This is a genomic window from Kitasatospora sp. NPDC004614 (assembly GCF_042873675.1).
Classification (GTDB): Bacteria; Actinomycetota; Actinomycetes; order Streptomycetales; family Streptomycetaceae; genus Kitasatospora.
Genome location: NZ_JBIALR010000001.1, coordinates 785,219 through 841,244 on the forward strand (window position 1 = coordinate 785,219; position 56,026 = coordinate 841,244).

Annotated in this window: 52 protein-coding genes and 3 pseudogenes (2 of these 55 cut by a window edge); 26 read left to right on the plus strand and 29 right to left on the minus strand. The window is 71.7% G+C overall.

The features are described 5' to 3' along the window. A protein-coding gene (paaE, locus tag ACFYST_RS03350) for a 1,2-phenylacetyl-CoA epoxidase subunit PaaE (protein WP_387634998.1) crosses the window boundary here: on the plus strand, positions 1-523 show its 3' end. Its footprint begins 545 nt before the window's first position; 523 of the gene's 1,068 nt are visible here — the last part of the coding sequence; the start codon falls outside the window, past its left edge; its stop codon occupies positions 521-523. A gap of 57 nt (positions 524-580) precedes the next feature. Here the strand turns inward: paaE and ACFYST_RS03355 are convergent, their stop codons facing one another. From ACFYST_RS03355 to ACFYST_RS03365, 3 genes are all read right to left on the minus strand, one after another. Then, complete coding sequence (locus tag ACFYST_RS03355; protein WP_387859527.1) at positions 581-1,696, minus strand: NAD(P)-binding domain-containing protein; 1,116 nt, start codon at positions 1,694-1,696, stop codon at positions 581-583. A gap of 38 nt (positions 1,697-1,734) precedes the next feature. Further along, positions 1,735-2,607, minus strand: a complete 873-nt coding sequence (locus ACFYST_RS03360) for a RimK family alpha-L-glutamate ligase (protein ID WP_387859528.1) — start codon at positions 2,605-2,607, stop codon at positions 1,735-1,737. 202 nt (positions 2,608-2,809) lie between these two features. Next, the gene (locus ACFYST_RS03365; protein ID WP_387634990.1) at positions 2,810-3,184 is read right to left on the minus strand and encodes a YbjQ family protein; all 375 of its coding nucleotides are present in this window, start codon (positions 3,182-3,184) and stop codon (positions 2,810-2,812) included. A 143-nt stretch (positions 3,185-3,327) separates the two neighbouring features. Between ACFYST_RS03365 and ACFYST_RS03370 the strand changes: the two genes are divergently transcribed. Then, positions 3,328-4,245: a hypothetical protein gene (locus ACFYST_RS03370; protein WP_387634988.1), complete on the plus strand. Its 918-nt coding sequence runs from the start codon at positions 3,328-3,330 to the stop codon at positions 4,243-4,245. 17 nt (positions 4,246-4,262) lie between these two features. Next, positions 4,263-5,033 carry a peptidyl-tRNA hydrolase gene (locus ACFYST_RS03375; protein ID WP_387859530.1) on the plus strand — a complete coding sequence of 257 codons (771 nt, stop codon included), beginning with the start codon at positions 4,263-4,265 and terminating at the stop codon, positions 5,031-5,033. 51 nt (positions 5,034-5,084) lie between these two features. Here the strand turns inward: ACFYST_RS03375 and ACFYST_RS03380 are convergent, their stop codons facing one another. The 6 genes from ACFYST_RS03380 to ACFYST_RS03405 all read right to left on the minus strand — a co-directional run bounded on the left by ACFYST_RS03380 (position 5,085) and on the right by ACFYST_RS03405 (position 13,192). Continuing rightward, positions 5,085-8,918: an ATP-binding protein gene (locus ACFYST_RS03380; protein WP_387634982.1), complete on the minus strand. Its 3,834-nt coding sequence runs from the start codon at positions 8,916-8,918 to the stop codon at positions 5,085-5,087. A 352-nt stretch (positions 8,919-9,270) separates the two neighbouring features. Further along, on the minus strand, positions 9,271-10,584 hold the full coding sequence (locus ACFYST_RS03385) for an aldehyde dehydrogenase family protein (RefSeq protein ID WP_387634980.1): 1,314 nt from the start codon (positions 10,582-10,584) through the stop codon (positions 9,271-9,273). 23 nt (positions 10,585-10,607) lie between these two features. Beyond that, on the minus strand, positions 10,608-10,745 hold the full coding sequence (locus ACFYST_RS03390; protein WP_387634978.1) for a hypothetical protein: 138 nt from the start codon (positions 10,743-10,745) through the stop codon (positions 10,608-10,610). Positions 10,746-10,860: 115 nt separating this feature from the next. Beyond that, a complete protein-coding gene (locus ACFYST_RS03395; RefSeq protein WP_387634975.1) occupies positions 10,861-11,874 on the minus strand; it encodes an NADP-dependent oxidoreductase in 1,014 nt (337 codons plus the stop codon). Between the two features lie 42 nt (positions 11,875-11,916). Continuing rightward, entirely contained in the window at positions 11,917-12,492 is a 576-nt protein-coding gene (locus tag ACFYST_RS03400; protein WP_387634972.1) for a TetR/AcrR family transcriptional regulator, read from the minus strand. Positions 12,493-12,496: 4 nt separating this feature from the next. After that, complete coding sequence (locus ACFYST_RS03405) at positions 12,497-13,192, minus strand: type 1 glutamine amidotransferase domain-containing protein (protein ID WP_387634970.1); 696 nt, start codon at positions 13,190-13,192, stop codon at positions 12,497-12,499. A gap of 170 nt (positions 13,193-13,362) precedes the next feature. On the opposite strand from ACFYST_RS03405, the gene ACFYST_RS03410 reads away from it, so the two are divergent. Continuing rightward, complete coding sequence (locus ACFYST_RS03410) at positions 13,363-14,313, plus strand: LysR family transcriptional regulator (protein ID WP_387634968.1); 951 nt, start codon at positions 13,363-13,365, stop codon at positions 14,311-14,313. A 160-nt stretch (positions 14,314-14,473) separates the two neighbouring features. Here ACFYST_RS03410 and ACFYST_RS03415 read toward each other — a convergent pair whose 3' ends face one another. The 6 genes from ACFYST_RS03415 to ACFYST_RS03440 form a co-directional block, all read right to left on the minus strand. Next, on the minus strand, positions 14,474-15,325 hold the full coding sequence (locus tag ACFYST_RS03415) for an NmrA family NAD(P)-binding protein (RefSeq protein ID WP_387859532.1): 852 nt from the start codon (positions 15,323-15,325) through the stop codon (positions 14,474-14,476). A gap of 136 nt (positions 15,326-15,461) precedes the next feature. Further along, positions 15,462-15,926 (minus strand): hypothetical protein, encoded by a 465-nt coding sequence (locus ACFYST_RS03420; RefSeq protein ID WP_387859533.1) that lies wholly within the window; start codon positions 15,924-15,926, stop codon positions 15,462-15,464. A gap of 157 nt (positions 15,927-16,083) precedes the next feature. Next, a complete protein-coding gene (locus tag ACFYST_RS03425; RefSeq protein WP_387859535.1) occupies positions 16,084-16,602 on the minus strand; it encodes a MarR family winged helix-turn-helix transcriptional regulator in 519 nt (172 codons plus the stop codon). Between the two features lie 596 nt (positions 16,603-17,198). Beyond that, entirely contained in the window at positions 17,199-18,368 is a 1,170-nt protein-coding gene (locus ACFYST_RS03430; protein ID WP_387860081.1) for a TIGR02679 family protein, read from the minus strand. Next, complete coding sequence (locus ACFYST_RS03435) at positions 18,365-19,390, minus strand: ferritin-like protein (RefSeq protein WP_387859537.1); 1,026 nt, start codon at positions 19,388-19,390, stop codon at positions 18,365-18,367. Before ACFYST_RS03435 ends, ACFYST_RS03430 begins: the two co-directional genes overlap by 4 nt. A gap of 366 nt (positions 19,391-19,756) precedes the next feature. Beyond that, the gene (locus tag ACFYST_RS03440; protein ID WP_387859538.1) at positions 19,757-20,107 is read right to left on the minus strand and encodes a calmodulin; all 351 of its coding nucleotides are present in this window, start codon (positions 20,105-20,107) and stop codon (positions 19,757-19,759) included. 727 nt (positions 20,108-20,834) lie between these two features. Between ACFYST_RS03440 and ACFYST_RS03445 the strand changes: the two genes are divergently transcribed. Further along, a complete protein-coding gene (locus ACFYST_RS03445; protein WP_387859539.1) occupies positions 20,835-21,551 on the plus strand; it encodes a class I SAM-dependent methyltransferase in 717 nt (238 codons plus the stop codon). A 283-nt stretch (positions 21,552-21,834) separates the two neighbouring features. On the opposite strand, the gene ACFYST_RS03450 is transcribed toward ACFYST_RS03445, so the two are convergent. Further along, positions 21,835-22,002, minus strand: coding sequence for an LPXTG cell wall anchor domain-containing protein (locus ACFYST_RS03450; RefSeq protein ID WP_387859540.1), 168 nt, complete (start codon positions 22,000-22,002; stop codon positions 21,835-21,837). Positions 22,003-22,276: 274 nt separating this feature from the next. Here ACFYST_RS03450 and ACFYST_RS03455 point away from each other — a divergent pair, with 274 nt between their 5' ends. Both ACFYST_RS03455 and ACFYST_RS03460 read left to right on the plus strand, forming a co-directional pair. Further along, on the plus strand, positions 22,277-23,581 hold the full coding sequence (locus tag ACFYST_RS03455; protein WP_387859541.1) for a TIM44-like domain-containing protein: 1,305 nt from the start codon (positions 22,277-22,279) through the stop codon (positions 23,579-23,581). Positions 23,582-23,748: 167 nt separating this feature from the next. After that, positions 23,749-24,819 (plus strand): RNA ligase (ATP), encoded by a 1,071-nt coding sequence (locus ACFYST_RS03460; RefSeq protein ID WP_387859542.1) that lies wholly within the window; start codon positions 23,749-23,751, stop codon positions 24,817-24,819. 156 nt (positions 24,820-24,975) lie between these two features. On the opposite strand, the pseudogene ACFYST_RS03465 reads toward ACFYST_RS03460, so the two are convergent. The 3 genes and pseudogenes from ACFYST_RS03465 to ACFYST_RS03475 form a co-directional block, all read right to left on the minus strand. Further along, positions 24,976-25,626, minus strand: a pseudogene (locus ACFYST_RS03465) (transposase family protein); the annotation flags it as partial. Positions 25,627-25,826: 200 nt separating this feature from the next. Beyond that, positions 25,827-26,066 carry a hypothetical protein gene (locus ACFYST_RS03470; protein ID WP_387859543.1) on the minus strand — a complete coding sequence of 80 codons (240 nt, stop codon included), beginning with the start codon at positions 26,064-26,066 and terminating at the stop codon, positions 25,827-25,829. Next, positions 26,063-26,239 (minus strand): annotated as a pseudogene (locus ACFYST_RS03475) (colicin E3/pyocin S6 family cytotoxin); the annotation flags it as partial. The pseudogene ACFYST_RS03475 and the gene ACFYST_RS03470, both read right to left, overlap by 4 nt. Before the next feature lie 296 nt (positions 26,240-26,535). Here ACFYST_RS03475 and ACFYST_RS03480 point away from each other — a divergent pair. The 3 genes from ACFYST_RS03480 to ACFYST_RS03490 are packed head-to-tail and all read left to right on the plus strand — an operon-like array spanning position 26,536 to position 28,634. Further along, complete coding sequence (locus tag ACFYST_RS03480) at positions 26,536-27,300, plus strand: hypothetical protein (RefSeq protein WP_387859545.1); 765 nt, start codon at positions 26,536-26,538, stop codon at positions 27,298-27,300. Positions 27,301-27,310: 10 nt separating this feature from the next. Next, entirely contained in the window at positions 27,311-27,832 is a 522-nt protein-coding gene (locus tag ACFYST_RS03485) for a hypothetical protein (RefSeq protein ID WP_387859547.1), read from the plus strand. Positions 27,833-27,839: 7 nt separating this feature from the next. Further along, entirely contained in the window at positions 27,840-28,634 is a 795-nt protein-coding gene (locus tag ACFYST_RS03490) for a hypothetical protein (RefSeq protein ID WP_387859549.1), read from the plus strand. Here ACFYST_RS03490 and ACFYST_RS03495 read toward each other — a convergent pair. After that, positions 28,595-28,876: a hypothetical protein gene (locus ACFYST_RS03495; protein WP_387859550.1), complete on the minus strand. Its 282-nt coding sequence runs from the start codon at positions 28,874-28,876 to the stop codon at positions 28,595-28,597. The two genes, ACFYST_RS03490 and ACFYST_RS03495, sit on opposite strands and share 40 nt — an antisense overlap. A 608-nt stretch (positions 28,877-29,484) precedes the next feature. Between ACFYST_RS03495 and ACFYST_RS03500 the strand changes: the two genes are divergently transcribed. Continuing rightward, positions 29,485-29,691, plus strand: a complete 207-nt coding sequence (locus ACFYST_RS03500) for a GAP family protein (protein WP_387859551.1) — start codon at positions 29,485-29,487, stop codon at positions 29,689-29,691. Positions 29,692-29,757: 66 nt separating this feature from the next. Here the strand turns inward: ACFYST_RS03500 and ACFYST_RS03505 are convergent, their stop codons facing one another. Then, positions 29,758-30,666, minus strand: coding sequence for a DMT family transporter (locus ACFYST_RS03505; protein ID WP_387859553.1), 909 nt, complete (start codon positions 30,664-30,666; stop codon positions 29,758-29,760). Positions 30,667-30,952: 286 nt separating this feature from the next. Between ACFYST_RS03505 and ACFYST_RS03510 the strand changes: the two genes are divergently transcribed. Then, a complete protein-coding gene (locus ACFYST_RS03510; protein ID WP_387859555.1) occupies positions 30,953-31,396 on the plus strand; it encodes a hypothetical protein in 444 nt (147 codons plus the stop codon). A 7-nt stretch (positions 31,397-31,403) separates the two neighbouring features. On the opposite strand, the gene ACFYST_RS03515 is transcribed toward ACFYST_RS03510, so the two are convergent. From ACFYST_RS03515 to modA, 5 genes are read right to left on the minus strand one after another with little or no spacing between them, the layout of a single operon-like run. Then, entirely contained in the window at positions 31,404-32,282 is an 879-nt protein-coding gene (locus ACFYST_RS03515) for a glycosyltransferase family 2 protein (RefSeq protein ID WP_387859556.1), read from the minus strand. Between the two features lie 59 nt (positions 32,283-32,341). After that, positions 32,342-32,821, minus strand: coding sequence for an SMI1/KNR4 family protein (locus tag ACFYST_RS03520; protein ID WP_387859558.1), 480 nt, complete (start codon positions 32,819-32,821; stop codon positions 32,342-32,344). 12 nt (positions 32,822-32,833) lie between these two features. Continuing rightward, positions 32,834-33,892: an ABC transporter ATP-binding protein gene (locus ACFYST_RS03525; RefSeq protein ID WP_387859559.1), complete on the minus strand. Its 1,059-nt coding sequence runs from the start codon at positions 33,890-33,892 to the stop codon at positions 32,834-32,836. Next, the gene (locus ACFYST_RS03530) at positions 33,889-34,728 is read right to left on the minus strand and encodes an ABC transporter permease (protein WP_387859560.1); all 840 of its coding nucleotides are present in this window, start codon (positions 34,726-34,728) and stop codon (positions 33,889-33,891) included. The genes ACFYST_RS03525 and ACFYST_RS03530 overlap by 4 nt, the downstream gene beginning before the upstream one ends. Then, positions 34,725-35,510, minus strand: a complete 786-nt coding sequence (gene modA, locus ACFYST_RS03535; protein ID WP_387634905.1) for a molybdate ABC transporter substrate-binding protein — start codon at positions 35,508-35,510, stop codon at positions 34,725-34,727. Before modA ends, ACFYST_RS03530 begins: the two co-directional genes overlap by 4 nt. Positions 35,511-35,780: 270 nt before the next feature. Here modA and ACFYST_RS03540 point away from each other — a divergent pair, with 270 nt between their 5' ends. Next, positions 35,781-37,151 carry a cytochrome P450 gene (locus tag ACFYST_RS03540; RefSeq protein ID WP_387859562.1) on the plus strand — a complete coding sequence of 457 codons (1,371 nt, stop codon included), beginning with the start codon at positions 35,781-35,783 and terminating at the stop codon, positions 37,149-37,151. A 49-nt stretch (positions 37,152-37,200) separates the two neighbouring features. On the opposite strand, the gene ACFYST_RS03545 is transcribed toward ACFYST_RS03540, so the two are convergent. Further along, positions 37,201-37,866 carry a hypothetical protein gene (locus ACFYST_RS03545; RefSeq protein ID WP_387634900.1) on the minus strand — a complete coding sequence of 222 codons (666 nt, stop codon included), beginning with the start codon at positions 37,864-37,866 and terminating at the stop codon, positions 37,201-37,203. 434 nt (positions 37,867-38,300) lie between these two features. On the opposite strand from ACFYST_RS03545, the gene ACFYST_RS03550 reads away from it, so the two are divergent. The 6 genes from ACFYST_RS03550 to ACFYST_RS03575 all read left to right on the plus strand — a co-directional run bounded on the left by ACFYST_RS03550 (position 38,301) and on the right by ACFYST_RS03575 (position 43,650). Continuing rightward, entirely contained in the window at positions 38,301-39,098 is a 798-nt protein-coding gene (locus ACFYST_RS03550) for an MHYT domain-containing protein (protein ID WP_387634898.1), read from the plus strand. An 80-nt stretch (positions 39,099-39,178) separates the two neighbouring features. Continuing rightward, the gene (locus ACFYST_RS03555) at positions 39,179-41,671 is read left to right on the plus strand and encodes a nitrate- and nitrite sensing domain-containing protein (protein WP_387859563.1); all 2,493 of its coding nucleotides are present in this window, start codon (positions 39,179-39,181) and stop codon (positions 41,669-41,671) included. Next, positions 41,668-42,078 (plus strand): roadblock/LC7 domain-containing protein, encoded by a 411-nt coding sequence (locus ACFYST_RS03560; protein ID WP_387634894.1) that lies wholly within the window; start codon positions 41,668-41,670, stop codon positions 42,076-42,078. The genes ACFYST_RS03555 and ACFYST_RS03560 overlap by 4 nt, the downstream gene beginning before the upstream one ends. 105 nt (positions 42,079-42,183) lie before the next feature. Then, complete coding sequence (locus ACFYST_RS03565) at positions 42,184-42,510, plus strand: DUF742 domain-containing protein (RefSeq protein WP_387636817.1); 327 nt, start codon at positions 42,184-42,186, stop codon at positions 42,508-42,510. Next, positions 42,491-43,078: an ATP/GTP-binding protein gene (locus ACFYST_RS03570; RefSeq protein WP_387859565.1), complete on the plus strand. Its 588-nt coding sequence runs from the start codon at positions 42,491-42,493 to the stop codon at positions 43,076-43,078. Before ACFYST_RS03565 ends, ACFYST_RS03570 begins: the two co-directional genes overlap by 20 nt. 140 nt (positions 43,079-43,218) lie before the next feature. Then, positions 43,219-43,650 (plus strand): CBS domain-containing protein, encoded by a 432-nt coding sequence (locus ACFYST_RS03575; protein ID WP_387859566.1) that lies wholly within the window; start codon positions 43,219-43,221, stop codon positions 43,648-43,650. A gap of 11 nt (positions 43,651-43,661) precedes the next feature. Here the strand turns inward: ACFYST_RS03575 and ACFYST_RS03580 are convergent, their stop codons facing one another. Beyond that, the gene (locus tag ACFYST_RS03580; RefSeq protein WP_387859568.1) at positions 43,662-46,946 is read right to left on the minus strand and encodes an NACHT domain-containing protein; all 3,285 of its coding nucleotides are present in this window, start codon (positions 46,944-46,946) and stop codon (positions 43,662-43,664) included. Positions 46,947-47,026: 80 nt separating this feature from the next. Between ACFYST_RS03580 and ACFYST_RS03585 the strand changes: the two genes are divergently transcribed. The 6 genes from ACFYST_RS03585 (at position 47,027) to ACFYST_RS03610 (ending at position 54,757) form a co-directional block, all read left to right on the plus strand. After that, entirely contained in the window at positions 47,027-47,164 is a 138-nt protein-coding gene (locus ACFYST_RS03585; protein ID WP_387859570.1) for a hypothetical protein, read from the plus strand. Positions 47,165-47,366: 202 nt separating this feature from the next. Then, the gene (locus ACFYST_RS03590; RefSeq protein WP_387859572.1) at positions 47,367-48,581 is read left to right on the plus strand and encodes an MFS transporter; all 1,215 of its coding nucleotides are present in this window, start codon (positions 47,367-47,369) and stop codon (positions 48,579-48,581) included. Positions 48,582-49,069: 488 nt separating this feature from the next. Beyond that, complete coding sequence (locus ACFYST_RS03595; RefSeq protein WP_387859574.1) at positions 49,070-49,579, plus strand: hypothetical protein; 510 nt, start codon at positions 49,070-49,072, stop codon at positions 49,577-49,579. Positions 49,580-49,838: 259 nt separating this feature from the next. Beyond that, positions 49,839-50,279, plus strand: a complete 441-nt coding sequence (locus ACFYST_RS03600) for an Lrp/AsnC family transcriptional regulator (protein WP_387634875.1) — start codon at positions 49,839-49,841, stop codon at positions 50,277-50,279. Between the two features lie 98 nt (positions 50,280-50,377). Continuing rightward, positions 50,378-53,332 carry an aminotransferase gene (locus tag ACFYST_RS03605; protein WP_387859576.1) on the plus strand — a complete coding sequence of 985 codons (2,955 nt, stop codon included), beginning with the start codon at positions 50,378-50,380 and terminating at the stop codon, positions 53,330-53,332. A 90-nt stretch (positions 53,333-53,422) separates the two neighbouring features. Further along, positions 53,423-54,757 (plus strand): flavin monoamine oxidase family protein, encoded by a 1,335-nt coding sequence (locus ACFYST_RS03610; RefSeq protein ID WP_387859577.1) that lies wholly within the window; start codon positions 53,423-53,425, stop codon positions 54,755-54,757. Positions 54,758-54,828: 71 nt separating this feature from the next. Here ACFYST_RS03610 and ACFYST_RS03615 read toward each other — a convergent pair whose 3' ends face one another. Beyond that, positions 54,829-55,350, minus strand: a complete 522-nt coding sequence (locus ACFYST_RS03615) for an RICIN domain-containing protein (protein WP_387859579.1) — start codon at positions 55,348-55,350, stop codon at positions 54,829-54,831. A 600-nt stretch (positions 55,351-55,950) separates the two neighbouring features. Between ACFYST_RS03615 and ACFYST_RS03620 the strand changes: the two are divergent. Further along, positions 55,951-56,026, plus strand: a pseudogene (locus ACFYST_RS03620) (BTAD domain-containing putative transcriptional regulator); its annotated part runs 194 nt beyond the window's last position; the annotation flags it as partial.

Genomic DNA, 56,026 nt, shown 5'->3' on the forward strand with positions numbered 1-56,026 from the left:
GAGCCGGGACGCCGAACTGCTCAGCGGCCGGCTCGACGCGGACCGGGTGAAGGCGCTACTGGAGGCGCTGGTGGACGTCCCCGAGGTCGACCACTGGTGGCTGTGCGGGCCGTTCGGGCTGGTGACGGACGCCAAGCAGCTTCTGGCCGAACTCGGCGTCCCCGCCGGGCGGGTGCACCAGGAACTGTTCCACGCCGAGGACGAACGGGCCGAGGAACGACACCTGGAACCCGCGCCCGACGCCGACGCCAGCGAGGTCACCCTCGTCCTCGACGGCCGCTCCAGCACACTCGCCCTGCCGCGCGACCGCGCCATCCTGGACGGCGCCCAACGCGCCCGCCCCGACCTGCCGTTCGCCTGCAAGGGCGGCGTCTGCGGCACCTGCCGCGCCCTGCTCTGCGAGGGCAAGGTCGAGATGCGCCGCAACTTCGCGCTGGAGGAGTCCGAACTGGCCGCCGGCTACATCCTCACCTGCCAGGCCCGGCCGGTCTCCGACCAGGTCACCGTGGACTACGACCGGTAACTGCCGTCTGACGGGAGCTCCCGCTGCGCGGTAACTCCCGTCAGACGGTAACTCCCGTTACACGGCGGCGGGTTCGGCGGCCGGCCGGCCGCTTCCGCGCAGCAGGCGGACGACCTCGTTCACCGCTGCGCGGCCCGCCCGGTTGGCGCCGACCGTGGACGCCGAAGGGCCGTAGCCGAGCAGGTGGATGCGCGGGTCGTCGGTGACGCGGGTGCCGGTCATCCGGATGCCGCCGCCCGGGCCGCGCAGGGCGAGCGGCGCCAAGTGGGTCAGCTCGGCGCGGAAACCCGTCGCCCAGATGATCACATCCACCGCCAACTCCTGCTCGCCCCAGGCCACTCCGTGCTCGGTGAGACGGTCGAACATCGGGCGGCGGTTCAGCATACCCAGCGCCTCGGCCCGGCGGTACGCGACGCTCGGGCCGAGACCGGTCACCGAGACCACGCTGCGCACCGGCAGGCCCGCCGCGACCCGCTCCGCCACCTTGGCCACCACCTCGCGGCCGAACTCCGGTGTGAACGGCCCCTCGTGGACCACCGGCGGGGTACGCGTCACCCACACCGTCTCGGCGACCTCACCCACCTCGGACAGCACCTGGATCGCCGACGCCCCGCCACCGACCACCACCACCCGCAGCCCGGCGAACTCCGCCGGGCCCCGGTAGTCCGCGTAGTGCAACTGACGGCCCGCGAAGTGCCCCGGGTAGCGCGGCAGGAACGGCCGCGTCCAAGTGCCGGTCGCGTTCAGCAGCGCCCGGGTGACCCAGTTGCCGGAGTCGGTCTCCACCAGCAGCCGCCCGTCCGCCCGGTCGCGCACCGCCAGGACCTTCACCGGGCGCACCACCGGCAGGGCGTGCTGCGCCTCGTACGCGGCGAAGTAGCCCGGCACGGCGACCCGGGCCGGGGCGGCCGGGTCGGTGGCGGGCAGCTCGAAGTCCGGCAGGTCGTGGAAGCCGTGCACGGTGGCCATCGTCAGCGACGGCGAGCGGTGCGCCCAGGCGCCGCCCGGGGCGTCGTCCGCGTCCAGCACCACGAAGCCGGTGTACGGGGCGAGGCCGCGACGGTGCAGGTGGTAGGCGGCGGACAGGCCGGCCTGGCCCGCGCCGATCACCACCGCGTCCACCTCGCGGGGGTCGGCGGCAGCGGGCTCGGTCGTTGCACCTTGAACAGTCACGCCCGTGAAACATCGCCGCGCGGGCGGGTGTTCCCGTCTTACCTGCCGTTCTCGGGCAGCAGGCGCAGGGCAGCGGCGACCAGCGCCTCGGGGCCGTCCGGGCGCAGGCCCAGGAACAGCCGGGGCTCGGTGAGTTCGAGCTCGATCAGCGCGGGGGAGCCGTCCGGCAGACGCACCAGATCGACCCGGGCGTAGAGCAGCTCCGCGCGCTCCGGGACGGCCGCCAGCACCCGCTCGGCGAGGGCGAGTTGGTCGTCGGCGGGCTCCCGGGCGACATCGGCGAAGCCGCCACCGAGCATCGGGCCGCGGCGCACCGCGTGGCTGAACTCCCCGCCCAGGTACAGCAACGAGGTCTCGCCCTCGTCCTCGACCATCGGCAGGTACGGCTGCACCATCGCGGTGCGGCCGGCCGCGGTGAGGGCGGCGGTGTGCGCGAGCGCCTCGGCACGGTCGGTGGTGCGCAGGGTGTCCCGGGCGCCGGACGAGACGGTGGGCTTCACCACCAGCTCCGGCCAGTCGGCGCCGGCGAGTTCCCCGCCCGGGGCGACCCAGACGGTGGGAACGATCGGCACACCGGCCCCGGCCAGGTCGCGCAGGTAGGTCTTGTCGGTGTTGCGCTCCAGCACCGGTACCGGATTGGCCAGCCGGGTCAGCGCGGCCGTCCGGCGGGCCCAGTCGAGGAACGCGTCGCGGTACAGGATGTAGTCCCAGACGCTGCGGACCAGAACCAGCTCGTAGCCGCTCCAGTCGACCGCCGGGTCGTCCCAGACCGCAGCCTCCGCGGACACCCCGGCCCGGGCGAACGCGGCCAGCACGGGCCGCATTTCCACGTCCTCGATGCCCCGGCAGGTGGCGTACGCGACCCGGGCCGGGCCGGTCGGTGCGGGAACGGGAGGCAGAGGGGTACTCACGGGTGCTCCTGGCGGTGCGCGGGACGGGCCGGCAGCGAGGCTCTTATGCGCCCGTGAGCGGTGTCAACCGTATTACTGACCGTCAGACAAGTTGACCGCTCTGTGGTCGAAACCGAGTTCATCTACGCGGGGATGGTCTCCGCGTAGATGAACTCCGGCGCGTGATCACTTCTGATCAACCGTGACCGCCCCCGGAATCGAGTCAGCCGTCGAGCGGCTCGATGACCGCGGCGGTGCCGTACGCGCACACCTCCGTACCGACGTCAGCAGCCTCCGTGACGTCAAATCGCATCATCAGAACGGCGTTGCCGCCACGCGCCTTGGCCTGCTCGACCAGCCGCTCCATCGCCTGGTTCCGGGTCTCCACGAGCGTCTTCGTGAGGCCCCTCAGCTCACCGCCCATCAGCGACTTCAGGCCCGCGCCGATCTGTGAGCCGATGTGCCGCGAACGCACCGTCAGGCCGAACACCTCGCCGATCACCCGCACCACCTTGTGGCCCGGCACATCGTTCGTGGTGACCACCAGCACGCCGCCGGACGGATCCTGCCCACCGCCGAAATTGTTCAGTTCACTCATGGTTCCCACCTTTCGTCACGATTTGGTCGGAACGCCAGCATGGCACACGGAAAGCGCTTTCCACGCTACCTCGGCAGGCCTGTCCGGCATCGGATCGGGAGAGCGGATGGACATCGGACCCCCGGGTTTGTCAACCTGGTGGCATGGGCGAGCGAAGCGATCATCCACACGGGCCTGGCGCGGCGGAGGACTCCGGCGCGCAGGAGATCGAGGCCACCGTGGTGCTGGGCATCCGGATCACCGACTGGCCGGCCCTGCGGGCCGCCGCACAAGCGGCCGTCGAAGACCTGGATTTCGCCGGGATCGACCCCGAGGGCCAACGCCGCCAACTGCTGCGGGAAGTCGCCGAAGACCCCAACGCGGCCCTCGGCGCACTGCTCCACCCCGACCGGCTGGTCGCCGCCATCCCCGGCATCGAAGCCCTCGGCGGCACGCTGGAAATCAGCGTCACCGACGACTTCGCACCCGACTTCGCCGAACTGTTCCCCCTCGACGACGGCAGCGACACCGGCGACTGGACCCTCACCCCGCGCACCGCGTGCCTGCTGCACACCCAGCTGATCAGCCTCTCCGACGCCGCCTACGAAGACCTCGACGAACACGGCGACGACCCCGTCACCGTCGTCGACGAAGCCGACTGGACCGTCTTCGGCCGCCTCCAGCAGCGCACCTGGAACCTGCACCGCGGCTGGCGGCGCGCCTTCGCCCGCGCCTTCGACGACCTCGCCGACGACCTCGCACTCGGCGAATGGCCACTGCCCCGCAGCCTCGCGGAGGACGTCGCGCTGCGCCTCGCGCTCGCCGACGCCCGCGCACTGCTCGGCTCCCAACCCGAGTCCGTGGCCGACATGATGGGCGACCTGCCCGCCGACCTGTACGACTACGACTGGGACGGCTGCGCCGACGAACTCTTCGGCGTCTACGGCCCCGAAGAGACCCCCGACGACCTGGACGCCGGACAGCGGATCGACCAACTCCTCGCCGCCACCCACCCCGAGGGCTGGTTCCTCGGCTACCAGGACGCCGAGGAACGCGACCCTGGGCGAGGCTACCGGCGCTGAACTGGCATGCTGGAGGCGTGAGCTCACCCACCGACGTGCCCAGCGAACTTCCCCCGTCCGCCCCCGCCGCTCTGCCCGCGGTCGGCGGGGACGCCGAGGACCGCGACTCCCACGAGCAGTACGTGCTGCCGCTGGTGGTCCGGTTGGAGAAGGCCGACCCGCCCGGCCGGACGGACGCGCTGGAGACCTCGGCCCGGGCCGTGCTCACCCTGCTGTCCGACCCGCGGGTCACCGCCGACGACGGCGAGTGGGCGGAACGCGTCAAGGCCTGGGAGGACGCCCGGATCCGCAAGGTCGTGCGGCGCGCCCGCGGCGGCGAGTGGCGCAAGGCGGGCGAGCTGCCCGGAATCACCGTCACCGGCGAGCGCGCCGAAGTCCGCGTCTTCCCGCCGATCCCGCTGGACGGCTGGCCCAAGGAACTCGCCAAACTCCAGGTCTCCGGCACCGAACTCGACGACCCCACCCCGCCCGGCCCCGCCCCCGAGGGCGTCCCCGTCCTGTGGCTCAACCCCGAGTTGGAGATGAGCGCCGGCAAGACCATGGCGCAGACCGGCCACGCCGCCCAGCTCGCCTGGTGGGAACTGAACGACGCCGAGCGCAAGGAATGGGCCGAAAGCGGCTTCCAGCTCGCCGTCCGAACCGCCCCCGCCGCCGACTGGCCCGCCCTCACCGACGGACACCTCCCGGTCGTCCGCGACGCCGGCTTCACCGAGATCGCCCCCGGACCGACTGTTGCAGTCGAGGGCGGCACACGCTACTGCCCCACCCCGCGCCTTCGACGTTCGTGATGCGCCAGCAGGGGCGTTTCAAAGTCCCGGTGATCATATGAGTTCCCAGCGTCATGAGACGGACTGGTCGCTCTCGGTGGACCTGTGATTGCGGCTGGCCATCGTCTCCCAGAACCGGTCGAGTGCTCGTACGGGGATGCCGACCCAGGTCGGGGTGGTACGTCTTACCACAGGATGGGGCCAGCGCGAGCGGCTGTGCAGGAGCGCCTGCTGTTGTCGGCAGAACGGCTCCTCGATCTCGGTCTGAGCCTTTCCCGCTTTCGGTGGATAGGGGCAGAGCCGGAAGCGGCACTCGTACAGGCAGGTGGATCCTGGCTGGTCCGATTCGGCCCGACCGACGCTGCGCTCGGGATGGAGCCGGGTGCGGTCGTGGGTGAGGCACGGCGGAAGGGTGTCCGGGGCGGCCCTGACCAGGCGTTCCTCCAGGTCGTCCGGCGAGGCGGTGTTGCGCTCGGTGAGGTTCAGCATGATCAGCATGTCCGCGACGAGCTGCTGGGCCCGAGGGTGGAGGATGCTCCAGCCGACCGAGGGAGCAATCCAGAGGTTGTGCTTGCGGTACCGGTCGGGACCGGCCGGGCGGGAGCCGACGCTGTCAATGGCGCCGTTCTCGTCGATCCAGAGGAACCGGTCAGGTCGCCCGGCCTCCAGGGCGAGGGCGACCAGGTCGCCGGCTTCGGCGACGAAGGGGTGCAGGGGCCGCTTGGAGTCGACTCCGCCGCTACTCGCGACTGCTGACCGGGCGTGCGCGCTGCCCGCCAGGGAGAGCCAGCGGGCCACCGCCTGGACAGGGTCGTCGGTGCCGCCGTGGCCGGCGGGCGCCGTACCGTTCGTGGCGATGTGGCCCCGGCCGTGCCTCGCCCGCCCTGCGGTCGCCCTCGGCCAGACGGGCCCGGTGCCGTCGGGGAGTTCCCACAGACACAGGGCGTGCAGGAGGCTGACCTGCGCGTGCCAGTACCGGCTGCACGTGAGCATCTTCTCTGCCTGCCGGACGAGGTGGGGACGGGTCTCGTCACAGGAGTTGGGATGCCGTCTCCTGCGGTTGGCGGCGTACTTGAAGCCCTGCGCGAGAGCGATCTCCAGGGAGAGCGGGAGGTCCGGCTCTCGGCGGGGAGTGGTGAGCGGTGCGATCGACGATGCAGCGGAGGTGGCGGGGTCCGGCGAGCGTGTGGAGGCGGCGGAACCGGGAGACGGCGCCTCGGCAGCCGGAAGGGGTTTCCCGAGGGAGGCGGCGGGGTCGAGGTGCCGCAACCAGATGTCGAGCCGGTCCTTGGCCTCCTCGCGATACGTCTCGCTGACCGAACCCACGAACATCGGGACCAACCACGCACGCATCACGAACTCCCGCCACAGCTCGGCCCGGTCCTGCAAGTAGCCGTCGACGATCTCCTGCAGTTCGGGCGGTTGCTCCTTGGACGGGCGGCCGCTTACGGCCACGCCCACGATCCCGGTGACGTCGCCCACGGTGCTCCGGAACTTCTCGTCCTCGTCCCTCTTGGACTTGTTCACCTTCTCCAGGTACTGCCGCACGGGGTCACGCAACTCACGGAAGTGCTCCCGCAGGACGCGATAGGCGTCGTCACCCCCCGCGGCGATCTCCTGGGCGGTGGCCAGGCGAACCGGGCGAGACGGCTCCCGCCGGCCGATCAGGGCGAAGCTCTCGTACGCGTAGGCCGGGGTCAGTCGGTCGGTGCCCGTGATGTGGTCGATTCCCTGGAGCTCGCTCTTCCAGACGGGGCCTTTCGACGCGACGGCCGGCTCTCCGCGGCGAGGGGTAGCGCCGGGCGTGCACCGGTCCCGGCGCTGATCGACTTCGCGCAGCGCGGCGCCGAAGCGCCGGACGAGACCGATTTTCGCCTCCTCGACGGTGCGCTGGTCGTCCTTGATCTGCTGGTTCACCTCCGGCCACCGGTTCGCGAGACTCACAGCGATGGCGGGTTGCACCGACCCAGGTCCCACACTGTCGATCTCCAGTGCGGCGGCGTAGAGGTCGAAGAACTTGGCGTCGTGCCGGCCTTTCGCGGCGGCGCAAAGCACCTCGGCGAGTGTCCAGGAATCATGGCGCTCCTGACTGGGGAAGTCGTCGATGCTGTCGGTCACTGCGAGGTGGCGCAGGGGCTCCGAGGGCCCAGGGGCGGTGGGTCCCTGCCCGTGGCGGGACAGGAGCACCAGAGCGATCAGCAATTCCCGGGACGGTCCGGGGGGCTGGAGTGCCTGCTCGACAAGGGCATGGATCTTGTTTTGGTCGTCGATGGTGCTCAGCAGGTGGAAGCCCAGGTACGCCTGGAGGATGCTGTGCGGAAATCGCACCTTGTTCTCATGACTGGTGACCAGACCGAGTTGCTGCCCATTACGGGCGAACCGCGCGAGCTCGGTGCGGAGTTCGTTCGGGCTGTAGCGGTCGCCGAGCCAATTCTCCTGCCCGCCGAAGTGTGCCGTGAGCGCCTCCCAGATCGCGCTGCGCTGCTGCACCGAGACGGTCAGCCGGACCGCATCGGACCGCGGTTCCTCAGGCTTGGCGGCGCCCGGGCGAGTCTCCTCGTACGCGGTCACGAGGTCGTCGAAGGTCACCTCGAGGCTGTCCTGGATCAGTCCCAGACAGGCGAGGGCCGCCATGATCTGGATCGTCTTCTGCCGCTCGCGACGGTCCAGTACCAGATCCCCGTACAGGCGGCCTTCCTCCAACGCCGTCCGGTAGGTGTCCAAGAGTCCCAGCCGCAGGGCGGCGGCGTCCTGGGTCCGGGTGTCCAGCCGGTTCGGCTGCTCGCGCAGCGCCAAATGCTCCAGGAGGCCCACCTCCCGCAGCCGACGGGCGATCTGCAGGTAGAACGGCGAGTCGGTCACGCCAGCAGTTTCGACGATCCAGTCCAAGCGGCGTTCGTCCACCTCTTCGGCGTCCCCGAGCACGTAGTTCAGGGCCGCTTCCTCGCTGAGCGGTTCCAGTACCGCGATCGCGGCCGGGGAGCTTTCCAACGGGGCGTGCGGGCGCGAGGCCACCACCAACGGCAGGCCGTCGCGGTTCGCTCGATCGATCGCGCGGCGAATGAGGTTGTCGCGGTCGTCCCGATGCGCATCGTCGAGCAGGGCCTCCTCCAGCCCGTCGGCGATAACGACCACCTTGTCGTCGAGACGCAGCTGCCTCCAGGTCCGATCCAGTTGACCGCTGAACAGGACGCCCTGGCCCGCCTCCCGCAGGAAGCAGCTCCGGCCGAGGGCCTCGAAGTCCAACTCGCCGTCCACGGTCGCGTCACGGAGTCGGACAGGCACCGGGACGGCCCCGTGCTCCGCCAGCATCCTGGTGAGCTCGACCAGGACAGCCGTCTTCCCGACCCCCACCCCGCCGATCAGCACATACGGCCTACGGGTCCGCCGATTGCGCAGGGTTTGGGCGATGACCTGCGACAGCTCGTCCCGACCTACGATCTCGTCGATGATCGTCCCGGCGGTGGGGACCAGATCCTGCGGTCGCTTCCTCGCCTTGACGACCACGGGCTTCCTGGTCCAGCGGTAGCCGACGAGCAGGAACACGGTCAGGCCGAAGGCGGTGAGCAGGAACGGCACGATCGTGCCGAACCATTTGCTGTTCTGGATCCTGCTGAACCACCCAACCGGGCCGACGACCCCGGTCCAGATCAGCAGGCCGACCCACGCCACCAGACAGATCGCTCCGAGGATGGCAAAGCTCCGCATGAGCACGGAGGAGAGCCGGGGGCTGAACCAGCTCCTGTTGGGCACGATGCTGCGGCGTGCCTCCCGCTTCGTCCGCACACCGTGCCACCAGTGCCGGAACCACGCCGACAGGGCCAACAATCGCCTCGGATAGAGCGTGTACCAGGGTGCGCCGTGCGGGCGCCGTCTTCCCCCAGGGTGCCGAACGACCTTGCTCACCGGCTCGCTCCTCCGTGAGTCTGGAAGGCATGCCATGCGTGATATCCGGAAAGGGCCCCGTGTTCCATCGAACCATGCATGTGGAGGACGGCAAGCCGGCCCGCGCGTCGAGGCGTCGGCCCGCGCGAAGGGTGTCGACCGCAGTGACGGACCATCTGGCTGACGGTTCTGTCAACTCGCCGTCGGGCACGCCTGGTTTGAGCGCGGTTCTGGCAGTTGTGTGCCTCCGGCGGGTCTTCTCGGAGGGTGGGGGGCGCTTCCTTCTACCAGGCAAGACGGACAGGTGTCCCCGCAACGGCGCGACACCGCCCCGACCTGTCCGTTGGACGGGCGTTGGCGGGAGGTGGTGGGGTCAGTTCAGCGGTACGTCGAGGCGGGCACGGCGGTGGCTGAACGTGGCGATGGAGTGAGGGCCGTGGTAGCTGCCGCGGCCGGACTCACCGACGCCGCCGAAGGGCAGGTCGGGTACGCGGAGGTGAGCCATGGGCAAGCCGAATCCGAGGCCGCCGGAAGACGTCTCGGCGGCGAGGCGAGCGCGCGTGGTCTCGTTCCCGGTGAAGCCGTACAGGGCCAGCGGCTTGTCGCGGTCGTTGATGAAGGCGATGGCCTCGTCCAGGTCTGCGACCTCGACGATCGGCAGAACGGGACCGAAGATCTCTTCCTGCATGACCGGGTCCTCGGCCTTCACGCCGGTCAGGACGGTGGGCGCGATGTAGACGTCGTCGCGGTCGGTCGTGCCGCCGAAGGCGAGGGTGCCGGAGTCGAGCAGAGCGGCGACCCGGTCGAAGTGGCGCTGGTTGACGAGGCGTCCGTACGCGTCCGAGGTCTGCGGGTCGCTGCCGAACATGCGCTCCGTGGCCTCGGCGAGTGCGGCCGCCAGGCGCCGGGCGGTGGCCGGGTCGGTCAGGACGTAGTCGGGGGCGACGCACGTCTGGCCGGCATTGCGGAACTTGGCGTCGGCCAGGCGGGCCGCGACCGTGTCGATGTCGGTGTCGCTGTCGACGAACACCGGGGACTTGCCGCCCAGTTCGAGCGTGACGGGGGTGAGGTGCTCGGCTGCCGCGCGCATGACGATGCGGCCGACGGTGCCGTTGCCGGTGTAGAAGATGTGGTCGAAGTGCTGGGTGAGCAGCTCGGTGGTCTCGGGCACCGCGCCCTCGACGACGGCGACCGCGTCCCGGTCGAGGTACTCCGGCACCAGTCGGGCCATCAACGCCGAGGCGGCGGGGGCGAGTTCGCTCGGCTTGAGGACGACGGTGTTGCCGGAGGCGAGCGCCCCGGCGACGGGGACGAGCGACAGCTGGACCGGGTAGTTCCAGGGCGCGATGACAAGAACGGTGCCCAGCGGTTCGTAGTGGGTTCCGGCGGTCGTGCCCTGCGGCAGCCCGGCCAGGGACTGGGCGCCGAGCGGTTCGGGGGTCAGCCACTCCTCCAGGTGGGCGAGGGTGTGGTCGATCTCGCGGATCGGGAAGTCGATCTCGGCGGCGTACGCCTCGGCGCGCGGCTTGCGGAGATCGGCCTGGAGGGCGTCGGCGATGGCATCCCGGTTATCGGTGAACAGGGTGCGCAGTGCGGTCAGTTGGGCGCGGCGCCAGGCGATCGGCTTGGTCCTGCCGGAGCGGAACGTGGCCCGCAGTGACGCGATGAGGGATTCGGTGTCAGACATGGCAGTGGTACTCCTGATGCTGGTCAGTGGGCGCTGAACAGCAGGTCGATGCTGTGGTTGACCTGGCTGCCGGGCTCGACGTACTGCTCGGCGGCCAGGCGCCGGGCGAGGAAACGCGGAGTCGCACGGTGTGCTTCGGCAGCCTCGGCGTCGACGTACACCTCGTAGCGGAAGGCGCTCTGTGCTGGCCGGGCCGGGCCGGGCGAGGGAGTGGGGAGCCCCGGCCGGTGGGCCGGGGGGCGTGCCCACCGGCCGGCGTTCAGGGGCCGGTGTGGGTCAGGCCTGCGGGAGGCGGACGAGCATCTTGCCGGTGTTGGCGCCGCGCATCATGGCCTGGAAGGCCTCGAAGGCGTTCTCGATGCCGTCGACGACGGTCTCGTCGGTGACGAGCGAACCGTCCTTGAGCCAGCGGCCCGCCTGTCGGGCGAAGTCCGGTACGAGGTGGAAGTGGTCGCTGACGTTCATGCCGCGCAGGTTGATGCGCTTGCCGATGGCGAGCGGCAGGTGCGGCGGGCCCGCGGGCAGCTCGGTGGCGTTGTACATCGAGATGGCGCCGACCAGGGCGACGCGGCCGCGCAGGTTCATGGCCCGGAGAGCGGCGTCGAGGTGGTCGCCGCCGACGTTGTCGAGGTAGACGTCGATGCCGCCCGGAGCGGCGGTGGCGAGCTGCCCCGCGATGTCGCCCGCGCGGTAGTCGAGACCGACGTCGTAGCCGAAGTCCTTGGTCAGCCGCTCGGCCTTGGCCGGGCCGCCGGCCGAGCCGATGACGCGCGAGGCGCCGAGCTTGAGGGCGAACTGCCCGGCGACGGAACCGACGGCGCCCGCGGCACCGGAGATGAAGACGACGTCGCCCTCCTGGACCGGGGCGACCTCCTTGAGGCTGGCCCAGGCGGTCAGGCCGGTGGTGCCGAGGGCGCCCAAGTAGGCCTGGGCGGGGGCGAGTTCGGGGTCGACGAGCTGAACGTCGGCGGCGCCCAGCAGGGCGAACTCGCGCCAGCCGAGGAAGTGGGTGACGGTCGCGCCGACCGGGACCTCGGGGGCCTGCGAGGCGACGACGGTGCCGACGGCCGAGCCCGTCATGGCCTCGCCCAGCTCGAACTGCGGGATGTAGGACTCGCCTTCGTTCATCCGCCCGCGCATGTAGGGGTCGACGGAGAGGTAGTCGTTGCGGACGACGACCTGGCCGGGGCCCGGGTCGGGCACGGCGGTCGTCTCGAACGCGACGTCCGAGTCCTTGGGCTCGCCGACGGGGCGGGCGACGAGGTGCCATTCACGGCTGGAAAAAGACATGACGATCCTAAGAAGTAGTGCGGTGTGAGGGAGTCGGGGAAGTCAGCTGCCCGCGGTCACGATGGGCTCGGGTACGCCCAGCAGTCCGGCCACGAGGGCGTCGGATCCCAGGGGCAGCAGGCGGTGCGCGTCCGTCGCGTTCTCCAGGCCGACCACGAGCGAGATGCAGATGTCCGCGGCCTCGGCGGGCCCGACCCCTTCTGCGGTGCCCGCCTCGGCGAAGAGCCCGGTGAGCAGGTGGCGCAGCTCGGCGGTGAAGCCGGAGCAGATCCCGCCGAAGAGGCGGGCCTTGTCGTCGAGGAGTTCGGCCGTGTGCGGGGAGTCCTCGGACAGGGCGAGGACGAGTTCGAGCTTGGCGGCGAGCACGCCCCGGACGCGGGCGGTGTACGGAACCGCGCTGTCGGCCGCTGCCCGGCGGGCCCGCACGAGCGCCTGCTCGTGCAGGCGCCCGGCGAGCCGCCGGAAGGCGTCGTCCTTGCTGCGCACGTACTGGTAGACCGCGGACCGGGACACGCCCATGGTGGTGGCGATGTCGTCCATCGTGGTGCGCCGCACGCCGTACCTGGTCAGGCAGTCGTACGTGGCGTCGAGGACCTCGTCGAGCCGGTCGGTGCCCATCGGGTCAGGCCAGCTTCTTGAGCAGTTCGACGGCCAGCGGGGCGGAGGAGGCCGGGTTCTGGCCGGTGACCAGGTTGCGGTCGACCACCACGTTCGGCACCCACGGCTCGCCGACCCGGACGTTCACGCCGGCCTCGGTGAGGCGGTCCTGGAGCAGCCACTTCGCCTTGTCGGCAAAGCCGGCCTGGGTCTCCTCGGCGTTGGTGAAGGCGGCGACGTCGTAGCCGGCGAAGGCGTTGGTGCCGTCGGCCTCGACGGCCGCCAGCAGCGCGGCCGGGGCGTGGCAGACCACTCCGAGCGGCTTGCCGGACTCCAGTGCGAGGGTGAGGAGGCGGCCGGAGTCGGCATTGACCGCGAGGTCCTCCATGGGGCCGTGGCCGCCGGGGTAGAAGACGGCCGCGTAGTCGTCGAGGTCGATGTCTTCGACCTTGATCGGTGCCTGCAGCTCGCCGAAGCCGGCCAGGGCGTCGGCGATGCGGTCGGCGTTCTCCTGCCCGCCGTTGGCCTCGGGGGCGAGGCTGCCCTTGTCGACGGTGGGAACGACACCGCCGGGCGTGGCGACCACGATCTCGTGACCGGCCGCCTTGAAGGCCTGGTAGGGGGCGACGGCCTCCTCGGCCCAGAAGCCGGTGGGGTGCTTGGTGCCGTCGGCCAGCGTCCAGTGGTCGGCGCCGGTGACGACGAAGAGGATCTTCGACATGAGGTGGTTCTCCGAGGGTGCGGATCCCGTACGGGCCGTAGGGATCGGGGACGGTAGGTCGCCGCCGCTGACGTTTCCGAAGGACTGACACTTCGTGTTCAGTTCGTCAGTGCGGCGATGTCCTCGAAGCTAGGACCCCTACCCCATCGGAATCCAATAGGCTCGTACATGTGAGAGATAGGGATCCCAATGGACCGCCGGGAATACCGTCGCCGCAAGGCAGCGGCCTTCTCGATCTGAATCTGCTGCGCACGTTCCTCGCGGTGTACCGCGCCGGCGCCTTCACCGCGGGCGCCCGCGTGCTGGGCCTGTCACAACCGACAGTGACGACGCAGATCCGCTCGCTGGAGAACCAGCTGGGCCGGGAGCTGTTCGAGCGGCTGTCCCGCGGCGTCGCCCCGACCCCGTTCGCCGACGAGCTGGCCGCGCGGGTCATGGAGCCGTTGGACGCCCTCGGCCCGGTCAGCGGCGGCGCCCTCTTCGGCGAGAGCGACGCGGAGCCCGTGCACCTGGCGGGGCCTGCCGAGTACCTCACGCACTGCGTCATGCCGACGCTCGCCCCGCTCGTCGACAAGGGTGTGCGCCTGCGCGTCGCATTCGGCCTCACCGACGACCTGCTCGACGGACTGCGCGCGGGCCGGCACGACCTGGTGGTGGCCACCCTGCGCCCACGCGGCCGCGCGCTCGCCTCCGTACCGCTGGCCGACGAGGAATTCGTCCTGGTCGCCGCACCTTCATGGGCCGAACGGATCGGATCACGCCTCGCCGCCGAGGGGCCCACAGCCCTGCACGGAGTGCCGCTCGTCTCGTACGCCGAGGACCTGCCGATCGTCCGCCGCTACTGGCGCCACGTGTTCGACAGGCGCTTGACCTGCCAGCCGACCGTCACGGTCCCCGACCTCGGAGCAGTCAAGGCGGCGGTTGTCGGCGGCGCAGGGTTCAGTGTGCTGCCCCGCTACCTGTGCGCCGACGATCTGGCCTCGGGCACCCTGACCCTCCTCAACGATCCGGACGACCCGCCGATCAACACCGGCTTCCTGGTCCAGCGCCCAGGATCGTCCACGAACCCCCATGTCACGCTGGTCCGAGACCACCTGCTGCGCTCCGCCCGCGAGGCCTGAGGGTCGCCGCAGCCATCGCCCACGCCCTCGCCCTCGCCCTCGCCCCGGAATATGGGTGATCCGCACCCCGCCCGGCTCCGGACGGAGTGAGGCGTGCGGGGAGCGGTGAGCGCCCGCCACCTGGAGTCGGTCTTCTTCAGGTGGCGGGCGCATCACTGAATCACCGGAAGTGGGTGCGGTGTTCGTTCAGGAAGGCGTCGAGGGTGCGGGGCGGCCGGCCGAGGATGTCGGTGACGGTGCTGGTGGGGAACTCGGGCCGGGCGATGGCGAGTTGCTGGATCTCCACGACGTGGTCGGCGAGCCAGGCGGGCAGGCCGGCCTGGTGGATGAGGTTGTCGCGCAGCTCGTCCGGAGCGAGGTCGATGTACCGGATCCGGCGGCCGGTCAGTTCGGTCAGCCGGGCGGCGAGGTCGGGGTGGGAGACGGCTTCCGGCCCGGTCAGGGTGTAGCTGCCGCCCGCGAGGTGGCGCCGGGTGAGCACGGCGGCCGCGACGTCGCCGATGTCGCGGCAGTCGATGTAGTTGCAGGGCGCGTCCCCCATGGTGCCGAGGATGAGACCCTGGGCCACAGTGGGTGCGAGGCGCAGCAGGTTCTGCATGAATGCGTAGGGGCGCAGGACGGTGCCGGTGAGTCCGGAGGCGCGCAGGTGTTCCTCGACGACGTGGTGTCCGCGGGATATCGCGACGGGTGCCGCAGGTTCGGCTGCGGGGGCGGAGAGCTTGACGATGTGTCCGATTCCGCTGCGGGCGGCGATGTCGATGACACGGGTTTCGAGTTCGACCTGTGCGGGGCCGTTGGCCATGGCGAGGAAGAGTTGGTCGGCGCCCGCGAAGGCGGTGCGCAGCGAGTCGGGGTCGTCGGCGTCGGCGTACCGGACCTCGACGCGCCGGTCGTGCGGGCCCGCTGCGCCGGGGAGCGGTCGGTGCGGGGTGCGGGTGAGGGCGCGGACGGGGACGTCGAGTGCGCGCAGGCTGTGGAGCAGGGCGGTGCCGGTGGTTCCGGTCGCTCCCATGACAACGATCATCGGGTGTCTCCTCGGTGCTTGGTGGTGTCCGCGGCAGCCGGTGCCGCCGGGGTGGGTTCGGTGCGTCCGGGCGGCGGGGTGGGTTCGGTGCGTCCGGGCGCCGGTGCCCGGGGGCCGGGGCCGGTCACGGCCGGGCTTTCGCGAGGGTGCCGCGCCAGCGCAGGGTGACGATGGTGGTGGCGAGGACGGCGGAGACGGGCAGGTCGATGCGCAGTCGCCGCAGCCAGGGGGCGGCGTGGATCGAGGTGCGGGCCGGCAGCCACTCGGCGGCGAACCATCCCAGCGCTGCCGCCACACCGGCGGTCGCCATGACGAGCAGCGCGGTCAGGACGACGCGCGGCAGGGCAGTGGTCCAGCGTCGCGGCTGCCCGCGGTGCCGCAGCCAGGTGCCGACCAGGAACGCCACCACCGCGGAAGTGCCGGCGATGGAGGTGCAGGCCGCCACTGTCAGGTCCGCCTGTCCGGTGACGACTCCCGCGGTACCCGCCATCACGGCGGGGGCGACGTAGGCGGTCAACACCTCGCGCCACAGCGTGAACGGCCGGGCGGCCGCCCGGTTCGGGCCGGTTCTGTCGTTCGTTGCGGGCATCGTGGCCTCTTCATCTCGTTGGAGTTCCGAAAGGCGAAAGGGTGCGGCCGGGTCGTCGGCAGGCCTTTCCTGGCAGGATAATTAGGTGACTAATTACTGCTTCGCGAAAAGGGCTCCCATCCACGGGATGGGAGCCCGGGCCCGGCCGTCGGCAGGGTCAGTCGGCGGTCAGGGCCGAACTGCCGCGCACGACACGGGCGAGCAGGTCCAGGAACACCGCGCGCTCCTCGACGGTGAGCCCCGCGACCATCGCCTCCAGTCGCCCGAAATGCTCGGGCGCCATGTCGCGCAGGCGCTGCGCACCGCGCGAGGTCAGGATCGCGACCGTGCCGCGCCCGTCCTCGGTGGACGGGCGCCTGGCGATCAGGCCCTCGCGCTCCAGACCGTCCAGCAGGCCGGTGACCGTGGCCCTGGAGACATCGAGGTCGGCCGCGAGTTGCGAGGGGGACTTCTCTCCCCCGTGGCCTTCGAGGTCCGCGAGCAGCCGGTAGCGGCCTGTCGACAGTCCGAACCTGGCGAAGTGGGCCTCGGCCGCCCGGCCGACCCTCGCGCCTGCGGAGATCAGCCGCACCGCGACCAGTACCGCCTGCGGGTCCGTCTCCAGGCCGTAGTGCCGCAGTTGCCGTCCGGCCTGCTCCAGCGTGGGCTGCTCGCCGTCGGCCTCGTCTCTCCTCATGCACGTAATATGGCAGCTAATTACTTTGGGAGTCAAGCTGCCGGCCTCAGGCCATTGGCACCCGACGGCACCCGGCCGGCCGATGCCTCCAGGGACGGGTGCTGCCCTGATCCGGGGCGACGGCATGGTCCGGCAGCGGGTCAGGGCAGCCACATCGGGCGGCTCCGGACCGCTGTCGCCCACCCCTCCCCGGACGCTGCTCGCCACCTAAGAAGGCGACCGCGCGCTCCGGCTCCGGGACCCGCGCACCGGCGGGCAGGTGGCCGGCCTGCGCGGTCACACCGACCGGAGCCGGGGGAGCGCGGTGGTCTCTCGGGCGTTCCACTGCCGGAACTTCGCGGGCAGGCACGTGCCGCAGGGCCGGTAGCCGGCGGCGATCGCGGTGGCCTCGTCCGGGCAGAAGACGCGGTGGCGGACGTCATGGCCGGCGGCGATGAAGCGCAGGGCGGAGGGGCGGTCGAGGCGGCCGTAGCTGCGCCTGGGGTGGTAGCCGCCGAGGGTGCCGGGGGTGGTGCTGGTGTACGGGTGGCCGTCGGGGCCGATCAGGGTGCAGGTGCGCGGGGGTGCCGGGGTGGTGGGGTCGCGGATGCGCCGTGTCAGCGGAGGTCAGCGAGGAGCTGGTCGAGCAGGTGCTCCTCCTCGACGCGCAGGGCGTGTTCGGCGATGGCGGAGGAGAGGAACGGGTCCCAGGGCGTGGGGGCGGGGGTGCCGGTGGTGAGGGGGGTGCCGTGGCCGCGTCGGACGGCGGCGAGGTAGGAGGGGGCGTCGTAGCGCCAGGGGACGGTGCCGGGGAGGCGCAGGACGGTGGCGGCGGTGCGGACGCCGCCCCAGCCGAAGTCGCCGTGGTGGGCGAGGGGCGAGCCGGCGGCGGCGATGGCGGTGAGCAGGACGCGGGCGGCGACGGAGGGGCTGCCCTCGACACAGGCCATGGGCGGGCAGTCGGGCCCGTACGCATCAGCGGCCGCGGCCAGGATCGCGGGGTTCTCGCAGACGCGGACCGTGCGTCCGTGGAGGTCGAGTGCGGGTGGCCGGCGGGTGAGTTGGCGGAGGGTCAAGAGGCAGGGTTCGCCGTCCTCGCGGGCGGCGGTGAGGATGCGTCCGGTCGGGTCGGAGGGAGAAACGGGGAGGTTGAGGACGAGGACCCGGGAGGACAGCTCGTCCAGGGCCACGCCGACCGAGGCCCAAGCGGCCCGGCGGCTCTCGGCGCCGCCGAGGAGTTCGGCGGGGGCGGTGAGGGCCCGGACGGCGGAGAGGACGAGCGTGGTGAGCGGCCGGCTGTGGTCCAGCGCGTGGGCGTCGCCGATGGTGCGGGCGGCGAGGACAGGGAGGGTGAGGCCGTCCGCGGGGAGGTGGGAGAGGACCCGGGCGGTGTCGGTGGCGAGTTGCCGGGCCGTGGCCGGATCGCCGCCGGACAGCCGTTTGAGCAGCCCGGTGCCGGGCAACTTGGTGTGCCAGTCGGCGAGTTCGGGGCGGCCGGTGACGGCGGGGCGGTCGAGCTCGGCCAGCGCCCGCCGCCAGGCCGCCGCCACGGCGGCCTCCTGCACGTGGCGGTCCGTCACCGGGCCGGTCAGGGCGGTCACGGCGGCCGCGAGGCCGTCCGGACCGGCGCCGCTGGCCCGGAGCACGGCGTCCACGGCGGGGAGGGAGACGGACAGGGAGCGCCCGGGCCGACCATCGCGGTCGAAGGCGCCACGGTCTGCTGCCCCACCCCGCGCCTTCGCCGCCCGTAATGAGTTCCTGTCTCGTGCCGGGGGCGGTTGATTCAGCCGTGGTTGGGGCGGTGGATGAGGAACTCGGGCCCGTACACGTGTGTGCTGTCACCCGGTAGGGGCTTGACCATCAACGCCTGCGCAGCCCCTTCCAGCGTGAACATCGCACCGACCGACTGGCTCAGCGCGGAGGAGTCCCCGTCCCGCCATGCCGTCTCCAGGAAGTCGAGCATCTTGGTGTACTGGTCATTGAAGGCGGTGAGCAGATCCCGCACGTCGCCCGCGGGGTTGGGCCAGGCCCCCTGCGTGAGCCTGCCCATGGGGTACGTCTCGGGGAAGGGAACCGGATCCCCGACCCAGTCGTACGGCGTGGGGCCGGAGGGCGTGGGCACCAGCCGATGTCCCTTCCAGATCTCACCGAAGCCGTAGTAGTGGGCCAGCTTTCCGCCCGCGGTGGGGTCGTCGGGCAGATGGCTGGTGCCCTCTCCCTGCTCCTTGATCACATCGATCGCCTTTGTGATCTGGTCGACCGAGGTGAACTTCTCCAGCGTGTTCCTGCCGATTTGCGTCTCCATCTGATGGCCCGACCCGATGGATGGTTTGACGTTGTTGAAGGCGTCCCGCACCGCGTCGTAGAACTGGCCGATCGTGACCCACTCCTCCTGCAGGCGCGCGAGCGGGTTCTCGGGCATCTCGATCTCCATGAAGACCTCCCGGACGTACGTCTGGGTCAGCCCCTGGAGGTACACATCGATCGTCGGCCGCACATTGCCCGGCAGCTTGCCCGGATACGTCGGGGCCGCGGCGAGGATGCGCGGTGTCCCGCCGATCGCCGACAGCATGTTGCACACCATCCCCATGTGGTACATCTCGTCGTGGACGACGCTCTTGATCACCGCCTCGGCATCGGAGCCCGTGGTCTTGATGGACCACATGCCACACAGGTAGGGCGGCAGGGTCGACAACTCCAGAGCGATGGCGGACTGCAGACTCTCCTTGATCCACTCCAGGTCGTGATCGACCGCTGGGGTCTTCATGAGTTCGGCGATCGGCACCGGCTTGGTGGCGTAAGTGGTCACGGTGGTTCCCGTTCGTTCGATGGGAGCGGCGGCCAGGCACGGTCGACGCGGCCGGAGCTCGAGAAGAAGCTCCGGCCGATCACGACTGTTCAGTGCGAATCCCCGCGCCGCTGAGTGCGCATTCGATCGTTCCCGGAGTGGATCGCGACAAAAGCGGACAGATGAGCGAAGACTCCTTCGGCGTACTCGGCGTCCGGGGCCGTGCGCGGACCTGCGGCGGCGTAGCGCGCCCGGAGCGGACGCGGCCGAGCCCGGACCGGAGTCGCAGGTGCCGGCGGCCTCGGTCCGTGGTCGACGCCGGGTCGACCTGGACCCTTGCCGCGCCGGAATGGACGCCCACATGCGGGCAGACGGAACAGCGGGACCTCAGGTGTCGAGCTCGCGGGTGATCTTCGAGCGGGCGGGGGCCCAGATGCCGTCCGGCAGGAAGCCCTCCTCGCCGACCCGGTCCAGCTGCATCGCGACGTAGTGCGCCGAAGCGTCGCAGTCGTCGTCCGCCTCGTCGAAGAACGTGATGCTGTCGGGAGCCAGGTGGAAGTTCCAGTCCGGGTTGTGGTCCGACTTCTCTGCGACGACTCGTCCCTGGACGTGGACTTTCGACGTCTCGAGTCCCGCCAGGACGGCCCGGGCGTGCCTGATCTTCTGCTCGTCGTCGAGTCGGAACACGAACTCGTCGTCGTTCGGTGCTGCTTGGAGACCGAAGCGGGAAGTCGCCATCGTGTGCCCCTCCGAGAGTTTGAATCAGCGGCCGTGTCCCGTGTCGACGGCGGCCGGGACACCAGCCATGTCCGCACCGACCCGCGGGCTTCGTCGGACGGGCAGGACGTTCCCGCTCCGGTTCGTCCCGGCGGCAGACTGCCGCCGGATCCGGACACTAATGCAGCGGAGGTCCCGGCATCGCTCATCGGCCCAGAACATCACCCGGAAGGAAGCGCTGAGAACCGGGGCCATCGAATCCGGAATGCCGCCGGTCGGCCCGGCGCAGTCACGGGACCGACCGCAACGCCTGCGCGACTCCCAGGAGTACGGGGTTCAACGCCGCGTGGCGTGCGTCATGCGCCCGGGGCAGCTGCACCGTCGTCGCCGACCACCCCGCGCTGCGACGCTCGTGAACGCACCACGCTGACCCCAACACGGCAACGCAGTAGGTAAGGCATGCGTATTTCGACAGTCGTCGCATGCCTCTGACGGGTCCTCCTGGAGGGGTGGGGGAGCTCCGGAGAGTTGGGCAGACCACCGGGGTCGAGGAAGTGCAGTCCTGTTCGGCGCCGTTGAAGGACGGGACAGGGGAGGTCGCCGATTCGGTGCTCGCCGTCGCCGCCGGGGGAGGGGTGTCAACGCCCGGTCATCGGGGGCGAGTTGTGGCCCGTTCATGGGTGCGGCGCGCGGTGTTCTGGCAGGCTGGTGCGCGGCATGTCCGAACCGGTCCGGTCAGGAGTGTTCCATGGCAGCAGGGGAGCAGGAACCCGCCCAGTACGACGCCATCGGTGAGCGGTACGCCGACTTCAAGCGCGACCACGGCAATTCGCCGGAGGAGCCCGCGGTGCGTGCCCTGCTTGGTGATCTCGCGGGAGCCCGGGTCCTCGACGTGGCCTGCGGGTTCGGCCGTTACACCCGGCTGGCGAGGGAGCTTGGTGCCGCGCGCGCCGTGGGGGTGGACGTTTCGGCGGAGATGGTGGAGCTGGCCCGGCGGGAGGAGGCGCGGAGTCCGACCGGGGCCGTGTACCACCGGCACGACGCGGCCGCGCTGCCGGTGCTGGGGGTCTTCGACGCGGCGGTGGCCGTCTGGCTGTTCAACTACGCCGAGGACCCCGGGCGGATGGCCGACATGTTCCGGGGCATCCGCGCCAACCTCGTCCCCGGTGGCCGCCTGGTCGCGGTGACGGTCCACCCCGGTTACGACGCTGCCGATCCGGACCGGCAGCCCGTCGGGGCGCGGGTGACGGCGACCCGGCCCGTACCGAGGGGCACCGCTCTCGTCCTGGAGTTCCCGGTCGAGCCGCCGGTCGTGCTGGCGTTCACCCGCTGGGACGCGGACGTCTACGAGCAGTCCGCCCGCCAGGCCGGCTTCACCGACCTGACCTGGCACCCCGTCCGGAATCCGGCGTCGGAACTGCCGGGACGGGAGGACCCGTTCATCGTCGCCCTCGTCTGCGCCTGACCGGGCGGCCCCGCGTACGGGGTGCTTGGTTCCGCGGTTCAGCGGGCTCGGTGGCCACCGTGCCGCTGCGCTCGGCCGGTCGCACCTTCTGGGCGGCGATCAATCGCACTGCTCAGCGAGATGAGCTGTCCGCCCACAAGGAGCACGAACTGTCCGCTCACCCGGACGTCCTCATGCCGGTGGACAACACCCCGCCCCCCACACGACGCGGGACCGCCCCCGGAGCCCGAAGGCCCCGGGGGCGGTCCCCTTCACCGAACGAGCAGCGAGGTGGTGGGTGTTGTTATCCCACGAGCCGGTCCGCGTCCGTACGGCGACGCGCCCGGTACAGCAGCACACCGCCCAGCGTCAGCAGCCCGCCACCGGCGAGACCGGCCGCGGCGAGACCCGCGGGCGAACCCGTGTCCGGCAGGTGACCCCCGCCACCGGCGTGCGGCGGCTTCGAAGGCACCGCGACGACGCTGAACCCGGGTGCGAGCACGCCTGGAGCACGGCCGAGCAGGTCCATGCGCGAGGACGCCGTGGAGGGCCTGGTTCTTGGGGTGGGGAGTGTTCCGGCCGGCCGGCCTGGCGGACGGGGTGCTCGGCGGGGTCGGTCTGCCGTCCCCGTCCTCGGGAGGCTCGCTGACCCCAAAGTCTGTCGGGTGTCCAGGCTTGTAGGCTCGAGTGGAACAGCTCTGATTATTTGAAGGGGGAGCCCGGTGCGCGCCCGTCGATGGATAACTGTGGTTGCTGGAGTCGTCGCGCTGAGCAGCCCGGCGGTCGCGTATGCCCGCGGCGGGGGCGGTAGCCACGGGTTCGGTGGCGGTGGTGGGGGCGGTGGTGGGGGCGGTGGCTTCCACGGGTCGACCGGCACCGGCTTCGGCTACGGATTCCTGGCCGGTGGCGGCGGCGGTGGGATCTTCCCGCTGTTGGTGATCGTGGCTGTGATCCTGCTGGTCATGTGGCTCAGGTACCGGCGCCGGAAGGCGAGGCAGGCGGCCGACCTGAACACGGTGTCGGACCGTACGGCGCACCGCTCGGATGCGCAGGCGCGCGAGCGCGCCGCCCAGATCGGGGCCCGGGTCGATGCCCTCGCCGAAACGGATGCGACCTTCGACCGTGCCGCGCTCGAGCGCCGGGCCGTCTGGCTGTACACGACCGCCCAGCAGGCCTGGACCCGGAACGATCTCGCCATGCTGCAGCAGATCCTGTCCCCGGTGCTCTACGGCAAGTGGGCCGACGAACTGCACGACTACGCGTCGCGCGGCGAGGTCAACGTCGTGGAGATCGTCTCCGGCCCGGTGGTCGAGCTGGTCGATGTCGCGAACCGCGCAGGCGAGCTGAACGACACCGTCACCTTCCGGATCACCGCGACGCTCAACGACTACGTGCGCCGCGGCTACGGCACGGACGCCGTGCGCAAGGACGGCTCGACCCGCCCGGTCGAGTACTGGACGCTGCGCAAGAACCCGGCCGCGGAGTGGATCGTGTCGTCGATCGAGCAGGCGGCCGAGGGCGCGCACCACCTGACCAGCGCCATCGAGACGGACGGCTGGGACCAGAAGGAGGTCGCCCGCGAGGCGGTGCTCGAGGTGGCCGGGAAGACCGCGGTCAAGGGCGTGAGCGACATCCTGTCGCTCACCAACATCTCGTGGAGCACGGACGCCGACAACGCCGTCGGCGACCTGAGCGTGCTCGACGGCCGGTTCGACAAGGCGGTTCTCGAGGTCGCCGTCGAGCGGTTCCTCGAGGAATGGGTCATGAACGACGGCAGCCTGGACTTCACGTCCGTGCGCACCGTCAACCGAACCGTCATGCGCAACGCTGTCGTCAAGTCGGTCACGGTGCGCTCGCTGGTCTCGCGCGACCCGATCGTCTTCCGGGTCGCGGTCGACGCGGAGGGCGTCTACTACGAGGTCGACCGGCGCAGCGAGCAGGTGCTCCGCGGCGACGCGCGCGAGCGCAGGCCGATCGGCTTCGCGTTCGATCTCCGGCTGGACGACACGTCGAGCAACGCGTGGACCGTGATCGCCGCCGACGCGGCGTAGGCGGGGCCCGCGCTGCGCGCATCCTGGCTGGTCAGGCCTTGATGGATGTGGCAGGGGAGTCCGAAAACCCTTGGCGCCGGAGGGTGTCCACCCGACAGAGTTGATCTCGTCCGGTTCGCGGACATTCCGATTAGCGGACATTTCGATTAGGGGAGGACGAAACCGCCATGTCCACACTGCGGGTGACCGCCGAGCGCCTGACCGTCCTGGAGCACCCGAACGCGGACGCCCTGGAGCTGGCGCAGGTCGGCCTCTACCGGGCCGTGGTGGCCAAGGGGGCGTACCGGACCGGGGACTTCGCGTGCTACATCCCCGAGCAGTCGGTGCTGCCGTCCGAACTGATCGAGGAGCTCGGGCTGACCGGCCGGCTCGCGGGCGGCAAGGCCGACCGGGTCAAGGCGGTGCGGCTGCGCGGCGAGCTGTCGCAGGGCATCGTCTGCCGCCCCCGCGCCCTGGCCGGGGTCGACCTGTCCCGGGCGGCCGAGGAGCGCACGGACTTCGCGGAGCTGCTCGGTGTCACCAAGTGGGCGCCGCCGGTGCCGACCATGATGAGCGGCGACGTCGAGGCGGCGCCCGACCTGCTGCCCTGGGTGGACATCGAGAACCTCAAGCGCTTCCCCGACGTCTTCGAACCGGGCGAGCCGGTGGTGGTCACCGAGAAGCTGCACGGAAGCTGCTGCCTGCTCACCTTCCACGCCGACACCGGCGCGGTCCAGGTCTCGTCCAAGGGCATCGGGGCGCAGGGCCTCGCGCTGAAGGAGGACGGGCGGAACCTCTACTGGCGTGCCGTCCGCGCCTACGGCATACCGGAGTTGGCCGCCCGGATCGCCGACCGGCTGGGGGCGAGCCGGGTCGGGATCTTCGGTGAGGTCTTCGGGGAAGGCGTGCAGGACCTCGGGTACGGGGCGAGCAGCCGCACCGAACAGCCGCCCGGATACGCGGCGTTCGACGTCTCGGCGGTGATCGACGGCCAGCTGCACTGGCTGGACGCGTCCCAACTGCTCGCCGGCGAGCTGCCGGTGGTGCCCGAGCTGTGGCGCGGACCGTTCGACGCGGAACGCGTACTGGAACTCGCCGAGGGCCGCGAGACCGTCACCGGGCGACAGTTGCACACCAGGGAGGGCGTGGTGGTCCGGCCCGCGGTCGAGCGCTACAGCTGGGTCCTGGGCGGCCGGGCGATCGTCAAGGCGGTCGGCGGCGGCTACCTGACGCGCAAGGGCGGCACCGAGTACGAATAGCAGGCCGGGCGCAGCGGGGCTTCAGCCCGAAGGCGGAAGCCCCGTCGCCTGCCCAACGTCGGCCCCTTTCCCGTCCCCGGCCTCGTCGCCGCTGGGGTGGGAGCGCTTACCTGGCAGCGGCTCGTGGCCCGGCGGCGGCCCAAGGAATCGTGGGTCAGCGACGTCGCGTTCGACGGGGTGACGGAGCCGGGCGTGGGCCCGGTTCAGCGACCGCTGCCCAGTGGTCGGCTCCTTGCGGGCGGGGTGTCTGGTCGGCACGGCGAACGTGCCGCCGACGCCTGTGCACGCCATGTCGGCCAGGGCCGGGATACGTAGCCGGACGCAGGTCCTGACGATGCGGTGGGTGCGGGCGGCGGTGAGGTCGTGGGTACGGCCGGGCAGGGCGCGGGAGATCCGCACGAGCTTGCCTGTCGGGCCGGTGATGACCTGGTGGTTGACGCCCTGGCGGCGGTGTTTGCCGGAGTAGTCGGCGCGGCCGTTGCCGACGCGGTCGCACTCGGCGAGGGTTCCGTCGACCAGGACGTATTCCGGGTCGGCCTGGCGCAGGGCCCGGGTCAGGCCGGGCGCCTTCCGGGCGAGCAGGTCGGTGACCTGGTGGACGTAGGCATGGGCGGTGCCGACGCTGATCCGGAAGCCGGCGGCGATCTGGGCGAGGGTGTCGTGCTTGCGCAGGTAGACCAGCGCGACCAGAGCCCGTTGAGAGGGCCGGAGTTTGCAGCGGCGGTCACCCTCGCGGGTGACGATGAGCATGGTGACCCACTCGACGAGCGCGTGCGGCAGGTTCAGTGCGGCAGGGTCGGTGACCAACGAGGCTCCCTGGTTGGCTGCTTGAGACGTGAGACATCTCGCTCAACCGCCTGGGAGCCTCGTTCGTTCTGCTCTCATCCGAGCACCCTGCCGTCACCCGAACGGTGCCCGCCTTGAAAAGGCTCACTCTCTTCCCTGCGCACCAACTAACGAGCACCAAGCTCGACAGTCACGCCCACAGCGGCTTCTGTTAGGACGTCTTAGTGCGAGCCCTGCTGGGCCTCAAGGAAATAGGAGACCTTCGCACCATCGGCCTTGACCCCGATCAGTTCCTCGATCACGGGTAGCTGATCGTCGGACAGCGGGAAGCTGGAGCCGATCAGGTCGGGCCACGGCCCGACCAGGTCGGCGGCGCTCGCCTCGTCGAACGAGGCCGGGAGGGTCCGCTCGACAACGAGCTCGTCGTCACTGCGGTCGAACCCGAGTACAACCCAGATCATTTCACGCACGTCCGTCCTGCCTCGGGCCCCTTGAGCTGCTTGCCGTTCACGTCGAACGCGCCGAGATGCTTGCCCTGCTTGTCGTACTTCTCGACCTCGCCGTGCTGGGAGTCCCACTCGTAGATGTTCTTCTTATCCTCCCAGCACGGGCGCAGGCCACCGCCCTTCTGGACGGAGGCTTGTTGCTCACGCCATCACGAACGGACGCCTCGTCACATCGGTTGCGCCCCACCAGCAACGATCAGCAAGATCGTGTTACCAGCTCCTTGGGCGGAAACGCTGGAATGGTTCTGTTCCCATGCGCCGACCGGGTGATTTCGGAAGCCGCTGTTCGAGCTCCTTCAACCTCCTGGCCTGCTGGTTCCAGTTCCTGGCGGTCGGCGCATGGGTGGCGTGCTGTCGACAATCAAATACTTCGCACGCATTCTTCTCGTGTTGGCGCCCTATCGCGAACGGAGATTGGCCTGTCATGGACAGATCTACTGCGCTGCAGCTTGCGGCTGATGAGATGGAGGAGCGCGAGCTCCGTCGCAGTCGCATCGAGATCATCGACTACGTGCCCAGCGATCCCTCCCAGGGGGTACTGGCACCCCCTGGGAGCATCACGGTCTTCGTCGCGCATGACGGGGATCCCATCCTTCAGCGCGTCCGTGACGCCACGTCGGGCCCCGCTGGAGCCGATGTCCAGCTGTCGCGGGAGATCCGTGCCATGTTCGAGGGCCGGGAGCGCTCGAGCTACTACCACGCGTACCGGCTTCTGCGGGCCTCGGCGAGCTTCGCCACCATTCGGTACGGGGCCAAGACGCTTGCGACAAACATCTTCCCGCCCCCTGGGCCGAATCTTCTGGTGCTGGAAAACCCTTTCAATGGCGGCCGTCTCGACCCTGGCGAGTTCACACTCGTCGAGCACCACGTCCCGGGAGCCAAGGGTAGTCTCGCCGCCATTGCACTCCGGCACATGCCACCGCTGACCGAGGCCGAGAAAGCCGCGGTCGAGCAGGTGCCCGAGAGCCAGCTCGAGATGAATGTCGCCGTGCGCGCCGACTGCTGCGACAACTGGACGGACTACGCCCAGGCCGCCATCGCTGTCACGATCGCGATGGCCTGCATGGCGGCTCCCCGGCCCGAAGACGTCTCGCTCTCAGCGGAGGAGATCGAGCGTCTGGGCCCTGCAGCCTCAGCACGCAAACTACTCAACCTCCGCCGCGAACTGCTCGGACACGACCACGGTTGAGGCCTACGCCATGCGCCCGCTCGCAGAAGTGCTGCTCGCCGGCCTGTTCGTCAGCTGGTTGCTGGCAACAGCCCTATGCCAGGCGCCGTCACGTGTTCAGAACCGGCTGAGAAAGGCCGACGTGTTCGGCCTCATCCCGCGCTGGCACTTCTTCGCGCCACGACCAGGGACACAGGACTTCGTCCTTGTCTTCCGCGACCAGGCCTCCAGCGGTTCACTGTCGCGATGGCGAGAGGCTCCGCGCCTGCCGGTGAGCCGGTTGCCTCTGTGCGCGTTGTGGAACCCGGGCCGCCGCCACACCAAGGCGATGATCGACATCACCGTCGAGCTCATGAATCTGGTCGTCGACGATCGAAACAAGAAGGAGATCGAGCTGTCCGTGCCGTACTTGGCGCTACTCAACCACATCTCCGGGCTGCCCCGCCTGGATGGAGAATGCCTCACGCAGTTTGCTCTGGTAGCCACACAGAGCTCAGCGTCCACTGAACCCCCGGAAGTCGTCTTCGTCTCGTCGATGCACGCGATCGGATGACTTCACCGTGAATGCTGAACTTGCCATGCGCCTCACGGTCGGCTTGGCAGCCGTCGGCGTGGCCATCTCATCGCTGGAATACCTCCTCCGTCCAGGCCTCCTGGCCGATGATGCCCTCGCCAGTTGGTCAGTGACCCGAACCAGCCACGCCTGGATGGTGACGCCGCGAGCCGAAGCAATGCTGGAACGGCTTTTCGCCTACCCGAACTTCGCGGTGGTGCTTGTCCTGCGGCTACTCGCCGCCGCGGCAGTGATGGTCGGCCCGCCGCTGCCGCTTGCCGCCCTGGCGGCCCTGATCGCGGTGAGCTCATCTCTCCTGGCGCAACGCTCGCCGTACGGCACGGACGGGGCCGATCAGCTGACGGTCATCATCTTCGTTGGCGCCGCACTTTCGGAGGCGATCGCCACCCCAAACTCCTACAAGCTCTTCCTCTGGTTCATTTCGGCACAGGCATGTCTCGCCTACCTCACCGCTGGCGTCGCCAAGTTGGCGTCCCCGGTCTGGCGGGAGGGGGGCGCTCTGCCAGGCATCCTCGGCACAAGCAGCTACGGCTACCGCCGCCTTGGCGCGGTCCTCGCGCGTCATCAGAGAACCTTCTGGACCCTGGGGTGGCTGATCATGGCGCTTGAGTGCGTATTCCCTACCGCACTACTGGGAATTCGACCTTTGACCTACACAATGCTCGCGGCCATGCTCACATTCCATTTGGGAGCAGCCTTTCTGATGCGACTGAACACCTTCTTCTGGGCGTTCACTGCCACCTACCCGAGCATTCTCTTCTGCGCTCTGGGCTCACCTTGACCGGCCTCGCCGAGGGTAGGGATCGGCGGCGCGGCTAAGGCGGTGGGTGGCCGGAGGAGGACGACGTTGTCGGGGCGGACACTGTGTTCTGCTGCTGTTTCTTGCGCCTGAGTCAGGGCGGCTTCGGCGAGGGTGAATTGGGTGACCATTCTGCGGAGTTCTTCGAGCTCCGCTTCCTGGTGGGTGGTGGTCTTCTTGAGCCTGGCGATTGATTCGCGGAGCCGCTTCTCGTTCTCGGGCATCTGCTGGGTTTCGGTGCGGACCCGTTCGTAGAACTCGTTCTTCAGATCCGCGTGCCTTCATGAGGGCCCATCCGGTGGACGCCTGCCTCAAGGCTGTCTCGTAACTCGGTGGGCTGGGCGATGTCGGTCTGGGTGTGCAGCTGCTGTCGGCGGCGCGTCGTGAGCTCATCGAGGTGTTCACCGGGCTGCGCCCGGCCCTGTTCCGGCGCCTGGTCCAGGCGGTGAAGTGCCGCGGAGGCCGGACGCTGGACCCGTCCAGACCCGGCCGGCCGTGGGCGCTGTCCTTTTTTTGCAGGGTCTGGGCCGATGAATGCTGACCTTTTGCCGGCTTTCCGACGGCCCGTCATCTCTCCCGGAAGGGGCTGGCGGGCAGGTGGAGGATGCTGGCCTGCGACGACAACCGGCAGGCACACGCCGTGGATCGCGTCACGCCGAGGACCACACCGCCCCCCGGTTGACGCTGATACGCAGATCGGTGAGCTGTTGCCGTTGGCGGTGGGCGTGGCGATCAGTCCAATTCCGATCATCGCGGTCATCTTGATGCTGCTGTCGCGGCAGGCGGCCAGGACCAGCCCCGGGTTCCTGGCCGGCTGGGTGGCGGTGCTGTGGTGGCCGTGGTGGTGTTCACGCTGATCGCGGCGAGCACGGTCGCTGTCCCGGTGATCGGCTACCTGGCGGCACGCGACCGGATGGCCGGGCCGCTGGAGCGACTGCGGGGCTGGCTGGAGCAGAACAACGTTGTGGTGATGAGCGTGGTGCTGCTGGTGATCGGTGCCGCCCTGCTGGGCAGGGGCATCGGTGGGCTCAGCTCATAGGGGGGGCGGTGTGGGACGGTCCTTGTCGGGCCGTCCCACCGTTGCTTTGCGGGCCCTGGCCGGAGGTCAGTCGGCGCGGAGCTCCGTGCGGGCCAGGGCCGTTACCGACAGGAGCAGGACGGCGGTGCCGAGCAGGACGGACGGGGTGAGCGGCTCGTCCAGGATGGCGGCGGCGATCACCGTCGCGCTGAGGGGTTCGATCAGGGTCACCACGGAGGCGGTGGCGGCGCGGATCACTGCCGCGCCCGCGAAGTAGAGCGCGTACGCGAGGGCGGTTGGCACGGTCGCCAGGTAGCCGAGCAGCAGCAGGGTGGACGGCAGGGCGTGCGTCGACGGGAGGAGGCCCTCGGCGAGGGCGAACGGTGCCAGGCAGACCGCGCAGACCGTGAACGACCAGAGCGTGGTGACCGCCGGGTCGTCCGCGGTGCCGGTACGGGCCCAGTGGCGGGTGGCGACGGTGATCGCCGCGTAGCCGGCCGCCGAGGTCAACGCCCAGGCCAGGCCCAGCGGTTCGGCCTTTACGCCCCCGCCGCCGCCGAGCATCAGCACCGTCAGGCCCAGCAGCGCGCCCGCGATCGCCGACACCCCGGCGCGGCCCAGGCGTTCGCCCATCAGCAGCCGTCCGCCGAGAGCCACCATCACGGGCGCCGAACCGAGCGTCACGACCGTGGCCACGGCCAGGCCCGCGTGCTGCACCGCGAGGAAGTACGCGGCCTGGAACAGCGTCAGCCCGAGCCCGTTGAACAGGATTCGGGCGGGGGCGGGCCGCGGGCGCCTCGCCTTGGTGGACAGCCGCAGCGCGAGCAGGACGCCCGCACCGCCGAGCGAACGCCAGAACGTCAGGGCCAGCGGCCCCAGCCCGCTCTGCCGGAACAGCAGCGCGGCCGCCGCCCCGGCGGTACCCCAGGCGGTCGCGGCGAGCGCGACGTACAGCAGGCCCCGTCGCGCGGGCAGGGCAGTGTGCGTGGAAAACACGGGTGAACTCCCGAAAAGCCGTGATGGTCAGTGGCCACGGAAGCGGGCAGCACCAACCGGCCCGGTCACCCCGCCCGAAACGGCAGGACCCCGGACGCGCTCAGGAAGTGGCCGGCCGCCCGCTCAGACGGCGGGAGGGGGCAGAACACCGCGATGCATGGCGGTCACTGTACCGGGCGGCGGGGGTCGGCTGGTTCAGTCGGGATCACGGTAGGTTGACGGAATGGTGCCGGGGGGAGAGCGCAGGGTGGCGCGATGGTTGGTGGCGGGATCACTCGGGGCGTGCGTGGTGTTCACCGTCGGGGTGGTGGGGTGGGACGCACTACGGCTGACGAATCGTCAGGTCCCGTTCGTGGCCGATGCGGTGAGGGCGGAGCGGCTGGCCGGGTTGGGGGTTGAACAGCATCCCGGGAAGGGGCGGTACTACGTGCCGGAGCAGGCCGTTTTGGTGCGGCGGGCGGACGGGGGTGCTGTCGGGTATCTGCATTACCGGCTGGGCGGGGGTGTGGACGTCAACGTCGAGGATTTCCTGCGGACTTACGACCTTGGCGAGCCCGAGGGGGCGGTGCCTATTCCGGAGGATCTGCGGGAGGCGCTGCCCGGGGACGAGCCGGGTGATGGGGCGTTGGTGCCCAGGCAAGCGGGGCGGCAGGTGTTTGTGGTGCGGGCGGTGGGGGGTGAGCTGCCTGGGGGCGGGGATGTATATGTGCGGGCCGAGGGGCAGGGGTAGGGGAGGGTCAGATCAGGGGTGGGCGGCCGAGGCGGGTGAGGTGCCAGACGGTGTGCCAGCGCATGGGGCGGCGGGGTGGGCAGGAGGTGCGGAGGCCTTCGGCGAAGCCGGCGAACCAGGAGGTGAGGCCGGGGAGGGAGCGGGTGCGGGCGAGGGTGAGCAGGAGCCAGGTGGTGAGGTAGACCGGGACGAGTGCGGCGGGGAGGCGGCGTTTGGCGAGCCAGACGCGGTTGCGGGCCGTGTAGCGGTAGTAGACGGCGTGCCGGGCGGGGGAGGTCTTCGGGTGCTGGAGGACCACCTGCGGGTCGTACTGGATGGTCCAGCCGTCGTCCAGGGCGCGCCAGGCGAGGTCGGTCTCCTCGTGGCCGAACCGGAACTCGCCCGCCCACAGGCCGGTTCGGCGCAGCATCGGCACCGAGAGGGCGTGGCCGCCGCCGAGGAACGCGGTGACCAGGCCGGCCCGCATCGGGTCGGACGCCCGCAGGCGGGGGACGTGGCGGCGCTGGGTCTCGCCGTGCTCGTCCGCGATCCGGAACGCGATGATCCCCAACCGGGGCTCTGCGGCGTAGCGTTCGGCGACGCGGCGGAACACGTCGTCGGCGATCAGCAGCCCGTCGTCGTCCAGTTCGACGACGACGTCGATGTCGCCGGCGTCCAGCAGTGATTGGAGGCCGACGTTGCGGGCGCCCGGGCAGCCCGGGTTGTCGGTGAGGGGGAGTTTTTCGAGCCCGGGCCGGTCCACGTCGGTGAGCGGGCACGCGCTGCCGACCAGTACGACGCGGTGTGCGGGCAGGTCCTGGCGGTCCACCGAGTCCAGCAGGGCGGTGAGTTCGCGTGGGCGGTTGCCCATGGTGACGATCACGACGCCGATTCGTGGTGCGCTCATCTGCTGGACTCCGGTGCGGGGCGGGGGGGTTCGGCCCCGATGGTAGCGGGAGGGGCCGGTCAGGCGTCGAACGTGCTTGTGGCGGTGAGCTGTTCGAGGAAGGTGCGCAGGTCGGGGGCGAGGGCGAGTTCGGTGCCGGCCTCGGCGTCGAGCCAGGTGACGGAGGGCTCGTGGTGCGGGCCGCGGGCGCGGTAGTCGAGGGCGATCCACCAGTGGCCGTCGCCGCAGAGCAGGACCACGGGCGAGGGCAGCTCCCACTCGCCGATCAGGTACGGGGTGTCGAGCAGGGAGAGGGCGTCCGGCCGGTGGCCGATGCCGAGCAGGTGGTCGAACGGGACGTGGTCGTCGCTCCAGGAGGTGGGGCGTCCGGTCGGGAAGGCGGCGTACTCGTCGGCGATCGCGCCGCCGTTGCGCCGGCGCAGCAGGGCGAGCAGCTCGGCGGGCAGGGTGACGCCGAGCAGGCGCTGCGCCTCGGCGACGGCGGCGTCGGTGAGCGGCGGCTGGGTGAAGGCGGGGGAGTCGTCCCGGAAGAGTGGCACAGGGGCAGGATCTCAGGCCGGGTAGGCGTGGGTCTGGGTGGCCTTGACGGCGGCCCAGACCCGGGTGCCGGGGGTGAGGTCGAGGTCGGCGGCGGCGGTGGGGGTGAGGTCGGCGGCGAGGGGGAGGGGGCCGGTGAGGTCGACGCGGAAGCGGTCGCCGTGCAGGTCGAGGCCGGCGACGGTGCAGGGGAAGAGGTTGCGGGCGCTGGTCTCGGGGCGGTGGCGGTGCAGGGTGACCGCGTCGGGCGGGAAGGCGACGAACGCGGGGCCGGCCAACTCCTCGTCGGTGGCGAGGACTTGGCCATCGGGGAGGGTGACGTGGCGGCCGTTCGCGGTGCCCTGGTACAGGTTGAGGCCGACCAGGCGGGCGATGTAGTCGGTGCGCGGCCGGCGGGCGACCTCCGCGGGGCGGCCGGTCTGGACGACCTGGCCGGCCTCGATGACGACCAGGCGGTCGGCGAGCACCATCGCGTCCAGCGGGTCGTGCGAGACGAGGACCGCGACGGCCTCGAACTCGGCCAGGTGGCGGCGGAGTTCGGCGCGGACGTCGAGCCGGGTGCGGGCGTCGAGGGCGGCGAGTGGTTCGTCCAGCAGCAGCAGGCGGGGGCGGACGGCGAGGGCGCGGGCGAGGGCGACGCGCTGGGCCTGGCCGCCGGAGAGTTTCGCCGGGCGGCGTCCGGCGTGCTCGGCGACGCCCATCCGCTCCAGCCAGGGCAGTGCCTCGGCGCGGGCGGCGGCGCGGCGAAGTCCCTTGCAGCGCAGGCCGAACGCGACGTTGTCGAGCGCGGACAGGTGCGGGAAGAGCAGGTAGTCCTGGAAGACCACGCCGATCGGGCGCTGCTCGGCGGGCCGGAACACGTCGTCGGTGGGGGAGTCCAACTGCTCGCCGTCGAGGGCGAGATGGCCGCCGGTGAGGGGGAGCAGCCCGGCGAGGGCGCGCAGGGCGGTGGACTTGCCGGCGCCGTTCGGGCCGAGCAGGGCGACGACTTCTCCGGGTTGTGCGGAGAGCGCCACGTCGAGCGTGAACGGGCCGCGGTCGACGAGGAGTTGGGCGTCCAGAGCAGGGTTCACGGGGTGGACATCCAGCGGTCGCGCAGTCCGGCGAGGACGGCGATGGAGACGGTGAGCAGGATCAGGCTGAGCGCGATCGCCGCCTCCGGGTCGGACTCCATGGCGAGGTACACGGCCAACGGCATGGTCTGGGTGCGGCCCGGGAAGTTGCCGGCGAAGGTGATGGTGGCGCCGAACTCGCCGAGCGCGCGCGCCCAGGCGAGCACCGCGCCGGCCCCGATGCCGGGGGCGACCAGCGGCAGGGTGACCCGGCGGAACGCGGTGAGCCGGGACGCCCCGAGGGTGGCGGCGGCCTCCTCGTAGCGCGGGTCGGCTGCGCGCAGCGCGCCCTCCACGCTGATCACCAGGAACGGCATGGCGACGAACGCCTCGGCGACCACCACGCCGGCGGTGGTGAACGGGAGGGTGATGCCGGTCGCCGAGTCCAGCCAGCGGCCGACGATGCCGTTGCGGCCGAGCACCAGCAGCAGCGCGACGCCGCCGACCACCGGCGGCAGCACCAGCGGCAGGGTGACCAGGGCGCGCAGCAGCCGGCGGCCGGGGAACTCGGTGCGGGCCAGCAGCCAGGCCAGCGGGACGCCGAGCAGCAGCGAGATGCCGGTGGCGGCGGTCGCGGAGATCAGCGACAGCCGCAGCGCCTGCCAGACCTCGGGGCCGGTGAGCAGCGCGGGCAGCGCGCTCCACGGGGCGCGGATCAGCAGGCCGAGCAGCGGCAGGACGAGGAAGGCGAGGCCGAGCAGCGCGGGAAGCAGCAGGGCGGCGGGGACCCGGGTGGCCCCCCGGGGCCGCCGCCGGCCCCGGGGGTGTGGTGCGGGAGTGGTTCGGGGGGTGCTCACGGGACCTGGAAGCCGGCCTCGGTCAGCACGTTGCGGGCGTCCATGGAGTTCAGGTAGCCGAGGAACGCCGCGGCGCCGTTGCTGTTGGGTGCCTTGCCGAGGGCGACGACCGGGTAGTCGTTGACGGCCTGCGCGGCCTCGGGGAACTCCACGCCGTCGATCTTCGCGGCGTCCGCCTTCACGTCCGTCCTGTACACCAGCGAGGCGTCCACCTCGCCGAGTTCGACCTTGGTGAGCGCGCCCTTGACGTCCTGCTCGTAGGTGGCGGGGGTGAGTTCGACGCCGGCGGCCTTCAGTGCGGTGACGGCGGCGGCGCCGCACGGCACCTCCTTGGCGCACAGTGCGGTCTTCGCGCCGCCGAGGTCCTTCAGGCCGGCGATGTGCTTGGGGTTGCCCTTGGCGACGGCGATCTCCAGCGTGTTGCGGACGAACACCCTCGGGTCCTCGCCGGTCAGCTTGGCGTCCGTGACGGTCTTCATGGTGGCGGGGCTGGCCGCGGCGAACACGTCCACGGGTGCGCCGGAGACGATGCTCTGGGCGAGGGCGGAGGAGCCGCCGAAGTTGAAGGTCACCTTGGTGCCCGGGTAGGCGGCCTCGAAGCGCTTGCCGAGCTCGGTGAAGGACTCCTTGAGCGAGGCCGCCGCGAACACCGTCACCGTGCCGTCGACCTTGGGGGCGTTCTGCGTGCCGTTGTTCGACGTGGGGTTGGCGGTGCACGCGCTCAGCGCCGCCGCGAGGGCGAGCACGGCGGTGGCGGCGAGGAGGCTTCTGGCGCTGCGCATGGATGGTTCCCCTGGTCGTGGTGGGCGGTCGCGGCGATTTGTCGGGGGCCGATCAGCTGATCATAGTGCCGCAACTGCGGGGCTCAAGGGGGAGGCCCCCTCGCACCAGCGACCTTAAGCCGAACTTAAGGGCTGCATGTGCCAGGCCTCAAGCACCAGATCAGGCCAATGATCGTTCCTCTCGCCATGCCCCGCCCCCCGGGAGATACTGACGCAGTGTCAGCGAACCCCTACCGTCCGGGGCTCGCCCGCCGACGGAGGGGGAACTCCATGACCGCGACCACCCGCGTGCCCGGCCCGGCCGGACTGCCGCTGATCGGCTCGCTGCTCGACCTCAAGCGCGACCCGCTCGCCACCTACGTCGCCGCCCACCGCGACCACGGCGACGTGCTGCGCATCCAGGCCGGCCCGCCCGGACTGCGCGCCGAGATCTACCTGGTCTGCTCGCCCGAGGGCGCCCAGCAGGTGCTGGCCACCGAATCGTCCAACTTCCGCAAGGACAACGTCTTCTACGGCGAGATCCGGGCCAGCTTCGGCAACGGCCTGCTCACCGCGCAGGACGAGGACTACCTGCGCCAGCGCCGCCTCGTTCAGCCGCTGTTCACCCGCCGCCGGGTCGACCAGTACGCGGACGCCATCGGCGTCGAGGCCGAATCGCTGGCGCAGCGCTGGGCCGACGCCTCCGACGGAACGGTGGACCTCGCCGAGGAGATGTCCCGGTTCGCGCTGCGCACCGTGGCCCGGATCCTGTTCGGCCAGGACGTCGAACAGGCCGTGGAGACCGTCCACCACGCCTTCCCGATCCTCGGCGCGTTCGTCCGCGACCGCGGCTTCGCTCCCGTCCGGTTGCCCCGCGAATGGCCACTGCCCGGGCACCGCAAGGCACTTGAGGCCGAACGCGCGCTGTACGCGGTGTGCGACGGGATCATCGCCCGGCGGGCCGCCGAGGGCGACGCCGAGGAGCGGGACGGGGAGGACCTGCTCGGCCTGCTCGCCAAGGCCCGCGACGAGGACGGCAACCGGCTCGACGCCACCGAACTGCGCGAACAGGTGTTGATCTTCCTGCTGGCCGGCCACGAGACCACCGCCACCTCGCTGACCTTCGCCCTGCACCTGCTCGCCAAGCACCCCGAACAGCAGCGCCTGGCGTACCAGGAGGCCGCCGAGCTGCTCGCCGAAGGGCGCCGTCCCACCGCCGCCGACTACGCCCAACTCCCGTACCTGACACGGGTGCTGAAGGAGGCGATGCGGCTCTACCCGGCCGCGCCCTCGGTCGGCCGGCGGGCCGTCGAATCCACCGTGGTCGGCGGCGTCGAGATCCCGGCCGGCGCGGACGTGCTGATCGCTCCGTACGTGACGCACCGCCACCCCGAGCACTGGGACGACCCCGAGCGCTTCGACCCCGAGCGGTTCACCCCCGAGCGGGAGGCCGCCCGTCACCGCTACGCCTGGTTCCCGTTCGGCGGCGGCCCGCGCGCCTGCATCGGTCAGCACTTCTCGATGCTGGAGTCGGTGCTCGCGCTGGCCGTGCTGCTGCGGGAGTTCGAGATCGCGGCCGTCGACACCGATGTCCCGCTCGGGCAGGGCATCACGCTGGAGGTGCGCGGTCCGGTCCGGGTGAAGCTGACGCCGCGTCAGTAGCAAGTGTGCCGCCCGCTCCCCGGCTTGACGGGGGGAGCGGGCGGATGGCTCAGGCAGTGTGGGTGAGCTTCACCAGGCAGAGGGTGACCGGGTTGGGGCTCTCCTTGCGGACGAGCATGTTGTCACTCTCGGGGAAGGCGTCGCAGGCGTCGTCGGCGGTCGAGGAGGAGCGGCCGACCACCTTGGAGTCCGCGTCCTTGGCGCCGCAGTCGACCACGACGATGAAGGTGCGGGTGGAGCCGCCGACCGTGCGCAGGCAGTCGCCGGCCTTGACGTTCGCCGGGTCGGCGACGGAACTCGTGGCCGTGGGGGTCGGGTAGCTGCTGACGTGCACCCGGACCGGGGCGGGGCCGGTCGCCCCGTCGCGCCAGGAGTGGCCGCCGTTCCAGACGAGCGCGGCGATCAGCAGCACCGGCAGCAGCAGGCCGAGGACCTGCACCCGCTGCCACAGCGGACGGCCCACCGGCATCGGGGTGCCCGGCGCGCCCGGCAGCGGCGGGGGCAGCCGGCGGACCTTCGACCAGGCGCCGAGGTTGCTCAGCATGGTGATCGGGTTGATCAGCATCGAGCCGATGCCCCACCAGCCCTGCCACAGGCTGTTCGAGGTCATCCGACGCACCGACGCCAGTCCGCAGTCGCGGCAGAACGGGCCCCGCAGCTTGAGGAACCGCATGAGCACGATGAAGCCCTGGTGGCCGCGGACCGTGGCCTCCACGGCCGGGACCGAACCGCAGAAACGACAGAACGGTCCGTGGAACGGCGCCTGCGGGGCGGAAGCGGTCTCGGCCCCCGGAGCGGCGTACGTCGGAGCACCGAATGCGCCGGACGGCGGGGGCGGGACGGAATTGGACACGTAGATCCTCGAATTGATGTTCCAGCTGGGAAGTACGCGGAGAGTAGCGGGTCCGGCCGACAGTCCGCATCCCGGTTGAAGCCCGGCGCCCGGCGGAGCATGCGGGGGGCATAGGCCAAGGGCCCATTCGAGCACACCGAACCCACGCCGCGTGGTGCTTTTCAGATCTTCTGGTGACCATCTATCAACTCTGGGTAGCGTCCAGCGTCCCCGGATCAACAAGAGCCCTGGCACCCAGGAGCTTTGACTCAGAAGAGCGCGGGCGAGCGCCGCCGGGCACTCGCGGGAGGCAACCCATGGGATCGATGGACCACTTCAGTGTCGGCTGGCTCACCCCAGTCCTCTCCTACGCGATGGCCTGCGTCGGCGCGGCCCTCGGCCTGCGCTGCACCCTGCGCGCGCTGTCCGCCACCGGCGCCTCCCGCCGCAACTGGCTGCTCACCGCCGCCGCCGCGATCGGCTCCGGCATCTGGACCATGCACTTCGTCGCCATGTTCGGCTTCGCCGTGGACGGCACCGAACTGCGCTACGACGTACCGCTGACGGTGCTCAGCCTGCTGGTCGCGATAGCCGTGGTCGGCCTCGGCGTGTTCGTCGTCGGCCACGGCCGGCACCGCGGCCGCAGCCTGCTGCTCGGCGGACTCACCACCGGACTCGGCGTCGCCGCCATGCACTACCTCGGCATGGCCGCCGTCCGCATCCACGGCGAACTGCAGTACCGGTTCGGCACCGTGGCGCTCTCCGTGCTGATCGCCGTCGGTGCCGCCACCGCCGCGCTCTGGGCCGCCGTCACCATCCGCAACGTGTACGCCGCCGCGGCCGCCTCGCTGGTCATGGGCATCGCCGTCAGCTGCATGCACTACACCGGCATGGCCGCCGTGCACGTCCACATGGAACCCGCCCGCACCGGCCTCGGCGGCGCCACCGCCATGCAGTTCATCTTCCCGCTGGCCGTCGGACTCGGCTCGTTCCTGTTCCTCACCGCCGCGTTCGTCGCGCTCTCCCCGACCGCGCAGGAACGTGCCGCCTACCGCGAGGCCGGCCAACTCGCCGTCGAGGAACTCGCCGTCGACGAACTCGGCCGCGCCGCCTGACCGGTCGTCATCCGCCCTGTCGCTGTCTCAACGCTCGCCCGGCCCGATGCGCCGAACCCCCCGAAAGGCCGTCCCCGCCCATGCGCCCACCCCGAGGCACCTCCCGCAGCGGACCACCCGCCCCCAGCGCCACCCGCGGACCCGCCCGCAACCGGCCCGGCGCCCCCCGGCGCGGCGCCCACGCCGGACCGCCCGCCGACGAAACCCCGCTGCCCGCAGCCCCGTTGGCCCGCCCCGGCCTGCGCCCGCGCACCGTCCGGGCCCGGATCGTCGCCGTCCTGATGCTCCCCGTGGTCGCGCTGATGGCGCTGTGGTCGTTCGCCACCGTCAGCACCGCCGGCGACGTCTGGGAACTGCTGCGGATCAAGAACGTCGAAACCACCCTGCGCACCCCCCTCGACCGCACCGTCACCGCCCTGCAGGCCGAACGCGCCGCCGCCGGCCAACTCCTCGCCACCAACGGCCCCGACGCCGCCCGCGACAGCGAACTGCGCGCCGCCGCCCAGAACACCGACAACGCCGCCGCCCCGCTCACCCTCGCCCCCGGCTACAACCGCGCCGACGCCGAAGGACTCGGCAACGAGACCGCCGGCCGCCTCGACACCCTGGCCCGCGCCGTCGCCGCCCTCCCCGCGCTGCGCCGCCAGATCTCCGGCCACGGTGTCCGCTGGGACGACGCGTACAACGCCTACACCGCGGCCGTCGACAACGCCCTCGCGGTGGCCGGCTCGCTCACCGCCCTGCAGGACCACCGGGTCGCCGCCGACGCCCGCGCACTGCTCGAATTCGCCCGCTCCCGCGAACAACTCGCCCGCGAGGACGCCCTGTTGCGCGCCGCCGCCCGGGCCGGCCGGCTCGACGACACCCAGTACCGCACCGTCCAACAGGCCGCCTACGCCCGCGCCCAGTTCGAACAGGCCGCCGCGCCCGACCTGCGCCCCGCCGACCGCGCCGCGCTGGCCACCGTCACCAACGGCCCCGACTACCAGGAACTGCGCCGCTACGAGGAAGCCGTCACCGCCGCCGGCGACCCGCACGCCGCGCTCGCCGCCGTCCCCGCCGACCGCTGGGCCACCGTCGCCGCCACCACCGCCCACGACCTTGCCGCCGTCGAACAGCAGGCCGGCGAGACCGCCGCCGAACGCTCCGACCCCTACGCCCTCGGCCTGTTCACCACCTCCGGCGCCACCGTGCTGCTCGGCCTGCTCGCCGTCCTCGCCTCCCTGCTGGTCTCCGTCCAGATCGGCCGCGGCCTGGTCGCCGAACTGCACGCCCTGCGGAACTCCGCACTCGAACTCGCCGGACGCAAACTCCCCGCCACCATGCGGAGGCTGAGGTCCGGCGAGGAGGTCGACGTGGACACCGAGGCGCCGCTGCGGGAACACGGCGGCGACGAGATCGGCCAGGTCCACCATGCCCTCGACACCGTCCAGCGGGCCGCCGTCACCGCCGCCGTCGAACGCGCCGAAGTGCTGTCCGGCGTCTCCGGCGTCTTCGTCAACCTCGCCCGCCGCAGCCAGGTCCTGGTGCACCGCCAACTCACCCTGCTGGACGCCATGGAGCGCCGCACCGAGGACCCCGCCGAACTCGACGACCTGTTCCGGCTCGACCACCTCACCACCCGGATGCGCCGCCACGCCGAAGGCCTGATCATCCTCTCCGGCGCCGCCCCCGGCCGCGCCTGGCGCAAGCCCGTCCCGCTCACCGACGTGGTCCGCGCCGCCGTCGCCGAGGTCGAGGAGTACGCCCGGGTCGACGTCCAGCGCCTCCCGCACGCCGCCGTCACCGGCCCCGCCGTCGCCGACCTCACCCACCTGCTCGCCGAACTCGTCGAGAACGCCACCGGATTCTCGCCCCCGCACACCAAAATCCACATCCGCGGCGAACAGGTCGGCACCGGCTACGTGGTGGAGATCGAGGACCGCGGCCTCGGCATGGGCCCCGAAGCCCTCGCCGACGCCAACCGGCGGATCGCCGCCAGCGACCAGGTCGACCTCTTCGACAGCGACCGGCTCGGCCTGTTCGTGGTCAGCCGGCTCGCCAAGCGGCACGGCGTCAAGGTCGCGCTCCGGCCGTCGGCGTACGGCGGCACCACGGCCGTCGTGCTGCTGCCGACCGAGCTGCTCGACCTGCGCGGCGTCGAGGCGGACGGACTCTCGCCCGACGGATTCGTCGAAGCCGCCTACCCCGCACGGCCGTTGATCCCGCCATCGGTACCCGGACGGGCCGCGGCCACCGCGCTGGCCGAGCCGCCTCCCGCGCCTGCGTCGTTGCTCCCGTCCGCGCCGCCTGCGCCGTTGCTCCCGTCCGCGCCGCCCTCGCCCGCGCTGCCCGCCGACGGGGACGACCAACTGCCGCGCCGGGTACGGCAGGCCAGCCTCGCGCCGCAACTGCGCGACGCCCCCGAACCCGCCCGGCCCGGGCTGCGCCCCGGCTCGCCCGCCGCGCCCGCCTCGTTCGCCGACCGCGACCCCGAGCAGGCCCGCGCCGCGATGGCCGCGTTCCAGCACGGCTGGGCCCGGGGCAGTGCCCCCGACACCCGTCCTTTCGAGCGAGGAGACCGCCCCCGATGATCGGCACCGCCCACCACACCGGCGAACTGAACTGGCTGCTCGACGAGTTGGTCACCCGCACCGCCCAGGTCAAGTTCGCCGTGATGCTCTCCGCCGACGGCCTGTCGATGGGCAACTCCACCGGCCTGGCCCGCGAGGACACCGAGCACCTGGCCGCCGTCGCCTCCGGCTTCCACAGCCTCGCCAAGGGCGCCGGCCGGCACTTCGACGCCGGCCAAGTCCGCCAGACCATGGTCGAGTTGGAACGCGGCTACCTACTGGTCGCCGCCGCCGGCCAGGCCTCCTGCCTGGCCGTCTTCGCCGGCCCCGACGCCGATCTCGGCCTGGTCGCCTACGAGATGGCCCGCCTGGTGCGCCGGGTCGGCGAACACCTGGCCGCCGCCCCCCGCGGCCCCCAGGAGGGGTGACCCCCGTTGGCCTACCCCCCGCGCCACTACCTGCCCGGCTCCCCGTTCGGCTACCCGCCGCCGCCCGACCGCCCCGTCCAGTGGTACGACGAGGCCGCCGGCCCGATGGTCCGCCCCTACGCGCTCACCAAAGGCCGCACCCGCCCCGGCCAGCCCTTCGACCTGATCGCGCTGGTCGTCACCGATGTCTTCGATCCGGCGGCTCTGCCGGTCGGCCCCGAACAGGCCGCCATCCTCCACCTGTGCCAGGGCAACGCACTGTCCGTCGCCGAGATCGCAGCCGACCTCGACCTGCCGCTCGGCGTCGTCCGGGTCCTGCTCGGCGACCTCCTCGACGCCGAACACATCCGGGTCAGCCGTCCCGTCCCCCCGGCCCTGCTCCCGCACGAGCACATCCTCCAGGAGGTCATCCATGGACTTCGCGCGCTCTGACGATCTGGCCCTGAAGATCCTGGTCGCGGGCGGCTTCGGCGTCGGCAAGACCACCCTGGTCGGCGCCGTCAGCGAGATCAAACCGCTGCGCACCGAGGAACAACTGACCGCCGCCGGCACCCACATCGACGACCTCGGCGGTGTCGAACGCAAGACCACCACCACCGTCGCCATGGACTTCGGCCGGATCACCATCCGCGAAGGCCTGTCCGTCTACCTCTTCGGCACCCCCGGCCAGGACCGCTTCTGGTTCCTCTGGGACGAACTCGCCCAGGGCGCCCTCGGCGCCGTCGTCCTCGCCGACACCCGCCGCCTCACCGACTGCTTCCCCGCCGTCGACTTCTTCGAGCACCGCGGCATCCCGTTCGTGGTCGCCGTCAACCACTTCGACGGCACCCGTGCCTTTCACCCCGAGGAGGTTTCGCGGGCCCTCGACCTCGACTGCGGCACCCCCGTGGTGCTGTGCGACGCGCGGGAGCGGGGATCGGGAAAGACCGTGCTGATCAACCTCGTTGAGCACGCCGGGAAGGTGCACGCGGCGAGAGTGCTGGCGGAGAGCGGAAGTTGACCTGTGGGTGTGCAGTCCGGGCCGGTTCGATTCGCGGCGGCCTCGCTGCGGGGCGACCCTGGACGAGGGGCGCAACGCCGCAGGGGCGGGCCGCGACCGCGCGGGCGGCGGCAGATACCCGCAGTAACCAGGAGGACGGCATGACCACGGCCAAGGACATCATGCACCCGGGTGCCCACTGGATCACCAAGAGCGACAATCTCCTGCACGCCGCCCAGCTGATGCGCCAGTTGAACGTGGGCGCGCTGCCCGTCGGCGACGAGACCAACAGCGAACGGCTGTGCGGAATCATCACCGACCGCGACATCGTGCTGAAGTGCGTCTCGCAGGGCCTCAACCCGGCCGACTGCAAGGCGTCCGACATCATCGAGGGCACCCCGCGCTGGATCGACGCGGACGCCGGCATCGACGAAGTCCTGCGCGAGATGGAGAGCCACCGCATCCGCCGGCTCCCCGTGATCGACAACAAGCGGATGGTCGGCATGATCAGCGAGGCGGACCTGGCCAGGCACCTGCCGGAGAACCAGCTCGCCGAGTTCGCCGAGCGCATCTACGCGGCGAGTCCGATGTAGCGAGCGCAGCCTCAGTTGATGCCTTCGACCTGAGGAGGCGGCAGTTCGCCCGCGCAGGCGGCGGCCGAGGCGGTCAGCCAGGTCAGCAGTTGGGAGGCGAGCGGCCAGGACGTCAGTGACCGGGCGTCCACGGCCGCGGCGAGCGGTGCCAGCAGGTCGCCGGTGAGCAGCGGCGGTGGAAGCGTCGGCAGGAGGTGAAGTTCGGTTCCGTCCGTGCCGACCTGGACGACCGTCCGCACGAAGGCCTGGAACTCCTTCAGGTCCGGTCGGCCGTGCTCCGCGAAGAGACGAGTGAGCGGCTGGGTCGCGGCCACGGGGTAGTACTGGTGGAGAAACCGCTGGAACTCGATGCTGCCGAGGGGCGGAAGGCCGGGCAGGTCGGAGGCGAGGACGGCCGCGCGTGAGGAGCTGTCCAGCGCCTCCAGGGCCCGATCGAGCCGTTCGGCCGCCGCTGTCCGGGAGCCGCAGTTCGTTGTGGCCCAGTGCTGGAGCAGCGCCAGCCCCGTGACCAGCCCCACGTCGCGGGAGCGGACCGCGTTGGTGACGGCCAGCAGCACGACTTCCGACGCCCCGTCGTTCTGGTCGGCCACCTTCACCAGAGCGTCCGCGGCGGCGCGGAAAGTCGGTCCGATCGGCCCCTTCAGCACTTCGCAGGCGTGGGCGACCAGCAGCCGGTGGTGCCGGGGGTGCGCCCGGGCGAGGTCGTCCTCCACGAGGGACGCGGCCAGCGCCAGGCCGGGGCGGACGGTCATCGTCACCCGGTCCTCGGTGTCGGCGGCGCGCAGCACGGTGATCAGGCCGTCGCGCAGGTGCGGGCGCTGGGTGAAGATGCCGGCGGCGGCGAGCAGCCACGTGTGGTGCCAGGCCGGCTGTCCCGCCAGCCGCTGGAGCCGGGGCAGGATGTCCGCCTCCGGGCCGGAGATCAGCGCCTTGGCGGCCATGAACTCCTGGAGGCTGCGCACCTCGAAGCCGACCATCTCCGCCTCGGGGGCGACCAGCAGGACCAGGCGTTCGGTGGCGGCGTTGAACAGCTTCGGGGCCAGTTCGGCGGACAGCCCCGGATCCTCGGTCTCGTCGGCGATCCGGGCCCGGGACCGTTCGCGCAGTTCCCGTTCGGGCATGACAGAGTCGAGCGCGTCGGCGAGCCCGGCCCTGGACTGCAGGGTCAGGCCGACGCACTGGTGCATCCAGTCGATGTGGCCCTTGTGCTCGGCCAGCAGCCGCCCGTTCTCGCCGGGCTTGTCCACCTCGCGCGCGTAAATGGTCGAGTAGTACGCCTCGAAGAGCTCGAACCGGTTCTGCGGCATCCTGGTCCGGCGCTCCACCAGCAGCGACATGATGGTCACCTGGAGCGGACTGCTCATCAGGCGCGCCGTGTTGGGCTGCCGCGCGGCCTCGCCGAACCTGGTCACGACCGCCTCGCGCATCTCCGGGTCGTCGGCGTGCCGGGCGTCGGCGAGCCGCTGGGCGTAGTGCATGGCGGCGTCGGGCGACAGCGGGGAGAGCCTCAGCTGCTCGAAGTCGCCGACGTGGAACTCGCCCCGGTAGCCCTGTGGCCGGGTGGTCGCCAGGATCAGGTGATCGGCGTCCAACTGGCGCACGTGGACCAGGAATTCCTCGATCGCGGTCATCACCTCCTCGCGGACCTCGGGCGAGGCCACCTCGTCCAGCCCGTCCAGGACCAGGAACCACGGCCATTCGGCCAGCCACCGGCCCAGGCGCTCCGGGCTGAGCGAGCCGGTGAGTTGACGGCCCATCCGGGACGTCAGAAAGCGCAGGATGCTGCGGTCGCCGCCGGTGGCCAGGTGGTTGGCGAAGTCGTGCAGCGCGATCCGGATCGGCCAGCGCCGCACGCGCGGGCGCGGGATCCCGGCCGCCCGCAGGTCGTTGTGCAGGGTGCGGAGCAGGTCTCTGGCGGTGAACGACAGCAGTACCGCGCCGTCCTCGCCGAGCAGGGCCGCACGGTAGGCCTGGCAGACGAGTTGACCGAGGGTGCTCTTGCCCTGGCCCGGCCCGCCGATCAGTGCCACGTTGAGCAGTCCGGCCTCCGCCGGCCTGCTGGACGGGCGCAGGACGTGGTCGCCGCGCTCGATGATGCGGCGCGCGCTCTGTACGGCGGTCTCCGTCCCGCCGGACGAGATCGTGGCATCGAGGTCGATCGCGACCGTGCCCAGGCTCAGCCGCTGCCGGTCGCCCTCCGCACCGGCCTGGCCCAGCCGGACCCACTGGTCGCTGAGCAACTCGGCGGCGGTGTGCGCGTGGACGAGCTGGGCGGTCTCCCGGACGGCGTCGGCGTCGATGAACTCCCCGATCCGGGCCAGCGGGTCGACCGGTGCGACGAACCCGGCGAACAGGCGGCGCAGGTCGGCGCGCGCGTGGAGACGTACCCGAATGTCCTCCTGGTACAGGACCCGAAGGCCCTGGAGCCCGTAGGCCGTCAGCTGATGCTTCACCGGTGCCACCGTCGAGCGGCTCCGGAACCTGCTTGTGTGGTTCGTGGCCGAGGGCAGGTTGGTGCACACCAGCACCCGGCGGGCGGAGAGCCCGCGTTTGTCGAGCTCGATCGCGAGCTCCGGCAGCCACGCGCTGGGCGGCAGGTCGCCGCGCCGGGCCGACGGCGGAGCGAACCAGCAGATCACTTCGGTGCCGTCCGGGAGGTGGAGGTCCGCCGGGGCGGTGTGGTCGAGGCCGACGCGCCCGCCCGCCTCGGCGAGCAGGAGGAGACGCACCAGTTGTCCGAAGGCCTGCTCGCCGAGCCGGTCGAGGTCGTACTCCGGGACCCGGGCGGCTCCGACCATCCCGTTCGCCCCGAACGCGGGTGCTGAAGCCGCCGCCGGTGACGCGTCCCGGGCCGCCTCGGCGAGACCGGCCCAGTACTGCTGAGTCCGTGGCGGCCGGCCGGCCGTCTCGGACCAGAGCCGGACCAGCGCCCACAGTGCGTCCGCGCTGTCCGCGGACGGCGCCTGCGCCTGCCGGACGTCCTTGGGGACCCAGTCGCTGACCCGCTGCCCGCGGAAGTCGGCGATGCGGTACGGCGCCTGGCGCAGCGTCCGCTCGATCTCGGCCTGGGACAGCGGGCGCAGATCCTGCTTGCGCCGTGCCGCGTCGGCCTCGGCCTTCAGGGCCCAGAGTTCGCTGTGCAGACGTCGGCGAGGGTCTGGCGTGGCGATCGGTCTGCCCCCTGTCTGAACGTGGCCGCCCGCCCGCCCGCTGCGCCCGCTGCGGGCGGGTGCGGGCAGGGCCGCTACCTGGAGCGTAGCGCCCAACTCGCCCGCACCGCCCGGGGATCGGGCCATCGGGCGGCCGCTCACCCGATGGTGGTGGCACCGCCCCGGCGCTGGGCCCGGGCGGAACGAGAGGCGGGGGTGTACCCGGGATGGCGAACAACGGGCGGCGGGCGACGACGGTGAAGCGGCTGGCGAAGGCGGCGCTGTTCAGCGCGGTGCGGGCGGCGGCGGGAGCAGGCGGGACGGCGGCGGTGGGGCTGGTGGTGTGGTGGGTGCGGCAGCACTGACGTGAGGGGGCGAGGGCCCGGACGTAAATGGGTGGACGGCGTCCGGGCCGGGTGGGCTAGCATGCCGCCATGTTCCTCATCCGTGACTAGGACCCCGCGCGGCGACCGCTCACCACGACCGGTGGCGCGGTGCCTTCGGCGTCCCTGTTCACCGGCGTGCTGCTCGTTGCCGCGCGCCCGGCTTCTTTCGAGGAACCTCACGATGTCTACGTCGTATTGGGCTGTTCTGCGCACCCCTGGCGCCGCCCGACTGTTCGGCGCCGCCATGATCGGCCGCCTCTCCTACGGCACCGTCTCGCTCTCCCTGCTGCTCGCCGTCGCCGCCACCACCGGCTCGTACGCGCGGGCCGGCTGGGTGATGGCCGTGCTCTCCACCGTCAACGTCCTGCTGTTCCCGGCCCGGGCGGGAATGGTCGACCGCTACGGGCCGCGTCGCGTGCTGCCGCCGATGGCCGCCGGGTACGCGCTCACCCTGCTCGGACTGGCCGCCGCGACGTGGCGGTCCGGCACCCCGTACCCCGTCCTGCTGGTACTGGCCGCGGTGGCCGGCGTGTTCGCCCCGCCGCTCGGGCCCGTCACCCGCGCGCAGTGGAGCCGGCTGGTGACCGACCCCGAACTGCGGCGCCGGGCCTACAGCTTGGACACCGTCGCGGAGGAACTCCTGTACGTCACCGGCCCGTTGCTGGCCGGCGTCCTCGCAACGGTCGCGCGTCCGGCCGTCGGCGTGCTGCTCAGCGCTGCGCTGGTCCTCGGCGGGACGCTCGCGCTGGCGGTGTCCGTGCCGCGAGAGACGGCTACCGGTGGCGCCAACTCGTCTTCTGGAGACGAGGTTTCGAGCACCCGTGGGCTGCTGTCCCGGGCCCGCCAGCCGCTGGCGGCCGCCGCCGGGGCCGGGGCGGGGCTCGGCGCGTTCGGCCTGCTGGCCGTGGTCTTCGCCGGTCAGCACGGGCGGGACGCGGACGTCGCCTGGGTGGAAGCCACCCTCGCCGCAGGCAGCGCGATCGGCGGCCTCGCCCTCGGCGCCGTCAACTGGCGTATGGCGGCCGGGAATCGGCTCACCATCCTGACCGCCGTCCTCGGCACCGCGCTCGCCCTCGCCGCGCTCGCCCCGTCCCTCCCCGTCCTGGCCGTCATCGCCGCCTTCGCCGGACTGGCCGTCGCCCCGACGCTCACCACCGCCTACCTGCTCACCGACGAAATTGCCGCGCCCGAACAGCGCACCCGGGCCGGCGCCTGGGTCAACACCGCCTTCAACGCCGGCGGTTCACTCTCCACCGCAACGGTCGGCCTGCTCACCGAGCGCCTCCCGCTCTCCGTCTGCCTGCTGCTCGCCGCCGTGCCCGTGCTGGCGGCGCTGGTCGCGGCGCCGTCCTGGCGGGTGTTCGGCAACGAGCGGGCGGTGGCGGCGGAGGGCTGAGCCTCCGGGAGTACCGGGGGTCAGGGGCGGCGTAGCCGCCCTACCTGGAGGAGAGGCGCCGGACGAGGGCGGGCCCACGACGGCCCTCGTCCGGCGGCTTTCGCTTCGACGTTCGCGGTCCGACCGTCAGGGCCGTGGCGGGACGTGCCGGCGCCGGCGGTGGGTCGCTCGGGCGAACCCGTCGAACATGGGTATGACGTCCCGCAGTTGATGAGGGGAGCGGGGCGTGGTGTGGCAGATCGGTGTGGTGTGTGCGGTGACCGGGCTGGTCGGTGCGGGGCTGTTGCGGTGGTTGCCCGTTCGGGGGCGGGTGGACGGCCTGACGGCGGTCGAGGTCGCGGGAGTGCGGGGCGGTTCGAAGGCCGCGCTGGGAGTGGCCGTCGTGGAACTGCACCTTGCCGGGGCGGTCGACGCAGGCTCGCGCGGCCGGCTGCGGCGGGTGGTGCACACCGGGCCCGGGCGTGACGTGACTGTGTTGCACCGGGCCCGTGTGGACGGCGTTCGGCAGGGACCTGTCGTTCGCCGATGCTGCCGCCGCCCCGGCCGTGCGGCGAGCACGGGATGAGCTGGGCGCCGAACTGGCCGGACGCGGCCTGCGGTGCGGCCGGGCCCGGTTGATGGTGGCCCGCCTGCTGGGCCTCGCAGCCGGCGGTGCGGCCGTGGGCATCGCGGCGCAGGGAGCCCGTTGGGCGGGGGTGATCTTGGCGGTGCTCGCGGTTGCTGTCCTGTGTGCCCCGGCGCGGACCCTGGCGGGGTGTCGGCTGTTGCGCGAGCTGCGCTGCCTGCATCCGCTTCCCGGTGGCGCCCCGGCCGGGACGGAGGAGGTCGGGCTTCTGGTCGCGCTTCACGGGCGCCGGGCTCTGCGTTCACTGGTGCCGACGTTCGCCGCCGGCGCCGGCCTGCTCGGTGGCGGTGCTGCCTGGGAAGCCGTTGCCCGGTCGGAGGGTGGCCCGTACGAGGGGTGGGGCGTCGATGCCGGTGACAGTGGGGGTAGTTGAGAGGTCTCCGCTGCGGTACTTCTGCTTCCTCACGCGACTGCGTGCCGAGCCGCCGGGCCGAGCCGCTGGGCTGAGCCGCTGGGCGGAGCCGCCGGGCTGAGCCGCCGTGCCGAGTCGCCTCGGCGCTCGATCCGTGTGTCCGGGCGCTCGATTCGATTGCGCTGACCATTGATTCGAGCGTCCGGATCCGGCATGGTGTCCTTCACAGCGCTCCGAGCTGCTGTTTCCCCAGGTTTCCGCAGTGAAGGGTCCTTGCTTCGTGGACGAGATCGACCGGGCCATCCTGCGGGAGCTCCAGGTGGACGGGCGGATCCCGTACGCCGAGTTGGGGCCGAAGGTCGGGCTGTCGCCGTCTGCTGCGCGGCAGCGGGTGCAGCGGCTGGTCGAGGCCAAGGCGGTGCAGGTGGTGGGGGTGACCGACCCGATGACCATGGGGCGGCAGACCATGGCGCTGCTGGGTCTGCATGTGGACGGCGACCCCCGGGCGGTGGCCGATGAGTTGTCGCGGCACGACGAGGTCGTGTACGCGGTGCTGACCGCCGGGACGTTCGATCTGTTCGTCGAGGTGGTGTGCGACCGTCCGAGCGACCTGCTGGATTTCGTCAACGACGTGGTTCGCGCCGTCGAGGGCGTCGTGTCGGTGGAGAACTTCCCCTACTTCGCGATCCACACCCACCGCTTCCTTTGGCACGTCGACTAGGGACTGCCCGGCCGATCCTGCCGGGCGCGATCGACCGGACAGGCCCTGACCCAGTCGCCGACGCGCCGTTATATCCGCACCACGCCGAGGACCCCGTCATGTCGCACCCCGAGCACCGCACCGTCGACTTCTTCGCCGAGGACGCACTCCCCGTCCCGCGCATCACCCCGGCCGAGGCCGAGCTCCTCGCCGCCCGGGAGCTCGGGATCGCCGGGCGCGCCGAGTCGCTGGGCAGCCAGCAGGACGCCAACTTCCTACTCCGCGACGGGGACGGGGGCATAGCCGCGGTGCTGAAGATCGCAAACCCGGCGTTCGGCGCCGTCGAGGTCGAGGCCCAGGACGCCGCCGCCGACCTGGTCGCGGCCGCGCACCCGGAGTTGCGGGTGGCCACCGTGCTGCGCGACCACGACGGTGCCCCGCGCCGGGCCGTGGTGGAGGTCGAGGGCGGGCCGGTCACGGCGCGGGTGTTGCGGCACCTGGACGGGGGTGCGCTGTCGGGGCCGCGGCATCTGTCCGCGAGGACCGTCGCGGCGATGGGGGCGATCGCCGGGAAGGTCAGCACCACGCTGCGGTACTTCCGGCACCCCGGGCTCGACCGCGTCCTGCAGTGGGACCTGCGGCACGCCGACCGGGTAGTGGCCCGGCTCGCCGCGCACGTCGGCGAGCCCGAGCGGCGGGCCGCCGTGCTGGCGGCGACGGACGAGGCCTGGGCGCGGGTCGAGGCGGGCGCTGCCGAACTGCCGTTGCAGGCCGTGCACTTGGACCTCACCGACGACAACCTGATCCGCCGTCCGGGCAGTTGCCCGCCGATGCCCGACGGGATCATCGACTTCGGTGACCTGACCACGAGTTGGGCGGTCGGCGAACTCGCCGTCCAGCTCTCCTCGATGCTCCACCACGACGGCATCGAACCCCATCAGGTGCTGCCCGCAGTCCGGGCCTTCCATGCCGTCCGGCCGCTGTCCGCCGCCGAGGCGGGGGCACTCTGGCCGCTGGTCGTGCTGCGTGCCGCCGTGCTGGTGGTCAGTGGGCGGCAGCAGGCGGCCGTCGACGCGGACAACGCCTACGCCACGGCCGCGCTCGACCGGGAGTGGCGGATCTTCGAGCAGGCCACCCGCCTGCCGCTGGCGGTGATGACCAACTTGGTGCAGGAGGCGACGGGCCACGTCCGCGGACCGGTCGCGGCCGCCCCGCCTACGCACCAACTGCTGCGTGGATTCGGCGAGTTCACCGTCCTCGACCTGTCCACCGACGCCGACACGATGGACGGCGGCAACTGGCTCGAAGCCGGCGCCGAGGACCGGGCGGCGGCCGCCGCGCTGGCCGGCGGCGCGGCGGCGGTCCGCACCCCCTACGGCGGCGTCAGGCTCTCCCGGACGCCCGCGCTTTCCGCCGTCTCCCCGGAAACCGTCTCCACCGGCGTGGACCTGTGGCTCGGCCGGACCGCCGCGGCGCACGCGCCCGACGCCGGACGGGTGCTTGCCGTCGGGCCGGGGAAGATCGAACTCACCTATGGGCAGTGGGTGTTGGAGCTGGCCTTCGCGGCAACGGTTCACCCGCTGGTGGCCGAAGGTGCGGAGGTCGGCGCGGGCGAGGAACTCGTCCACCTCCCGGCCTGCACCGCCGTCCGCCTCGCCCTGCGCGACGCCGACGGTCCGGCCGTCCCTCCGCTGGTGCGCCCCGAGTACGCCGCGGGCTGGCTGCCGCTCACCGCCGACCCCGCTCCGTTGCTGGGCCTGGCCCGCATCGAGCCGGTGGAAGAGCGGAGCGACCTGCTGGAGCGGCGCGGTGAGGTGTTCGCGACGGTGCAGGGGCACTACTACGACGCCCCGCCCCGGATCGAACGGGGTTGGCGCCACCACCTGTTGTCCACCGACGGCCGCTCGTACCTCGACATCGTCAACAACGTCACCCCGCTGGGCCACGCCCATCCCCGGGTCGAGCAGGCGGTGGCCCGGCAGTTGCGGCGGCTGAACACCAACTCGCGGTTCCACTACGCCTCGGTGGTGGAGTTCACCGAGCGCCTCGCGGCGCTCCTGCCCGCGCCGCTGGACACCGTGTTCCTGGTCAACTCCGGTTCCGAGGCAGTCGACTTGGGGCTGCGGCTGGCCATCGGCGCCACCGGGCAACCCGACGTGGTCGCGCTTCGGGAGGCGTACCACGGCTGGACGTACGCCTCCGACGCCGTCTCCACCTCGCTCCAGGACAACCCCAACGCGCTTGCCACCCGGCCGAGTTGGGTCCACACCGTGGACTCGCCCAACCCCTACCGGGGCCGCCACCGCGGCGCCGACGCGGCCCGCTACGCCCCCGAGGCCGTGGCGGAGATCGACGGCCTCGCGGCGGCCGGGCGTCCGGCCGGCGCGTTCGTCAGTGAGACGTTCTACGGCAACGCCGGGGGAGTGGCACTACCCGACGGCTACCTCGCCGAGGTGTACGCAGCGGTGCGGAGGCACGGCGGGCTGGCCGTGGCCGACGAGGTCCAGGCGGGCTACGGCCGGCTCGGGCACTGGTTCTGGGGCTTCGAGCAGCAGCAGGTCGTCCCCGACATCGTCTGCGTCGCCAAGGCGATGGGCAACGGGCACCCGCTCGGCGCGGTCGTCACCACCCGCGCGATCGCCGAACGGTACCGCGAGCAGGGCTACTTCTTCTCCTCCACCGGTGGCAGCCCGGTGTCCAGCGTCGTCGGACTGACCGTGCTGGACGCCCTGCGCGACGAGGACCTTCAGGGCAACGCCGTCCGGGTCGGCGGCCACCTGAAGCGCCGGCTCGAGGCGCTGGGCGACCGGCACGGGATCGTCGGCGCGGTGCACGGCTCGGGCCTCTACCTCGGTCTCGAACTGGTCCGCGACCGTGGCACGTTGGAGCCCGCCACCGAGGAGACCGCCGAACTCTGCGACCGCATGCTCGACCTCGGCGTCGTGGTCCAGCCCACCGGCGACCACCTCAACATCCTGAAGATCAAGCCCCCGCTGTGCCTCGACACCGCCGCCGCGGACTTCTTCGCCGAGACTCTGGACCTGGCCCTCACCCAGCTCGGCCACGCCGGCTGACCCAGGCCCCAGGCCCCAGGCCCCGGGTCCCAGGCCCCCCGCGCCGGGCGCTTCTACCCTCACACCTTCGAACTCCCTGGAACGGTAAAGATGTTGGACACGATCGTCGTTGGCGCGGGAATCGCCGGCCTCACCGCCGCTCGGCTGCTGCACGCCGCAGGACAGCGCGTGGTCGTGCTCGAGGCCCGGGACCGGGTCGGCGGCCGGATGTGGACGGACCGCACGGCCGGGTTCTCCGTCGACCGCGGCGCCTCCTGGATCCACGGCCTCACCAGCAATCCGCTCACCGACATCGTCGCCGAACTCGGCCTGGAGACCGTCGAGTTCACGGTGGGAAGCTTCCAGGCGGGCGGGCGGCCGATCGCCGACCACGACGAATCGCGGCAGCTGTTCGACGAGGACGCGACCGAGCAGTGGCTGGCGGACGTGGAGACCGCGGACGCGCTGTTCCAGCAGGCCATCGCGGAATCCGGCGACGACGAGAGCTACCACGTTGCCACCGAGCGCACCCTCGCCGAGACCGGCTGGGACGCCGAACGAGCAGACCGGGTACGGGTGTTCTTCCGTCACCGCACCGAGGAGCAGTGCGGCGCGGACATCGAGCAGGTCGCCGCCCACGCCCTCGACGAGGACGCCATCGACGGCGAGGAAGTGATCTTCCCCGGCGGCTACGACGCCATTCCCCGCGCCTTCGCGGAAGGCCTCGACATCCGCCTCGGAACGACCGTCACCGCCGTCACCAGGTCGGCCACCGGAGTCCGCGTCGACACCGAGGACGGACCCTTCGAGGCCGCCCAGGTGATCGTCACAGTGGCGCTGGGCGTTCTGAAGGCCGGGACGATCGCGTTCGCGCCCGCCCTGCCCGACGCCGTCGCCGGGCCGATCGCCCGCCTCGGCATGGGCGCGTTCAACAAGGTCTTCCTCCGCTTCCCGGAGCGGTTCTGGCCGGACGGCGTCTACGCGATCCGGCAGCACGGCCGGCCCGGCGTCCCGTGGCACTCCTGGTACGACGTCTCCGCGGTGAGCGGCGAGCCGATGCTTCTGACCTTCGCCGGCGGCGAATTCGCCCGCGAGATCGAGGACCTGACCGACGAGGAGATCGTCGCCTCCGTGGTCGGCGCCCTGCGCGGGATCCACGGCGACGCCGTCCCCGACCCCGTCGGACACTGGATCACCCGCTGGGCCTCCGACCCGCTCGCCCTCGGCTCGTACTCCTACGTCGCCGTCGGCTCCTCCCACGACGACCACGACGCGATGGCCGAACCCGTCGACGGCGTCCTGCACTTCGCCGGAGAAGCCACCTACGGCCACGAACCGGCCACCGTCCACGGCGCCCTGCTCTCGGGCCACCGCGCCGCCGAACGCGTCCTCGGCGCCGAGCTCCCGCTGACCGGGCTCACCCGCGCCCTGGATCCCTCGAACTGACGACCCGGTGCGCAGCCCTGGAAGCAATCAACCGGCTTCCGCGGCTGCGCACCTGTGGGAGGTCGGGGAGGTCAGAGCTGGAGCAGGTTCCAGCTCTGGTTCGCCGTGTTCCACACGTCGTCGGTGGCGATGCAGTCCCACTGCTGCAGGACGGCCTTCTCGACGGGCGCGCCGTTCGCGTCCAGACACCTGCCGGTGGCCCGGTTCCGCAGGATCATGGTCGTGGGGAAGCACATGCAGGTGTGCCCCACCCAGCCGATGGTCCACTCGGCGGGCGCGTAGCCGGCGCCGCAGGCCGGGTACTGGATGACGGGGGTGCCGTTCGAGTAGGTGCCCGCGCGCCAGTCGAGCATCAGGCACTGGCCGGAGTGCCGGGCCTTGATCCGGAAGACCCCGTTTCCGCTGTCCAGCAGCTCGAACTCCTGGGAGAGGCTGGTGTTGTTCGGCCACAGGAAGACGCCGGTGTACGCGGCGGTCGACGCCCACATGACGTCGGCCCGCAGCCCCGTCCGGGCGTTCACGATCTCGTACCGGGCGGGGTCCGCCGCGTGAGCGGGCGCGGGGGCGAGCGCCCCGACGACGACGAACGCCACGGCCGCCGCCAGGGCCGCCGGAGCGAGTCGAGAACGCCTTGCCGGCCGTGGTGAGGCGCCTTTGCCGGGACGGTCGGACCGTCGGGGAAGCGGTATCCGCATGCTGTATCCCTCCGCGAGCACACGAGTGGTCACCGGTGGCCGGGCGCCACCGGTGATCGTCGCCGGGTGAGCCCCGGCCCGTCCCACCCTGCCTTCGCACCCTGTGCACCGACCTTGCGGCCACCTTGCGAGCCAGGCCAGCATGGGGAGTTGGGCATTCCGCGGGCGCTGCCGACCACCTGGGGGGTACATGTGGACATCCGGCTGCTGGGCGAGATCGAGGTGCGGTCGGCGGGCCGGCCGCTCGACCTCGGAACGCCGCAGCAGCAGCTGGTCCTGGCCGCGCTGATCGTCGACGCCCGAAGGCCGGTCGCGATCGAGACACTCGTCGACCGGGTCTGGGGCCACGACCCGCCCGCCAACCCCCGGCCCGTCCTGTACGCGCACCTGAGCCGGATCCGCCGACTGCTGAGACCGTCGACCGCCCCCGACGGCGCCACGCCCGCACGGATCGAACGCCGACACGCCGGCTACGTCCTCGACCTCGACCCCGAGTTGGTGGACCTGCACCGCTTCCGCCGCCTGGTCGAGCCGCGCGACGACCGGCAGCGCGACGACCGGGCCCGGGCCGCGG

Coding starts and splice junctions, on each gene's coding strand:
- modA (WP_387634905.1), bottom strand. CDS start 35,510: ATGCGCAGCGCCAGAAGCCTCCTCGCCGCCACCGCCGTGCTCGCCCTC.
- ACFYST_RS03550 (WP_387634898.1), top strand. CDS start 38,301: ATGGGATCGATGGACCACTTCAGTGTCGGCTGGCTCACCCCAGTCCTC.
- ACFYST_RS03605 (WP_387859576.1), top strand. CDS start 50,378: ATGTCGCACCCCGAGCACCGCACCGTCGACTTCTTCGCCGAGGACGCA.
- ACFYST_RS03415 (WP_387859532.1), bottom strand. CDS start 15,325: ATGGGAGCGACCGGAACCACCGGCACCGCCCTGCTCCACAGCCTGCGC.
- ACFYST_RS03470 (WP_387859543.1), bottom strand. CDS start 26,066: ATGATCTGGGTTGTACTCGGGTTCGACCGCAGTGACGACGAGCTCGTT.
- ACFYST_RS03365 (WP_387634990.1), bottom strand. CDS start 3,184: ATGAGTGAACTGAACAATTTCGGCGGTGGGCAGGATCCGTCCGGCGGC.
- ACFYST_RS03480 (WP_387859545.1), top strand. CDS start 26,536: ATGGACAGATCTACTGCGCTGCAGCTTGCGGCTGATGAGATGGAGGAG.
- ACFYST_RS03580 (WP_387859568.1), bottom strand. CDS start 46,946: ATGGCCCGATCCCCGGGCGGTGCGGGCGAGTTGGGCGCTACGCTCCAG.
- ACFYST_RS03565 (WP_387636817.1), top strand. CDS start 42,184: ATGGTCCGCCCCTACGCGCTCACCAAAGGCCGCACCCGCCCCGGCCAG.
- ACFYST_RS03385 (WP_387634980.1), bottom strand. CDS start 10,584: ATGTCTGACACCGAATCCCTCATCGCGTCACTGCGGGCCACGTTCCGC.
- ACFYST_RS03560 (WP_387634894.1), top strand. CDS start 41,668: ATGATCGGCACCGCCCACCACACCGGCGAACTGAACTGGCTGCTCGAC.
- ACFYST_RS03405 (WP_387634970.1), bottom strand. CDS start 13,192: ATGTCGAAGATCCTCTTCGTCGTCACCGGCGCCGACCACTGGACGCTG.
- ACFYST_RS03420 (WP_387859533.1), bottom strand. CDS start 15,926: ATGCCCGCAACGAACGACAGAACCGGCCCGAACCGGGCGGCCGCCCGG.
- ACFYST_RS03495 (WP_387859550.1), bottom strand. CDS start 28,876: ATGCCCGAGAACGAGAAGCGGCTCCGCGAATCAATCGCCAGGCTCAAG.
- ACFYST_RS03555 (WP_387859563.1), top strand. CDS start 39,179: ATGCGCCCACCCCGAGGCACCTCCCGCAGCGGACCACCCGCCCCCAGC.
- ACFYST_RS03585 (WP_387859570.1), top strand. CDS start 47,027: ATGGCGAACAACGGGCGGCGGGCGACGACGGTGAAGCGGCTGGCGAAG.
- ACFYST_RS03610 (WP_387859577.1), top strand. CDS start 53,423: ATGTTGGACACGATCGTCGTTGGCGCGGGAATCGCCGGCCTCACCGCC.
- ACFYST_RS03425 (WP_387859535.1), bottom strand. CDS start 16,602: ATGAGGAGAGACGAGGCCGACGGCGAGCAGCCCACGCTGGAGCAGGCC.
- ACFYST_RS03515 (WP_387859556.1), bottom strand. CDS start 32,282: ATGAGCGCACCACGAATCGGCGTCGTGATCGTCACCATGGGCAACCGC.
- ACFYST_RS03370 (WP_387634988.1), top strand. CDS start 3,328: ATGGGCGAGCGAAGCGATCATCCACACGGGCCTGGCGCGGCGGAGGAC.
- ACFYST_RS03485 (WP_387859547.1), top strand. CDS start 27,311: ATGCGCCCGCTCGCAGAAGTGCTGCTCGCCGGCCTGTTCGTCAGCTGG.
- ACFYST_RS03445 (WP_387859539.1), top strand. CDS start 20,835: ATGGCAGCAGGGGAGCAGGAACCCGCCCAGTACGACGCCATCGGTGAG.
- ACFYST_RS03575 (WP_387859566.1), top strand. CDS start 43,219: ATGACCACGGCCAAGGACATCATGCACCCGGGTGCCCACTGGATCACC.
- ACFYST_RS03590 (WP_387859572.1), top strand. CDS start 47,367: ATGTCTACGTCGTATTGGGCTGTTCTGCGCACCCCTGGCGCCGCCCGA.
- ACFYST_RS03540 (WP_387859562.1), top strand. CDS start 35,781: ATGACCGCGACCACCCGCGTGCCCGGCCCGGCCGGACTGCCGCTGATC.
- ACFYST_RS03460 (WP_387859542.1), top strand. CDS start 23,749: ATGTCCACACTGCGGGTGACCGCCGAGCGCCTGACCGTCCTGGAGCAC.
- ACFYST_RS03570 (WP_387859565.1), top strand. CDS start 42,491: ATGGACTTCGCGCGCTCTGACGATCTGGCCCTGAAGATCCTGGTCGCG.
- ACFYST_RS03395 (WP_387634975.1), bottom strand. CDS start 11,874: ATGTCTTTTTCCAGCCGTGAATGGCACCTCGTCGCCCGCCCCGTCGGC.
- ACFYST_RS03440 (WP_387859538.1), bottom strand. CDS start 20,107: ATGGCGACTTCCCGCTTCGGTCTCCAAGCAGCACCGAACGACGACGAG.
- ACFYST_RS03400 (WP_387634972.1), bottom strand. CDS start 12,492: ATGGGCACCGACCGGCTCGACGAGGTCCTCGACGCCACGTACGACTGC.